Source organism: Micrococcus sp. Mcc28, from assembly GCF_024519775.1.
In the GTDB taxonomy this organism is placed as follows: Bacteria; Actinomycetota; Actinomycetes; order Actinomycetales; family Micrococcaceae; genus Micrococcus; species Micrococcus luteus.
In genome coordinates this window covers 1-55,442 of record NZ_JALJRH010000003.1, presented here as the reverse complement: position 1 = coordinate 55,442, position 55,442 = coordinate 1, and the positions used below count along the sequence as shown (strand labels likewise).

Sequence of the window (55,442 nt, the reverse complement as noted above, 5' to 3'; positions counted from 1 at the left end):
ATGACCCACAACACCTAGGCTCGGGGCATGAGCCCCGCCCTGCCCTGCCCCGCCGAGCTGCGCGCGATCGCTCTCGACGCCGCCCGCGCGGTCGCCGACGACCTCGCCGCCGCCTTCCGCTCCCCCACCGCCACCGGACCCGAGGCCAAGACCACGCACCACGACCTGGTCACGGTCCACGACCGACGCACCGAGGCCCGGCTCGTCGCCGCGCTCACGACGGCGGTCCCCGGCTCCGGTGTGCTCGGCGAGGAGCTCGGGGCGCGGGCCGGCACCGGCGAGGCCGCCCGACTGACCTGGATCGTCGACCCCATCGACGGCACCTCCAACTTCGCGCACGGCTTCGCGATGTTCTCGGTGTCCCTGGCCGCCGAGGTCGACGGCGAGGTGGTGGCCGGCGTCGTGCTGGACCCCGTGGGCGGGCTGGCGTTCTCCGCCGACGGGGACGGCGCCTACCTCACCCGCGGCGACGGGCCGGAGCGTCCGCTGGCCGAGGTCGGCCGGCCGGCGCCGGCCGGCGGCGAGCGCGCCCAGAACCTCGTGACCTCCTATCCGGCGGGCGAGGCGATCGCGCGCGAGGGCGAGGAGGCGCTGCGCCGCTTCGGACGTCTCGTGACCGCCCACGCGACCGTGCGCCGCACCGTCTCCGGCGCCCTCGAGCTCGCCTTCACGGCGGCGGGCTGCGCCGACGCCGCGCTGTACGTGGACACCAAGCCCTGGGACGTCGCGGCGGGGCAGCTGATCCTGCGCCGCGCCGGGGGCAGGTGGCTCACGCCGGACCCGGCCGCGCCGTCGTCGGGCCGGCTCGTCGACGACGGCCCGCGCGCCCACACGTGCCCGTTCGCGCTCGCCGTCGCCCCGGGCCGCGAGGCGCCGACGACGGCGGCGGTGCTGGGCGACATCGTCGCCTCGCGGGCGACCGACCATGTCTAGAATGGGAGTGAACCCGATCTCAGCGCCGCGCCCGACGGCGCCCGTCCCGGCACGCCAGGAGGCCCCGATGACCCCGCAGCACCACGACACCGCCGACGCCCCGTCGATGCAGCGCCCCGATCCCGTCGCGGAGCCCGGGGACCACCTGATGTTCGAGCACCCGGACGGGGAGGCCGTCCTGGTGCTGGACGAGGACCAGGTCTGGCGACTGCTGGGCCGCGTGCGCCACGCGCGCCTCGGGCTGGCCGTGGACGGGCGGCCGGACATCGTGCCGGTGAACGTGCGGGCCCACGACGGCGCCATCTACTTCCGCACCGCGCCCGGCTCGAAGCTCGCCGAGCTCACGGTGAATCCGCGCGTCGTGGTGCAGGCCGACGGGATCCTGGCCGACCAGGCCTGGTCCGTGCTCGTGCACGGCACCGCGCGCCGCCTGGACACGGAGGCGGAGATCGCGGAGGCCGAATCCCTCGGCATCGAGCCGTGGGTGCCGACGCTCAAGGACTTCTACGTCCGCGTGGACGTCCAGCGCGTGTCCGGCCGCCACTTCGTCTTCGGTCCGCACCCCGAGCGCAACGAGTCCCAGACCGACTGAGCCGGTGACCGGGCCGGGAAGGCTCAGGGGCGCGCCGGGGGCTGCCCGCCCTCGCCGCCCGCCGGGGGCTGGCCACCGCCGGGCCCGCCCATCCCGCCCTGCTCCTCCTCGGTGGTGGTGTCGATCGGGACGTCGATGGTGATGGCGAAGCCCCTCTCCACGGAGCCCGTGATCTGCGGCAGCTGCGTCTCGTAGCCGTCCGAGAAGACGTTGTCCGTCTCGAGGCTGACCTTGGCGAAGTTCGCCGTCGACCCGTCGTAGGCCGAGGTGGCGTAGACCTGCGAGGACTGCTCCTCGGGCATGGCGATCTGGGAGGTGAGGACGTTGTTCGTCGCGTCCGTGATGGACGCCTTGTCCGGGAACACCTCGAAGTGCAGGTGGGGCCACCGGCCGGCGTAGCAGCCGGGCCACACCGTGGTGAAGGTGACCGTGCCGTCGTCGCCCACCACCTGGACGCCGCGCAGGTAGGTCTCCTCCGTGATGCCGTCCGAGTACATCGAGTAGCGGCCCTGCGCGTCGGCGTGCCAGAGGTACACGGCGGCGCCGGTCATGGCGGCGTCGCCGTGGGCCATGTCGATCACGTTCATCGTCACCGTCAGCGGGACGCCCTCGGCGACGGTGCCCGTGTCGATGCTCGTGGTCAGGTCGGAACGTTCGATGCCGGACGCGTCGAGCACGTCCGGGCCGTTGGAGCCGCCGCCCGGGTACGGGCCTGCGTTCTCGGTGACCATCTCGGTCAGGGTGGCGGACGGCGAGGCGCTCGCCGCCGACGAGGAGGAGGCCGCGGGTGACGAGGAGCCGGCGCTCGCCGACGTCGAGCCGGAGGAGGACGAGGCGCCCTCCTGGACACCGCACGCGGCGAGGACGAGGGCTCCCGCCCCCGCGCCGAAGATGCCCAGCGCGTTGCGGCGGGAGACGAGCGTGCCGACGTCGAAGGCGGCGCCCTGGTCCTCGACGTCCTCGGCCGGGCGGTGGAAGGCCCGGCCCTCGAAGGTGGGCGTGACGGCGGGGGCCTCGCCTCCCTCGGAGACCTGGGGGAAGGGACGGCGGGAGCGGATCGAGAGCCAGGGGGCCATGGAGTTCCTCTCGTGGGGCGCCCGCCGGGTGGCGGACCGCGTCGAGAGGCCAGCATGGCAACGGATGCCGGACGTTTTCGTGAGATCGGCGGGATGGTTCCAGGACATCTCCTGGGCGGTTTCTGACACGGGCGGGACCGCCGGCGCCTCGGTCGACGCCTCAACTACCTGCCGGTCCAGCTCCGTTGCTGAAACATGCACCTGGAAAGGTGGCGCACACTCTCAGGGTCGAGTCAGCGATTCCGGCGCCGGGCCGCCTCAGACCTCCGGGGCCTCCCCCAGGTGGCTCGGCGCCCACATCGCCAGGCGGGTCTGCACCACGACGACGTTCGGCCCGTCCGCCTGGAACGAGCGCTCGAGCGCGCCGCGCACGTCCCCCACTCCCACCGTCTCGGCGGGCACGCCGAAGGAGGCGGCGAGGGCCTGGAAGTCCGGCCGGTCGAGCTCGGTGGCCGTGGCCTTGCCGAACGCGCCCTCCATGTACTCGCGCAGGATGCCGTACCCGCCGTCGTCGATGATCAGCCACGTCACCGCCGCGCCGTGCTGTCTGGCGGCCGCGAGCTCGGCGAGGGAGTACATCGCCGAGCCGTCGCCGGCGACGGCGAGCACGCGCCCGTCGATCCCGGTGCGTCCCTGGTGGGCCAGGCCCACCGCGCCGCCGAACGCGGCCGGGAACCCGTAGCCGAGCCCCCCGGCGCCCTGGGCAGAGTGGAACTCGCCGTCCTGCGCGTCCCAGCAGTTCCACGCCCAGTAGGCGGCGATGGTCATGTCCCAGTACGTCTGCATGGTCGACGGGACGGCGGCCCGGATGTCCGCCAGGAGCCGGCGCTCCACGCCGAGGTCCTGGGCGTCTAGCCGGGCGCCGATGCGCGCGTTGACGTCGGCGACCACCTCGGCCGGGGTGCGGCCGTGCCAGACGGCGGCGTCCTGCGCCACCGAGCCCGACTCGCGCAGCGCCGCGGCGAGGGCCTCGAGCGCCTGGCCGGCGTCGGCGCGCACACCCAGCGTGGGGTGGTTGGTCTCCAGCACCCGCGGCTCCGCGTCCACCTGGATGAGACGGCCGCGCGGCTCGAGCGTGAAGTAGTTCGAGGTGACCTCGCCGAGGGAGGAGCCCACCACCAGCAGCACCTCCGCGTCCTCGAGCAGATCCGTGACGAGGCGGTCCTCCACCCAGCCGCCGAGGCTGAGCGGGTGCCCCCACGGGAAGGCGGTGTTGCCGCCCGGCGAGCACACCACGGGTGCCTGGAGCAGCTCCGCGACCTCCCGCAGGCTCGCCATCGCGGCCCGGCCGGAGCGGCGCACGCCGCCGCCGGCCACGATCGCCACCCGCCCGGCCCCGCGCAGCCAGCGCACGGACTCGGCCACGAGCTCCGCGCGCGGTGGGTGGTCGTAGGGCACGGCCAGGGCGTCCTCGACCGGGGGCACCATGACCTCGCCGAGCAGCACGTCCTGCGGGATCTCGACCCACACCGGCCCCTGCGGCACGGTGACGGCCTCGGCCCACGCGTCCTGGATGGCGGACGGGATGCCCGAGGCGTGGTGCACCGTGAACTGGGCCTTGGTGACGTTGCGGGCCGAGGCCTTCTGGTCGTCCAGCTGGTGCAGCATGCCCTTGCGCCGGGCGCCGAGCCCGGACAGCGGGATCTGCGAGGCGATCACGAGCATCGGCACACCGGTCGCGTAGGCCTCCTGCAGGCCGGCCAGCGAGGTGAGGGCGCCCGGGCCGGTGGACAGGAACAGGACGCCGACCTCGCCGGTGGCCCGGGCGTACCCGTCCGCGGCGAAGGCGGCGTTGTTCTCCACGCGGTTCGAGACGAACTCCAGCGGGGAGCGGGACAGGGCGTCGAAGAGGCCGAGGGCGTGCTGGCCCGGGATGCCGAAGACCGTCCGTGCACCCAGGGCGTGGAGCGTCTCGACGGCGAGGTCGCCGCCGTTGCGCCGCGGGGCCGCCGCCGTCGTCGTCTGCTCGTCCGTCATCGGCCCGGCTCCTCACCGGCGGCCGCGCGGGTGGCGCGGCGGTCGGCCATCAGGGAGATGAGGTCGTACGCCACGTGGGAGGCGGCGACGCCGGTCAGCTCGGCGTGGTCGTAGGCCGGGGCCACCTCCACCAGGTCCGCGCCCACGATGTCCAGCCCGCGCAGGCCGCGGAGGATCTCGAGCAGCTCGCGGCTCGTGATGCCGCCGGCCTCGGGGGTGCCGGTGCCCGGCGCGTGCGCGGGGTCGAGGACGTCGATGTCCACCGAGATGTAGAGCGGCCGACCCCCGATGCGCTCGCGCAGCTGGTCCACGATCTCGTCCACGCCCTGACGGAACACGTCCGAGGAGGTGACGATGCCGAAGCCCATGCGGTGGTCGTCGTCGAGGTCCTTCTTGCCGTAGAGCGGACCGCGCGTGCCCACATGCGAGATGGCCTCGGTGTCCAGGATCCCCTCCTCCACGGCGCGGCGGAACGGCGTGCCGTGGGTGTACTCGGCGCCGAAGTAGGTGTCCCACGTGTCCAGGTGGGCGTCGAAGTGCAGCAGGGCCACGGGCTCACCCGCCCGGGCGGAGGCGGCGCGCAGCAGCGGCAGCGCGATGGTGTGGTCGCCGCCGATGGTCATGAGCGAGGAGCCGTCCTCGGTGAGGTCCATCGCGTCCTGCTGGATCGCCTCGATGGCCTCGCCGATGGTGAACGGGTTCACCGCCATGTCCCCGGCGTCCACCACCTGGGCCTGCGCGAAGGGCGAGGTGTCCGTGGCGGGGTTGTACGGGCGCAGCAGCCGCGAGGACTGCCGCACGTGGCCGGACCCGAAGCGTGCACCGGGGCGGTAGGAGACACCGGCGTCGAACGGGACGCCGACCACCTTGATCTCCGGGGCGACGCCGGCCGCGGCCGCCTCGTCCAGGCGCGGCAGCAGCGCGTAGGTGGGGGCGCCGCCGTAGCGGGGCACGAGGGCGGAGTTCACGGGGCCGAGGCGGCCGTTGTCCTCGACGCGGGGGATCTCGAGCATCTGGGATGTCCTCTCGGGGCGGTTCGGTTCGATTCGGTTCGGTCTGGTCTGTCCGGTGCGGGCGTGCCGCACGGGGTCACGCGTGGCCCACGAGGGTCCACAGCACGACGGCGGGGCGGTCGTCCGGATTGGCCCACGAGTGAGGCTCGCGGCCGGGGAGGGTGACGGTGTCCCCCTCCTCCAACAGGTGCACGGCCTCGGTGGTCCGCAGTTCGAGGCGGCCGGTGGCCACGTGCACCGCCTCCACGCGGCAGTCCACGGTGTACAGCTCCGCCTCCCCGCGGCCGTGCGGCGCGATGTCGGCGCGCAGGATCTGCAGGTCGCGACTGCCGCGCGGGGTGATCAGGCGCTCGCGGATGCCCTCGCCGCCGAGGCTGATCGCGGGGGCGTCGGCGAGGCGCACGACCGTCACCTCGGGCGCGTCCAGGACGTCGCCCGGGCTCGCGCCGAGCACCTGGCACAGGGTCACGAGCGTGCTCACGGACGGGCTCGTCAGGTCCCGCTCGAGGCGGGAGAGGAAGCCCTTGCTGACGCCGGCCGCCTCGGCCAGCTGGGCCACGGTGAGCCGCCGCGCCTCGCGCAGCGCGCGCAGCCGGCGGCCGATCAGCGCCTGGCCCGGGGTGGTCTCGAGCGGGAGGGCCTTCATCGCGTTCCTCCCGACGTCGGCCAGGCGAGGACGCGGGCCGGGGCGCCGTCGCCGCCGGCCAGGGGCAGCGGATGCACCTCGAGCCGGAGGCGGGCGGACCAGTCGGCGCGCGGCGCCGCCCCTGCGGGGCGGAGCGCGTCCAGCCCCACGAGGTTCTCGACGATGATCCCGTCGCCGCCGAGGAAGGCCGCGTGGGCAGGAAGGTCGGGCTCACCGGCGAGCCCGGTGGGATCGGGACTGAGCATGTCCACCCCCAACAGACGGATGCCACGATCCCACAGCATGGCCGCGGCCTCTCCTGTGAGGAAGGGATGACGCGCGCGGAGGAGGCCGTCGCGCCAGTGTCGATCCCAGCCCGTGGCCAGCAGGAGTCGGGCGGGCGTCTGCGCATCCGTGCCGGGCAGGAGGGGGGCCAGGCGCGCGGCGGAGATCGGCTCCCCGGGGGCGAGCCCGGCCAGACCGAGGACGAGGGTGTCCCCGCACAGCTCGTCCCAGGTCAGCCCCTCGACGGTGCGGCCGCCCGGCACGGTGTGGCACGGGGCGTCCACGTGGGTGCCGGCATGCGAGCCGATCTCGAGGGCCATGACCGCGACCCCGTCCTGGGCGACGGTGAGGGCGGGACGGATACGCACACCTGGATCGCCCGGGTACACGGGCATGCGGTCCTCCAGGGGGCGCGAGAGGAGCAGGGGGGCAACGGAGTCAGACGCCACGGCGTCCCTCGATCGACGCGCCGGCCTCCGGGCGGGCCTCCGGCCGATGACGCGGCCAGGCGAGCAGGGCGTAGAGCAGGGCGCTCAGGAGGAACACCGGGACGGTGACACCGACGGGACTGGGCCACACGTCCGTGAGCAGCCACGACGTCGCGGCACCGACGACCCACACGGCCACTGCTCGCCCGTGGACACCCCCGCGGAACCAGGCGCGCGGGCCACGGGCCACGAGCACGTCCAGGGTGGTGCGGCGGCCCTGGAGCACGTAGTCCACGAGGATCACGGCGAACACCGGCACGAAGAAGGCGCCGATCAGCGCAAGGAAATCTGTGAAGCGGGTGAGCAGGTCGAACCACATCGCACCGATGACGCTCACCGCGCCGAGCACCAGGGCGACAGGCACGAACGGAAGGGGCCGGCTCAGCGAGGCGTGGGTGACCGACGTCGCCATCCCGTAGACCACCATCGTGTTCGTGGCCATGACCGAGAGGAACATCACCACGGCCAGCGGCCAGCCGAAGGCCGCGACGAGGGTCGCCGGGTCGAAGGGGGTGGCCGCGGCGTCGCCCAGGAGCACGTGTGCGAAGGCCGTGAGGCCCAGGCTCATCGCGATGACGGTGGACAGGGTGTAGCCGATGCCAGAGCCCAGCGCGGCCGCTCGCGGGGTGCTCGCGTTCCGGGTGATGTCGGCGGAGAGGACGGTCCACGAGATGGCCGTGGCGAAGACGAGATCGAAGGCGAGGGCGGGAGTCAGCTCGACTGCGGGGTCCACCGGGATCGACGCCAGCTCGGCCGGGCCGTGGGCACGGAAGGCGGTGACGAAGATCCCGCCCATCACGGCGAGCATCACGAGGGCGAGCCAGGGTTCGATCCGCGCGATGCCCTCGTGCCCGAGGATCGCCAGGGCCACGACGACGAGCTGGCACAGGACCGCGAAGAGCATCGGCGAGGAGAATCCGGTGGCCGCGGACACCAGGGCGTCCACCGCGAGGCCGGCCAGCATGGCCTGCACCCAGGACCACCCCATCAGGACCACCACGTTGAACGTCACCGGCAACAGAGATCCGCGGTGGCCGAAGGCCGCACGGGTCAGCGCCATGGTGGGCAGACCGGTGCGGGCGCCGATGACCCCGACCCCCACCAGGACGAGGGCGCCGAGGACGGTGCCGAGCACGATGCTTGTCAAGGCGGTGGCATAGGAGACCCCGGGCTGGAAGAGGGTCCCCGTCAGAAGCGTGGTGACCACGAGGTTGGCGGCCAGCCAGATCAGGAGCATGCGGAGCGTGCTCACGGTGCCGCGGGGCGGTGTCTGGACGACATGCTCGGACACACGCGCTCCTCTCGTTCGACCCGGAGCCTGCGCCCCGTCGCCCTGGACGACATGTTGCCTGCGATGCAACATGTGTTTACCGTAGACCCAGATCGTGTGATCGGCAACACGCCGATCTCTCCTGTCCCGCCCGCGGCGCCCCCGCATCCCGGCGCCCTGGATCCCCTCGCCCCAAGGACCACCCGTGACCCTCAACCTGACCATCGTCGCCGTCTACCTGGTCGGCATGCTCGCCTTCGGCTGGTGGGGCAAGACCCGCGCCGCCAGCTCGGAGGACTACCTCGTGGCGGGCCGCCGCCTCGGGCCGGTGCTGTTCACCGGCACCATGGCCGCCGTCGTGCTCGGCGGCGCCGCCACCGTGGGCGGCGTCGGCCTGGGGTACGAGTTCGGGCTCTCCGGCGCGTGGCTCGTGGCCGCCATCGGCGTCGGCGTGCTCATCCTGTCGGTGGCGTTCGCCCCGATCCTGGCCCGCCTGAAGATCTACACCGTCTCGCAGATGCTGCGCCTGCGGTACGGCCGCGGCGGGGCCTCCCACGCCTCCTCCTTCGTGATGCTCGCCTACACGCTCATGCTCGCCGCCACCTCCACGGGCGCCTACGCGTCGATCTTCGTGGTGCTCTTCGGCTGGGACCGCTGGCTGTCCGTCCTGGTGGGCGGCGGCATCGTGCTGGCCTACTCCGTGCTCGGCGGCATGTGGTCCATCACCCTGGCCGACATGGCCCAGTTCCTCATCATGACCATCGGCCTGTTCGCCCTCATGCTCCCCCTCTCCCTGGCCAACGCCGGCGGCTGGAGCGCCATGCAGCAGCGCCTGGGCGCCGAGTTCTTCAGCTGGGACGGGATCGGCGTGCAGTCGATCGTCACCTACTTCGTGATCTACACCCTCGGCCTGCTGATCGGCCAGGACGTCTGGCAGCGCGTCTTCACGGCCCGCTCCCCGCGCGTGGCTCAGATCGGCGGCGCCACGGCGGGGCTGTACTGCATCGCCTACGGCGTCGCCGGCGCCGTGATCGGCATGGCCGCCCGCACGGTGACCGCGGACATCGCCACCACGGACGACGTGTTCGCGTGGGTCGCCCAGAACCTGCTGCCCGTCGGCGTGGGCGGCGTGGCCCTGGCGGCCGCCGTCGCGGCCATGATGTCCACCGCATCAGGGGCGATCATCGCGGCCTCGACCGTGATGCGCACCGACATCCTCCCCATCCTCCGCGGCGAGGCCGCCGCCGCCGAGGACGGCGCCACCACCGAGGACGCGGCCACGGAGACCGCGGCGGAGCTCGCCTCGAACCGCGGCTGGGTGCTGCTGCTCGGCGCCGTCGTGCTGGGGCTGGCGATCGTCGTCCCGGACGTGGTGGCGGCCCTGACCATCGCGTACGACATCCTCGTGGGCGGCCTGTTCGTCGCGATCGTCGGCGGCCTCGTGTGGAAGCGCGGCACCGGCACGGCGGCGCTGTGGTCCATGGTGGTCGGAACGCTGGGCACCCTCGGCACCATGGGCTGGCTCGAGCTGAACGCCGCCGAGCCCTTGGAGGGCGTCTTCGCGAACGAGCCGATCTACGTCGGTCTGGCCGCCTCCGCCGTCGTGTACGTCCTCCTCAGCCTGATGACCCGGCCCACCGATCCCGCGGTCCTCGAGGCCTGGCGGGTGCGCTCCCGCCACGGCGTCGACGCCGCGGTCTGAGAGTGCCCCTGGCCGATGACCCCGGGGCCTGTGATCCTCCGACGCCCGCACGGTGGCCGAGGCCAGGTGACCGGTGCGGCGGGTGGCGGCGGGCGACCCTTCCCCCAGGCTCCCCCGGGCCCCTAGTGTGTCCGTACAGCCCGGGACTGGGACTCCCCCTCGGGTTCGCCCCGTCTCTCGCCCCGCCGGGGGCCTCGCTGGAGACAGAAAGGCAGCAGTTTCATGACCACCAAGAACCGCGCCGTGGCATTCCACGGCATCAAGGACGTGCGCGTCGACGAGCTGGACTTCCCCAAGCTGGAGATGCCTGACGGCTCCGCCGCCCCGCACGGTGTCATCCTCAAGATCGTCGCCACCAACATCTGCGGCAGCGACCTGCACATCTACCGCGGCTCCTTCCCCGTGCCCGAGGGCATGGTGCTGGGTCACGAGATGACCGGCCAGGTGCTGGAGATCGGCAGCGACGTCCAGTTCCTGCAGGAGGGCGACCTCGTCTCCGTGCCGTTCAACGTGGCCTGCGGCCGCTGTCGCAACTGCCGCGCCGGCCGCACCGAGGTGTGTGAGACCGCCAACCCGGAGCAGGCGTGCGCCGCCTACGGCTTCAATCTGGGCAACTTCCAGGGCGGACAGGCCGAGTACCTGTTCGTGCCGTACGCCGACTTCCAGCTGCTGCGCTTCCCGGACCAGGAGCAGGCGATGGAGAAGATCCTGGATCTGGCCGTGCTCTCGGACATCCTCCCGACGGCGTTCCACGGCCTCATGGAGGCCGGTGCCAAGCCCGGCTCCACCGTCTACATCGCCGGTGCCGGGCCCGTGGGCCGGTGCGCCGCGGCCGCCGCTCGGCTGCTGGGCGCCTCGTGCATCATCGTGGGCGATCAGGACGCCTCGCGGCTGGAGCTGGTGCGCAAGCACGGCTGCGAGACCATCGACCTCTCCGTCACGGAGAACCTGCAGGACGCCGTGAACGACATCCTCGGCGAGCCGATGGTGGACTGCGCGGTGGACTGCGTCGGCTCCGAGGCCCACGGCCTGGGCTCCGAGTCCGATGAGATGCAGCCGATCGCCGCCGTGAACCAGGTCCTGGACATCACCCGTCCGGGCGGTGCCACGGGCATCATCGGCATCTACGGGCCGGACCCGATCGCGGAGACGAAGGCCGAGCAGGAGGGCACCTTCCCGGTGGACTTTGGCAAGGCCTGGATCAAGTCGCCCCACATCATCGGCGGCCAGGCGCCCATCATGCGCTACAACCGTCAGCTGATGATGTCGATCCTGTGGGACCGGATGCCGTACCTGACGGAGTTGGTCAACCCGCGCGTGATCACCCTGGACGAGGCACCCCAGGCCTACGCGGAGTTCGACCAGGGCGCCGTGGAGAAGTTCGTCATCGACCCCCACGGCATGATCGCCCGCTGAGCGGTCCGCCCCCGGAGGCACGACGGCGCCCCTCACCTGCCCGCGCAGGTGAGGGGCGCCGTCGTCGTTCGCGGATCAGGCCGCGTGCAGCAGCGTGGCGGTGATCCCGAGGCCCGCCAAGCCCACCACCAGCGCGACCATGCAGGCCACCGACGCCAGCGCCGGCCGGGCCTGCTCCCGCGCGATCCCGTCCGCGTGCGCCACGTAGCGCCGGCGCTGCGTGGCCAGCACCGCCGCCCCGCCGACGGCCGCCACCACCGCAGGCCCGAACGCCCACGCGCCGACGGCCGGCCACCACCTCAGGAACGTGAGGCTGAGGACGCCCAGCGCCAGGACCGTGCGGCCCCAGCTCATCACGGTGCGCTCGGGCTGCAGCCCCGGGTCGTGATGCAGGCGCATCGCCTCAGCCCCGCGGCAGGACGACGGCGGCCAGCAGCACCACGACCGCCAGCACGACGCCCCCCGCCAGGACCGGGACGATCAGCGGCAGCGGCAGCGGACGGCCGCGGCGCATCGCCCGCTCCACCCGGAGCCAGCGCGCACCCGCGCCCAGGGCGAGCAGCGCCGCCAGGACGAGCAGCACCGTGCTCAGCACCACCCGGACCGGCGGCGCGAAGAGGGCGCCGGCGAACGCCTCCACCGCGACCCCGCCGGCCAGCAGCGCCAGCGCCGTCCGGACCCAGGCCAGGAACGTGCGCTCATTGGCGAGCGTGAACCGGGGGTCCGGCTCCACCCCGCCCGCCAGGAGGCGGTGCTGCCAGGCCGGCCGGCCGCCGTCGTGGGCGGCGGCCTCGGGGCCGTCGGGGGTCTCTGCTGCGTCCATGCGGCCATGGTAGCGACGGCGTAGACTGGCGGGTCGGGCGCGCGCCCGGCCGCCGTGGTCCGCGGCGGCGGCGCCCGTCCCCGCCCGACCATCCGATGGAGCCCCATGAGCCCCGCCCACACCGCCACTCCTGCAGCACGCCCCGAGCCGACCCGCGAGCAGGTCCGACGCTGGCGCCGCTACCTCGCGGATGAGATCGCCGAGGGCCAGATCTACCGCGACATCGCCGCCCGCAAGGACGGTGTGGAGCGCGACATCCTGCTCGGCCTCGCCGAGGCCGAGCGCCGCCATGAGCAGCACTGGCGGATTCTCCTGGGCAAGCACGCCGAGAACCCCCCACGCCCCTCCTTCCGTCGCGTCCTGCTGCGCTGGCTCGCACGGATCTTCGGCTCCGTGTTCGTGCTGGCCCTGGCCCAGCGCGCCGAGTCGGACACTCCCTACGCGGAGGACCAGGACGCCCCCGAGGGCATGGTGGCGGACGAGGCCATCCACGAGGAGGTCGTGCGCGGCCTCGCCGCCCGGGGTCGCGAGCAGCTGGCAGGCAACTTCCGTGCCGCCGTCTTCGGCATGAACGACGGGCTGGTCTCCAACCTGGCGCTCGTGATGGGCATCGGCGCGACGGGCGTGGCGCCGTCCGTCGTGCTGTTCACGGGCGTGGCCGGCCTGCTGGCGGGCGCGCTGTCCATGGCGGCCGGCGAGTACGTCTCGGTGCGGTCCCAGCGGGAGCTGCTCGAGGCCTCCTCCCCCACCCAGATCACCCTCGAGGCGGCCCAGCACCTGGACCTGGACCACAACGAGCTCAAGCTCGTCTACCTGGCCCGCGGCATGACGCCCGAGGACGCCGAGCACCGCGCGCTCGAGCGCCTCGGCTATCTCACGTGCGACTGCAACCCGCAGTTCTCCGCCCGTCCCGACGGCTCCCAGGGCCCGGTGGACCACTCGGACTCCTTCGCGGAGATCGGCTCGGCGTGGAGCGCCTCCCTGTCCAGCTTCGCGTTCTTCGCCTCCGGCGCACTCATCCCGATCCTGCCGTACATCTTCGGCATGTCCGGGCCGTGGGCCCTGGGCCTGGCTGCGGCGATGGTGGGCGCGGCCCTGCTCTTCACCGGCGGTGTGGTCGGGCTGCTGTCCGGCTCCTCACCGCTGGCCCGGGGCCTGCGCCAGCTCGCGATCGGCTTCGGCGCCGCCGCCGTGACGTACGTGCTCGGCCTGCTCTTCGGCGCGAACGTGGGCTGACGCGGGGAGGGCGGTCTGGCGCCCCGGCCACGAGAAGAGGGTCCGGTCCTCTCCGTCCTCTCGGCGGCTCAGTTCCTCCAGAGCCCCGATGAGTGCACCGACAGCGGTGGGCCGGCCCGCTGTCGCAGTGTCGCTCTGCTCTGTGTCATGAGGAGCGGAAGGTGGTGACCATGCGGGCCTCAGGTACGCGGTTCCCACCGGAAGGTGCTCTTTGCCATGGCGAACGCCGCCACGACGAAGGCGAGGCTCGGCAGCAGCAGGCTGACGGCCTCGTGGAGGGCCATGCCGCTCCATCCCTCGATGATCAGCTCGGTCACCGCACCGCCGGGGAGCAGGCGTTTGACTCCGGCAAGCTCCTCCGTGCCGGTCAGACCGACCCACATGGAGGCGCCGAGGGCGACGACGAACAGGGGCAGCGTGGTCACCTGCGCGTGGTCCGGGGAGTTGGTGAGACCCGCCGTCGCGATGGCCGCGCCCACGAACATCAACTCCAGGACGACGACGGCGGCCACGACGGCCACGACCCCCACCGGAGGGGTGCCGACGACCGACAGGATCGCGACGATGACCCCGGCCTGCACCAGGTTCACCAGCGCAATCGGCAGCACGAGACCGCTCAAGATGGAGGCGTCCTTCGCCGACGTGGAGCGCAGCCGCTTGAGGAACAGGTTCTGGCGGCGGGAGGCCAGGGTGGTCGTCGCCGTGATGTAGGTGCCCATGGCGGTCACGGTGACCAGGATCAGAGCGGCCGTCACCGGGGTGCCCCCGAAGTTCTCGCGGTTGAAGATCAGGACCGCGCTGAAGGCGAGGGGGATGAACAACGACGAGGCTGCGACGAGGCGGTTGCGGACGAGCTGTGTCATCTCGCTGCGGGCGATGGCGAACATTGCGGGCTCCTCTTGTGGTGGTCGAGTCGGTCGTGAGGACGTGTGATCAGGCGTTAAGGGCGCGGAAGAGGGATTCGAGCCCCTCGGCTCCGACGTTCAGGCCCTCGAGCTCCACATCGCGGGAGCGGGACCACACCAGGAGGCGGTACAGGTCCTCCTGGAGGTTCGTGGTGGGGATGGTGACCGCGCCGCCGGGTGCGATCGTCGCGTCCTCGAACGGGACGGTGGGCTCACCACTCAGCCGGAAGCTGATGGTCGAGGGGAAGGCCGAGGTGAGCTCGGCGACTGTCCCCTGCCGATGGATGCGGCCGCTGTGCATGAGCGCGATGCGGTCGGCCCGCTCCTGGGCCTCCTCGAGGTAGTGCGTGGTGAGCAGGATCGTCGCGCCCTCGTCACGCAGCCGGTCCACGACGTGCCAGAGTGCGTCGCGTGCCTCGATGTCCAACCCCGTGGTGGGCTCGTCAAGGAAGATCAGCTCCGGTGAGCCGAAGATCGCCGTGGCGAAGTCGAGGCGGCGCTTCTCGCCGCCAGAGAGCTGCCCGGTCCGGGTGTCCCGACGCCGGCGGAGGTCCACGAGGTCCAGGACACGGTCGACGTCGTCGTCCCGCCGCGTCAGACGACCGATCAGCGCGAGGGTCTCGCGTACGGTCAGGTCCGGGGCGAACCCGCTCTCCTGGAGCATGATCCCCACCCGACGACGCAGGGTGCGGTCGCTCGGGTCCTGCCCGAGGACCCGCACGGAGCCGGCGGTCGGGGCCCGGTGACCCTCCATGACCTCGATGGTGGTGGTCTTCCCGGCACCGTTGGTGCCGAGCAGGCCGAAGAACTCCCCACGTCGGATCTCGAGATCGATCCCGTCGACGGCAGTGAAGTCCCCGTAGTCGACCCTGAGGTCGTGGATCTCGACGATCGTCTCCGTGCGAGAGTCGACGGCGGTGGGGGCGGGGAGAAGCGTCGTGTTCTGCATGTCCCCCACACAACCAACCGGAATCCGCCCCCGACAGTGAGGTCACGTCACTGCGCGGCATGACAGAGTTGGTGCGCAAGCATGACGCTGCGTCACTGGTGCGGGGCGGGCCGGTGACGGAAAGGTGGATGTCGTTCCGATCCCGCGGCACCCGCGGCGGATCGGGACCGCCGAAGAGAACCAACCATCGACCTGGACACGGGAGGCTCCCATGAAGACCATCCGGACCATCGCATTCATCCTGTTTCTCTGTGCCACCGCGTTCGGCGTCATGTTGACGCTGCACTACCTGCCCATCCCCGAGATCCTGCCCTCTGAGATCACCTCCTGGGTCCCCGCACGGGACACCGCCGACGCCACCTGGCTGATCGTCGGCATGGTGGTCGCCGTCGTCGCGACCGCTGTGGGGTTCTCGGCCAGCCACAAGGCCGTCGAGCGAGAGACGCAGGTGACCTCCTGAGGGGCACCCGATCCACGCGCTGACTGAACATGGAGTGCCCATGACCTCCGAGCACACGTCGGAGACGCGAAGGCTGCGCAGCAGGACGAGCTTCGTCCTGCTCGCAGTCTTCGGTGTTGCCGCCATCGTCGCCCTCCTGACGTCCGCTGTGGAGCCGTGGCCCCCTCTCGTCCTGGCACCCGGCCTCATCGCCGGCCTCTGGCTGCTGTCCCAGTGGCACCGGGAGGTGGCTGCTCCGACGCGTTGGGCAGTGCTCGCCCTGGGCACTCTCACCTGGGCGCTCAGCGCCCTCTGGGATCTGACTCCCCTGGGCGCCCTGGCCTTCGCCCTCGCCGGTGCGCTCGAGGTCATGTGGAGCCGACACGCCAGGGCCGTCGTGACCCTGCTGGTGCTCACTGTCGGGTCGGCGGCCGGCGCTCTCGTGTTCGTCACCGATCCCCAGGCCTTGTGGGTCTATGTCGGCATGGGCGCCCTGCTGACGGGCGTCGCGTGCGTGACCATCCCCGTTTCCCGAATCTCCTTCGACCTCATGCGCCTGCAGGACCAGCGTGCGGAGCAGGAGCGGGCAGCCTCTCTCGATGCCGAGCGGCTGCGCTTCTCCCAGGACCTCCATGACATCCAAGGCCATGCGCTGCACGTGGTGAAGCTCAAGATCGCCGTCGCCCAGCGGATGCTTTCCACGGACACCGACGCGGCCCAGCGGGAACTCGATGAGGCTCAGCAGACCCTGCGCCAGACCATGGCCGAGACCAAGGCGCTGGCACAGGACGGGCACACCTTGACCCTGCGCGGTGAGCTCGCGAACTCCGTCGCGCTGCTCGAGGCCACAGGCATCACCGTCACCACCGACGACGACGGCGGCCCGCGAGGCGAAGAGTTCGAGCATGTGGCCGGCGTCGTGATCAGGGAGGGGACCACCAACATCCTGCGTCACTCCGACGCCCGCAGGGTCGAGATCAGCCTTGCCCCCGGGCACGTGGTGATCTCCAATGACGGTGCGGCCGGTGTCTCCGCCGAGGACCACACGGGAGGGCTGGACAACCTCCGGTCCCGCCTCGCGGGGGTCGGAGGCCGCCTGGACGTCTCCTGTGTCGACGGACGGTTCACCCTCGGGGCACGATGGGAAGCGGACGAGGAGGAGTCGGTGTGAATGACATCAGGATCGTCCTGGCGGACGACGAGAAGCTCCTGCGCACAGCACTGGCCACTCTGCTGGAGATAGAGGGCGGCATCCGCGTCGAGGAGGTGGCCGCCGACGGCCATGAGGCGGTCGAGGCAGTGCGCCGCATCGATCCCGACATGCTGGTGACGGACATGGAGATGCCCGGTCTGGACGGCGTCGCAGCCGTCGCGACGCTCCGCGAGACCCACCCCGACCTCCCGGTGGTGATGCTCACCCGCCACGCCCGTCCCGGGGTGCTCCGACGGGCGCTGAAGGCTGGCGTCACCGGGTTCGTCACCAAGTCTGCGGAGCCGGGGGAAATCGCCGATGTGATCCGCAGGGTGAACAGCGGGCAACGATGGATCGATCCGGACACCACGGCCCGGGCGATCTCGGACGACTGTCCCCTCACCGACCGGGAGCTCGACGCCCTGCGTGCCACGGGCGAGGGGTACTCCGTGGCCAGGATCGCGCAGCAGCTGCACCTCGCGGAGGGCACGGTCCGCAACTACCTCTCCAGCGCCATGCAGAAGACCCAGACGTCCACGCGCCATGACGCGGCGCGGTTCGCCCGCCGCCACGAGTGGCTCTGACTCCGCGTCTCCCGTCATCTCACAGGACCTCACCACGACGACGGCCCCTCACCCTGGCGGGTGAGGGGCCGTTCGCTGTGGTCGCCGTGCCGTCAGGCCCGGCGGCCGAGGGTCGGGATCAGGCCTGGGCCTGCAGGATCTCCCGCATGAGCTGGGCGGTCTCGGACGGGGTCTTGCCGACCTTCACGCCCGCGGCCTCGAGGGCCTCCTTCTTGGCCTGGGCGGTGCCGGCGGAGCCGGAGACGATGGCGCCGGCGTGGCCCATGGTCTTGCCCTCCGGGGCGGTGAAGCCGGCCACGTAGCCGACGACCGGCTTGGTGACGTTGGCCTTGATGAACTCGGCCGCACGCTCCTCGGCGTCGCCGCCGATCTCACCGATCATCACGATGGCCTGGGTGTCCGGGTCGGCCTCGAACGCCTCGAGGGCGTCGATGTGGGTGGTGCCGATGACCGGGTCGCCGCCGATGCCGATGGCGGTGGAGAAGCCGAAGTCACGCAGCTCGTACATCATCTGGTAGGTCAGCGTGCCGGACTTGGACACGAGGCCGATGGGGCCGGAGCCGGTGATGGTGGCCGGGGTGATGCCCGCCAGGGCCTCGCCCGGGGTGATGACGCCGGGGCAGTTCGGGCCGATGATGCGGGTCTTCGGCTTGCCGTCCTCGCCGGTCTTGGACTGGGACAGGGCGAAGAACTCGGCGGTGTCCTGCACCGGGATGCCCTCGGTGATGACCACGAGCAGCGGGATCTCGGCCTCGATGGCCTCGATGGCGGCGTCCTTGGCGAAGGCCGGCGGCACGAAGGCCACGGACACGTCCGCACCGGTCTTCTCCATGGCCTCCTTGACGGTGCCGAAGACGGGCAGCTCGACGGCGTTGCCGTCCTTGTCCTCGTGGGACACGGTGGTGCCGGCCTTGCGGGCGTTCACGCCGCCCACGATGTTCGTGCCGGCCTTGAGCATGAGGCGGGTGTGCTTGGTGCCCTCACCGCCGGTGATGCCCTGGACGATGACCTTGGAGTCCTTGTTCAGGTAGATCGACATAGCTGTTTCCTCAGTCTTTCCGAACGGTCAGTTCGCGGAGTGGGCGAGCTCGGCGGCCTTGTCGGCGCCCTCGTCCATGGTGGCGGCCAGGGTGACGAGCGGGTGGTTCGCCTCCTGCAGGATGCGGCGGCCCTCCTCCACGGCATTGCCGTCCAGGCGCACGACCAGCGGCTTGGTGGCGGTGTCACCCAGGATCTCGAGGGCCTTGACGATGCCGTTCGCGACCTGGTCGCACGCGGTGATGCCGCCGAAGACGTTCACGAACACGGACTTGACCTGCTCGTCGCCCAGGATGACGTCGAGGCCGTTGGCCATGACCTCGGCGTTGGCGCCGCCGCCGATGTCCAGGAAGTTGGCCGGCTTCACGCCGCCGTGCTGCTCGCCGGCGTACGCGACGACGTCGAGGGTGGACATCACGAGGCCGGCGCCGTTGCCGATCACGCCGACCTGGCCGTCCAGCTTCACGTAGTTGAGGCCGTTGGCCTTGGCCTTGGCCTCCAGCGGGTCCTCGGTGCGCTCGTCGACGAGGGCGGCGTGGTCCTCGTGGCGGAACTGCGCGTTGTCGTCGAGGGAGACCTTGCCGTCCAGGGCGAGGATCGTGCCGTCGCCGGTCTTCACCAGCGGGTTCACCTCGACGAGGGTGGCGTCCTCCTTCTCGAAGACCTCCCAGAGCTTCTGGATGACCTCGGCGACGTCGGCGCGCAGCTCCTCGGGGAAGCCCGCCTCGGCGACGATCTTCTGGGCGGTCTCGGCGTCGATGCCGGTCAGCGCGGAGACGGGCACCTTGGCGAGGGCCTCGGGGCGCTCCTCGGCCAGCTGCTCGATCTCCATGCCGCCCTCGACCGAGCACATGGCCAGGTAGGTGCGGTTGGCGCGGTCCAGCAGCACGGAGAAGTAGTACTCCTCGGCGATGTCGGCGCCCTGGGCGATCATGACCCGGTGCACGGTGTGGCCCTTGATGTCCATCCCCAGGATGGCCTTGGCGTGCTCGTAGGCCTCGTCGGCCGTCTTGGCGACCTTCACGCCGCCGGCCTTGCCGCGGCCGCCGACCTTCACCTGCGCCTTGACGACGGTGACGCCGCCGATCTTCTCCGCGGCCGCCTTGGCCTCGTCCGGGGTCTGCGCAACGATGCCGGCCAGCACGGGGACGCCGTGCGCCTCGAACAGATCGCGCGCCTGGTACTCATACAGGTCCACGGTGGTGTGTCCTTCTTGGTCGAAGACAGGGTCTGCCGGCCTCGCCCGCGGGCGCGGCCGACGTCGACGCCCCCTCCGTGGCCGGGCCGGGCACGGGGGCACAGCAGGGCGGCGGACGGCGGCGTTCCACGGCTCACTCTAGTCCACACCCCGGAGAGACCGGGGAGTCGGCGGGCCGGTCCCGTCAGCCCTCGACCTTCGTCAGCGGGGCGTAGCGCAGCAGCAGCCGCTTCTGCGCCCCGGTGGCGTCGAAGGTGACGGTCGCGACGGTCTTGTCCCCCGCGCCCGCGACGGCGTCCACACGCCCCTCGCCGAAGGTCGCGTGGGAGACGCGGTCGCCCGGGCTGAGCGCCACGATCTCCTTCTGCGGCTGCACCCGGCTCGGCGCCTTCCCGCGCACCACACCGGAGGGCACCGTGAGGTCCGCCGGCTCGTCCCCGCGGGTGAGGCGCTGGGGCCGCGCGCCGTCGTCGTCCCGGGACCGCCAGGCCGGTCGCCCGCCGCCGAACCGCCCCGCGTAGCGCGAGGTGCCGGCGCCGGTCAGGCTCAACGACCCGGCCGAGCGCGTGGTGCCCTCCCGCTCCCAGTCGATGAGCGCCTCCGGGATCTCCCCGAGGAACTGGCTGGGCGGGTTGAACTGGTGCTGGCCCCACAGCGAGCGTGCCTCGGCGCGCGTCAGGAACAGGCGACGGCGGGCGCGCGTCAGGCCCACGTAGGCCAGACGGCGCTCCTCCGCGAGCTCCTTCTCGTCCGTCATCGAGCGGGCGTGCGGGAACACCCCGTGCTCCATGCCCGTCAGGAACACCACGGGGAACTCGAGGCCCTTGGCGGTGTGCAGCGTCATGAGCGTGACCTGGCCCTGCTGCTCGGCGAGCGCCTCGCCCTCCACGTCCGGGGCCGTGGGCAGCTGGTCCGCGTCCGCCACGAGCGCCACCTGCTCGAGGAAGTCGGACAGGGTGCCGTCCGGGTGCGTCGTCTCGAAGGAGCGGACGACGGCGACGAGCTCGCCGAGGTTGTCCGCGCGGGACTCGTCCTGCAGGTCCTCGGACTCGCGGAGGGCGGCCAGCATCCCGGACTGCTCGAGGACGGCCTCCAGGACGGTGGCCGGGCCGGCGGACTCGGCGACCTGGCCGAGGTCGTCCATCATCTGCACGAAGCCGCGGACGGCCTTGAGCGAGCGCGCGGCCATGCCGGGGGCGTTCTCGGCGTCGCGCAGGGCCGCGGAGAACGTGGAGCGGTTGCGCTCGGCCCACGCGGCGATGGCGCCCTCGGCCCGGTCCCCGATGCCCCGCTTGGGCTCGTTGAGGATGCGGCGCACGTTGACGTCGTCGTCGGGGTTGACGATCACCCGCAGGTAGGCGAGCGCGTCCTTGATCTCCTTGCGGTCGTAGAAGCGCGTGCCGCCGATGACCCGGTACGGGATGCCGCGCGTCACCAGCCGCTCCTCGAGCGCACGGGACTGCGCGTTGGTCCGGTAGAACACGGCGACGTCGGCCGGGCGGATCCCGTCCTCGTCCTGCAGCCGGTCGATGGTGGTGGCGATCCACTCCGCCTCGGCGGACTCGTTCTCCGCGGCGTAGCCGACGATCGCGGGGCCCTCCCCCTCGGCCGTCCACAGGCGCTTGGGACGGCGGTCCGGGTTGCGCTCGATCACCGCGTTGGCGGCGTCCAGGATGGTCTGCGTGGAGCGGTAGTTCTGCTCGAGCTTGATGGTGACGGCGTCCGTGAAGTCCTGCTCGAACTCGACGATGTTGCGGATGTCCGCGCCGCGGAACGCGTAGATGGACTGGTCCGAGTCGCCGACGACGGTCAGCTCGCCGCCGGGGGTCTCCACGCCCTCGGGGTCGCCCGCCGGGCCGGCGAGGAGCCGGATCAGGCGGTACTGGGCGTGGTTGGTGTCCTGGTACTCGTCCACGAGGACGTGGCGGAACCGGCGGCGGTAGTTGTCCAGCACGCGCGGGAACGCCTCGAACATGTGGACCGTCATGCCGATCAGGTCGTCGAAGTCCAGGGCGTTGGCCTGGCGCAGGCGGGCCGTGTAGTCCCGGTAGACGGCGGCGACGGCGCGGCCCCACGGGTCCCCCTCGGCCACGGTGGCGGCGTAGTCGTCCGCCTCCACGAGCTCGTTCTTCAGGGAGCTGATGCGGTTCAGCAGGGCCTTGGGCGCGAAGCGCTTCGGGTCCAGCTCGTGCTGCTTGGCGACGGTGGTGACCAGGCGCAGGCTGTCCGCCGAGTCGTAGATGGTGAAGGTGGACTTCAGCCCGATGTTGGCGGCCTCGTTGCGCAGCAGCCGCACGGCGGAGGAGTGGAACGTGGAGATCCACATCCGCTGGGCGGTGGGGCCGATCAGCCCGGCCACGCGCTCGCGCATCTCCGCGGCGGCCTTGTTCGTGAAGGTGATGGCGAGGATCTCGTGCGGCCGCGCCCGGCCGGTGGCGAGCAGCCACGCGATGCGGTGGGTCAGCACCCGGGTCTTGCCCGAGCCGGCGCCCGCCACGATCAGCAGCGGCGCCCCCGTGTGGGTCACCGCGGCTGCCTGCTGCGGGTTGAGCCCCGCCACGAGCGACTCGGGAGTGTGCGCCGGCGCGGCCGGCCGGGCGTCCTCGCCCCAGGCCTCGGGGTCCGCGGCCGCGCGCGTGACGGCCGGGGGCACGAGCCCGGGCAGGGCGGTCTCCGGGTCCGCCGGGCGGCGGGTGCGGTCGAGGTTCAGGGGCGTGCGTCCGAGCGCGGAGAAGAGGTCAGCCATGGCGAACCCAGTCTAGGCGCGGCCCCGGACGCGACAGCGGGGCCGCCGTCGACATCCCCGCCCCACCCCGCCCGTCCGCACTTTCGAACGTGATGCGGGGCCTATCTCGCGTTCGAAAGTCCCCATGACCCCGATTTCACGTTCGAAAGTGAGCTGGGCGGCGCGGGGCCGGACCGGCTCGGACGGTCTGGGAGGATGGACCGCGGAGGTGCCCCGTGTCCCAGAAGTCCCGCAAGTCCCGTCCGCGCCCGTCGCGGCCCGCCGCGCGCCCGGTCGCCGAGTCCCCGCGCTCCCGCCCCACGCTGCGGGACGTCGACGTCCGTGAGGACCTCGCCACGGCCGCTGAGCGCGAGGGCAGCCCCGCGATCCCGGTCAGCGCGCTGATCGTGACCACCCTGCTCGTGGGCGCGTACCTCCATCTGCTGGTGCTGCAGCAGATGACCCAGCTCAGCGGCGGCCTGGCGATGCCGGACTCCCTGCTGTTCTACGGGCAGGACCACATCCGTGCGCTCTCCGCGGTCATGGACGAGGACGCCCGCGGCCAGCTGAACTGGGTGCACAAGACGGCCGGCGTGATCTTCCCGATCGCCGTGGCGCTGACGGTCACCGCGGTCGGCGCGTGGCGCCTGCGTCCCGTCGGCGCCAAGTGGGTCGTCTTCGGGCTGGGCGTGCTGTTCGCGGTCGTGGACATCTGCGAGAACATCGCGATCGAGCAGGCCATCGCCGCCGGCGGGCCGGGCGCCGGCCTGGCGGCCGCCCTGACGCTGACCCGCTGGGTCCTGCTCGCGCTGCTCGCGCTGGCGGTGGCCGTGATGCTGTGGGCCGGGCGGCGCCGTCGTCGTGGTCCCGCCGCGCGGGAGGCCTGAGGGGCTCGGCTAGACTCGCTCACCGGACCGACGCGCGGTCCGCGCCCCAGTAGCTCAGTTGGATAGAGCGACCCTCTCCTAAAGGGTAGGCCGTCGGTTCGATTCCGGCCTGGGGCACCCGGGTGGCCGGTCCGGCCGCCGCCTCATTCCGCGTCCGCGAACTGCGTGGTGTAGAGCTCCGCATACCGCCCGCCCGCCGCGAGCAGCGCGGCGTGCGTGCCGCGCTCCACGATCCGCCCGGCCTCGACCACGAGGATCTCGTCCGCGCTGCGCACGGTGGAGAGCCGGTGCGCGATCACGATCGCGGTCCGCCCGGCCAGCGCCTCCCCCAGCGCCTCCTGGATGGCGCGCTCGTTGGTGGAGTCCAGCGCCGCCGTCGCCTCGTCCAGCACCACGACGCGCGGGGCCGCCAGCAGCAGCCGCGCGATCGTCATGCGCTGCCGCTCGCCGCCGGAGAGGCGGTAGCCGCGCTCGCCGACCACGGTATCCAGCCCGTCCGGCAGCGCCTCGACCACGGGGCGCAGGCGGGCCCGCTCGACGGCGTCCCACAGCTGCTCGTCCGTCGCGTCGGGGCGGGCCAGCGTCAGGTTGGCGCGCACGGTCTCGTGGAAGAGGTGGCCGTCCTGGGTCACCATGCCCACGGCCCGCTGCAGGTCCGCGAACGCGAGGTCCCGCACGTCCACGTCGCCGATCTCGACGGCGCCGGAGGTGACGTCGTGCAGGCGCGTGACGAGCGAGGCGATGGTGGACTTGCCCGCACCCGAAGAGCCCACGAGGGCCACGGTGGCCCCGGCGGGCACGGCCACGTCGATCCCGTGCAGCACCTCCTCGCCGCCGCGCGTGTCCAGCACGGCGACCTCCTCGAGGGAGGCCAGGGACACCTGCTCCGCGGTGGGGTAGGCGAAGCGCACGTCCCGCAGCCGCACGGACAGGGGCCCCTCCGGCAGGGCCGCGGGCCGCGCGGGCTCCGTGATGAGCGGCTCCAGGTCCAGGACCTCGAACACGCGCTCGAAGCTCACGAGCGCGCTCATGATCTCCACGCGGGCGTTCGCCAGCGCGGTCAGGGGGGCGTACAGGCGGGTCAGCAGCAGGGCGAGGGTGACGACGTCGCCGGCGTCGAGGGTGCCCGCGATCGCCTGGAGCCCGCCCACGCCGTACACGGCCGCGAGCGCGAGCGCGGAGACCAGGGTGAGCAGCGTGGTGAAGACGGCCTGGCGCACGGAGATGTCCACGCCGGTGGCGCGCACGCGGTCCGCGCGGCGGGCGAACTCGGCGGACTCGGCGGCGGGGCGGCCGAAGAGCTTGATGAGTGTGGCGCCGGGAGCGGAGAACCGCTCGGTCATCTGGTCGCCCATGGCCGCGTTGTGCCCGGCCCGCTCGCGGGACAGGCCCGCCAGCTTCGAGCCGACCGCCCGGGCCGGCAGCAGGAACAGCGGCAGCATCACGAGGGACAGGACGGTGACCTGCCAGCTGGTGGCCACCATCACGCCCAGGGTCAGCGCGACGGACACCACGTTCGCGACGACGCCGGAGAGCGTCCGCGAGATCGCCGACTGCGCCCCGATCACGTCGTTGTTCAGGCGCGAGACGAGCGCGCCGGTGCGGGTGCGCTGGAAGAACGCCACCGGCATGCGCTGCACGTGGTCGAACACGGCGGTGCGCAGGTCGTAGATGACCTGTTCCCCCAGCCCGGCGGAGAGCCACTTGGTGAACACGGACAGCGCCGCGTCGAGCACCGCCACGAGGGCGATCAGCAGGGCCAGCCGCACCACGAGCCCGCGGTCCGCGCCGCCGGTGATCGCGTTGACGACGTCGCCGGCCAGCACGGGCGAGGCCACGCCGAGCACCGCGCCCACGATGGACGCCGCGACGAACACGATCAGGCGGGTGCGGTACCGGCCCGCGAACGCGATGGTCCGGCGCACCGTGCCGCGGGCGAGGCTCTGCTGGGCGTCGGACTGCCCGCGGGTCATCCGCATCATGGACATCCGTGCCGCCGACTCCATGCTCATGGGCCCCTCCGCTCTCTCGACCGTTGGAGAGTCTAGGAACCGCCGGGCACGGGCGGGCGCGATTCCGCTTCCGGCGTCAGGCCGCCAGGCGCAGGTAGTCCCGCCACGCTTCGGCGGGCCGCTCCAGCTCGCGGATCCGCCACTGGGCCCCGCGCGGGCGCACCGGCTCCACCCGCAGCCGCCAGCCCAGGGCCTCGAGCGAGCGGTCCGCCTTCGCCCCGTTGCAGCGCAGGCAGCAGGCCACGAGGTTCTCCCACGAGTTCTCGCCGCCCCGCGAGCGCGGCCGCACGTGGTCCACGGTGGTGGCGTGGGCGCCGCAGTAGGCGCAGCGGTGTCCGTCCCGGCGCAGCACGCCCTTGCGGGAGACCGGGGCCGCATCCGTGTGGGGCACCCGGATGTACTGGTGCAGCAGGATCACGAGGGGTCGGCCCCACGCGCGGGTGGGGCTGCGCATCGGGTCACCGGCGTCCTCGAGCACGCTCGCCTTGCCGGTGGCCACGAGCAGCAGCGCCCGGCGGTCGGAGACGACCGAGAGGGGTTCGTAGCCGGCGTTGAGGACAAGTGTGCGCATCGGGGGCCTCGGAAGCGTGGGGACACAGGGGCGTCGTGTCTCCACGCTAGACGCGGGTGCATCGGCGCGCCGCGTGTCGCCTGCGGCGGCGGAAGAGGTTCACCGGCCCGTCACCGGGCCATCACGCCCCCGTCACGCACGACGACGGCGCGCCGCGCCTCAGCCGTCGAGACGCTCGACCCACACGTGCGCGGCCGTGGCCTCGGCCAGCTCGAGGGCCCCGCCGTCCGCGGCCGCGCCGTCCTCCGCCTCGCCCTCGACCCGGATGTACCCGGCGTCGCGGGCGGCCTCGGCACGCACCACGCGGCCGGGGGTCACGCCGGCGCCGGCCAGCTGGGCCAGCAGCTCGGGGTCGGTCTGCACGCCCTCGGCCAGCCCGCGGACGCGGAACCGGCCGGCGGTGGCGGCCTCCTCGGAGAGCCGGGCGCCCGCCAGGCCCATGTCGCGGCTCCAGTCCTCGGCGGAGGCCTGCTCGGGCCGGGGCGGGATCGGGGTGCCGTAGGGGGTCTCGGTGGGGTTCTCCAGCAGCGTGAGCAGGCGGCGCTCCACCTGGTCGCTCATCACGTGCTCCCAGCGGCAGGCCTCCTCGTGGACGAGCTCCCACTCGAGGCCGATCACGTCCGCGAGCAGGCGCTCGGCCAGGCGGTGCTTGCGCAGCACGGACACGGCCCGCTCGCGGCCCGCCACGGTCAGCTCCAGCCGACGGTCCGCGCCCACGTGCACCAGCCCGTCCCGCTCCATGCGGGCCACGGTCTGGGAGACGGTGGGGCCGGAGTGCTCCAGACGCTCGACGATGCGGGCGCGCAGCGGGGGGATGCCCTCCTCCTCGAGCTCGAGGATCGTGCGCAGGTACATCTCGGTGGTGTCGATCAGATCCGTCATGGCACGTCCTCTTCCCTCGGGCTCTTCGTCCCGGACATCCTAGCGAGGCGTGAGTCACGTGGACGGCCGGTGGTCCCGGGCGCGGGAGAATGGGCGCGACCCGCGACCCCGAAGCGTCAGGAGCACGCATGACCTCCCCCGCCGAGATCACCATCCCCCAGGACCTGCTGCCGGCCGACGGCCGCTTCGGCGCCGGCCCCTCCAAGGTCCGCCCCGAGCAGCTGAGCGCGCTCCAGGACGCAGCCGGGCTGCTCGGCACGTCGCACCGTCAGAAGCCGGTCAAGGACCTGGTGGCGAGCGTCCGGTCGGGCGTCGCCGAGCTGTTCTCGGCGCCGGAGGGCTACGAGGTGATCCTCGGCGTCGGCGGCTCCACCGCGTTCTGGGACGCGGCCGCCTTCAGCCTGGTCCGCGAGCGCGCCCAGCATCTGAGCTTCGGCGAGTTCGGCTCGAAGTTCGCCAAGGCCACCGACCAGGCGCCGTTCCTGGCGCCGTCGGACATCCGCACCTCCGAGCCGGGCACCCGCCCCGAGCCGGAGGCCGTGGCCGGGGTCGACGTGTACGCGTGGCCGCACAACGAGACCTCCACCGGCGTGATGGCGCCCGTCGTCCGCCCCGCGGGCATCGACGAGGACGCCCTGGTCGTCGTCGACGCCACCTCGGCCGCGGGCGGCCTGCCGGTGGACGTGTCCGAGGCGGACGTGTACTACTTCGCGCCGCAGAAGAACTTCGCGTCCGACGGCGGTCTGTGGCTCGCGCTGTTCTCCCCGCGGGCCCTGGCGCGGGTCGCGGAGATCAAGGAGTCCGGCCGCTGGATCCCGGCGTTCCTGGACCTGGCCACGGCCGTGGAGAACTCCCTCAAGGACCAGACCTACAACACGCCCGCGCTGGCCACGCTCGTCATGCTGGACGCGCAGCTGCGCTGGATGAACGGTCAGGGCGGGCTGGACGCGATGACCGCCCGCACCGCCGACTCCTCCTCGCGCGTGTACGCGTGGGCCGAGGCGTCGTCCTTCGCCACGCCCTTTGTGGCCCGGTCCGAGGACCGCTCCGCCGTGGTCTGCACCGTCGACTTCTCCGACGACGTCGACGCGGCGGCGGTCGCCCAGGTCCTGCGCGCCAACGGCGTGGTGGACGTGGAGCCCTATCGCAAGCTCGGCCGGAACCAGCTGCGGATCGCGACCTTCGCTGCGACCGAGCCCGAGGACGTCGCGGCGCTGCTGCGCTGCATCGACCACGTGGTCGAGCGCCTGGGCTGAGCCGTCCCCGGACGGGGACACGGGCCCGCGGGGGACTCCACCGCGGGCCCGTTGCGTGTCCGCCCCGGCGGGTCAGCCGGGGCGCGCCGTCTCAGCCGCGGTCGTCCGGCGCGGTCTCAGGCGCCGGGGCGCCGGGCACACGGCCCTCGGCCACGGCCTTGAGCCGCTCGCGCTCCTCCTCGTTCACGCGCTCGGCGTACGGCACCCACAGGGGCGCCACGAGCGCACCCTCCCCCGCCATGAGGCCGGTCTCGCACACGGTGACCTGCTTGGCGCGTGGGGCCCGGGCGATCGTCACGTACCAGAGCCAGCCCGCGTAGCCGGGCATGCGGCACGCGAAGCGGTGCGTCAGGAGCCGGTCGTCGTCCACGAGCACGTCCACGTGCTCCCCCACCTCGTCCGGGGCGGCCAGCCCGGCCAGCCCCGCGCGGGCGGCGTCCACGGCGGCGGCGAGCAGCTCGTCGCGGCGCGGGGCCCGGCGACGCGCGGGCGGCACGGCCGCCCTCTCCTCCGCGGGCGCGGGCTCGGCGTCGGGGCTCCGGTGGTCGACGCGCGGGGCGTCGTCGTGGGTGGTCATGGCTCAGGCCTCCAGATCGTCGGCGACACGGCGCAGCACCTGCGCCATCTTCTGCGCCTGGGCGCGCTGGGGGTAGCGGCCGCGGCGCAGGCCGTTGGAGGTCTGGTCCAGCCACGTGATGAGGTCCTCCATGAGGACGGCCATCTCGGTGGCGCCGGGTCGGTGGTTGCGGACCACCGAGGGTGCGGCGTCGAGCACGCGCAGCGAGAGCGCCTGCTTGCCGCGGCGGCCCTCGGCCACGCCGAACTCCACGCGGGTGCCTCCGCGCAGCTCGGTCACCCCGGCCGGCAGGGCCGAGGCGGGCACGTGGACCTCCTCGCCCTCGTCCGTCTGGGCGAACCCGAAGCCCTTGGTCGAGTCGTAGAACTTGATGCGCCCGGTGGGCATGTGCGTCACCTGCTCCTCGTCATGTGGGTCCACCGCGTCGGGCCGGCGCCGCAGGGGCGGCCGTGCTCTCGTCTCGGGTCGGCGGGGTCCGGCACCGGCGTGGCGGTGCGCCGCGGCATCGGTGGGACCAGCCTGGCCGTGCGCCCGGAGGGGACGGCGGAGGACGTGGTCGTCAATGACCTCCCAGGATAGCCCGACTAGAGTGGCGGGCATGCCTCGGACCTCCACCCTCCCCGCCTCCGCGCCCGCCGCCGACCCCGCCGATCACCGGGGCGGTCGTGGCGTCGTCCTGGTGCTGGGCGTGGCCGTGACGGCGGTGTCCGCTCTGGCCCTGGTGGCCCTGCTGGTCGCGTACTTCCTGGCGTGGCCGGCGTCCCCGGCGCTGTTCGCGCTCGCGCTGTTCGGCCTGCCCGTCGGCTTCGGCCTGATGCTGCTGCACGTGGTGCTGGGCGCCGTCCGGCGCTCGCGCCCCTGAGCCGTCGGGCCAACGACGCCCCGTGACATCCAGCACCCTTTCAGGGTATTCCCAGGTCGGGGCGGTTGACTGGGCCCCATGCAGCCTCAGAACCCCGAAGCACGCCTCCTGGTGGTGGACGACGAGCCCAACATCCGCGAGCTGCTCTCCACGTCCCTGCGCTACGCCGGCTTCGAGGTCACGGCCGCGGCCAACGGCCGGGAGGCCCTGGACGCCGCCGAGGAGTTCCAGCCGGACCTGGCCGTGCTGGACGTGATGCTCCCGGACATGGACGGCTTCACCGTGACCCGCCGCCTGCGCTCCGCCGGCCGTCACTTCCCCGTCGTGTTCCTCACCGCGCGGGACGGCACCGAGGACAAGATCACCGGCCTGACGGTCGGCGGTGACGACTACGTGACCAAGCCGTTCTCCCTCGACGAGGTGGTCGCCCGCATCCGCGCCGTGCTGCGCCGCACTGCCTCCCTCGACGACGACGACGCGGCGGTGCTGCGCGTGGACGATCTCGAGCTCGACGACGACGCGCACGAGGTCCGCCGCGGCGGCGAGGTCGTGGAGCTCTCCCCCACCGAGTTCAAGCTGCTGCGCTACCTCATGATGAACCCGAACCGGGTGCTCTCGAAGGCCCAGATCCTGGACCACGTGTGGGAGTACGACTTCAACGGGGACGCCTCGATCGTCGAGTCCTACATCTCCTACCTGCGCCGCAAGATCGACGTCGGCGGCCGCGAGAAGATGATCCACACCAAGCGCGGCGTCGGCTACATGCTCCGCACCGCGGACAAGCGCTGACGTGCGTGCGCGGCTCGACGCCGCGGCGGCCCGCGTCCGCCATCCGCGCGCCTGGCTGAGGGGCGCGTGGCAGGGGCAGTCCCTGCGCACCAAGCTGGTCGTGATGATCGCGGCGCTCATGCTGGCCCTGGTCGCCGTGACCGCCGTGGCGACCGCGGTGCTGTTCCGCCAGGAGGCGGTGCGCCAGCTGGACGAGGACATGGCCGCCAACCGGGACACCGTCTCGATGTACCTGGCCAACGTCGCCCAGACCGGCGAGTACTACATGCCGCAGCTGCCCATCCTGCGCTTCTACGGCGTCGTGTGGGACAACGAGGGCGCGCGGGTCGTCCAGACCCCGGTGATGCCGGGTGCGGACGAGCCGGCCCTGCCGGACATCACCCCGGCCGAGGCCCTGGAGCGCGGCTCCGCCTCCTTCGAGGTGCCCGGCACACAGCCGGACTCGAGCGGCTGGCGCGTGCAGCTGTACGGGCTCAGCAGCGGCGACGGCACCATGGCCGTGGCCCTTCCCCTGCAGAGCGTGACCTCCTCCGTCGAGCGCGTCACCTCGATCGTCGTGACCATCGGCCTGCTCGCGACGGCGGGCACCGTGATCGTGGCCAACCTGGCGGTCCAGCGCGCGTTCCGCACCCTGAACCGCGTGGAGCGCACCGCCGCCAAGATCGCCGCCGGCGACCTGAGCCAGCGCGTGGAGAGCGCGGCGCCCGACACCGAGGTGGGCCGGCTCTCCCGCTCCCTCAATGCCATGCTCGCGCACATCGAGTCCGCGTTCCGGGACAAGGAGATCTCCGAGGACAAGATGCGCCGCTTCGTGCAGGACGCCTCCCACGAGCTGCGCACCCCCCTGGTCACCATCCGCGGATTCTCCGAGCTGTACCGGCACGGCGGGCTGCGCGAGGAGGAGGACGTCGCCGCCGCCATGCAGCGCATCGAGTCCGAGGCCACCCGCATGACCCGCCTCGTGGAGGACCTGCTCACCCTGGCCCGCCTCGACGAGCAGCGCCCCCTCGAGCACGCCCCGGTGGACCTGCTCATCCTCGCGATGGACTCCATGATGGACGCCTCCGTGAACGCCCCGGACCGCAAGGTCACCCTCGTGGGCCCCGACGGCGACCGGGCGGCCCCGGCGCCCATCCTCGGCGACGAGAACCGGATGCGCCAGGTGGTGGTGAACCTCATGGCCAACGCCCTGCGCTACACCCCCGCCGGCACCCCCATCGAGATCGCGGTCGGCACCGTCGACCACCTCGGCGGCCAGGCCGGGGCGGACGGCGCGGGCCGCAGCTCCGTGATCGAGATCCGTGACCACGGGCCGGGCGTGTCCGAGGAGGACCGCGCCCGCATCTTCGAGCGGTTCTACCGCGCGGACACCTCCCGGCACCGCGAGACGGGCGGCACGGGGCTCGGCCTGGCCATCGTCGCGGCGATCGTGGCCCAGCACGGCGGCTCCGTCCGGCTGCTGGAGACCGAGGGCGGCGGCGCCACCTTCTCCGTCCACCTGCCGTGGGCGCCGTTCGAGGACGAGGCGGACGAGGACGTCGAGGACGAGCGCCCGTCCGCGCAGGACACCGACGACGACGCGGCCGGTCCGCCCAGCGGCCCCCTCGCCCTGACCGCGCCGTCAGGAGCCGGCGCCAGCGCCGCGGACGCCGCCCGGCGCAGCCGCCTGCTGCGGGCGGCGGAGCGGTTCCGTCGCGCCTCGGCCGAGCGCCGCCGCCGGGTGTCTGCTCCTGCACAGGCGCCTCAGGCCGACGCCCCGTCCCCAGGCGGGGACGACCCGGCGGCCGGGCGCGACGCGCGTCCCTAGCGTGGTGCCCGGCGGCACCCGCCGCCCATCAGCACTCATCAGAGGGGACAGTCACATGAGCATCGTGCAGATCGACGTCGAGGACCTGCGGGCCAAGAGCGGGGCGGTGGAGGGCTCCATCGGCCGCCTCCAGGCGGAGGTGAGCACCATGGAGGCCAACCTGCGCCAGCTGCAGGACACCTGGCGCGGCCAGGCGGCCGCGAACTTCCAGGGCGTGCTCACCGAGTGGCGCGCCACCCAGCAGCGCGTGGAGGAGTCCCTGGCGGGCATCCGCCGCGCGATGGACGCCGCCGCCACCCAGTACCAGGACGCGGAGACCGCCAACGCCGCGATGTTCCGGTTCTGAGCGCCCGGCGCGGACCGGGGTGCGGCCGGCCGGCCGCGCCCCCGGTCCGCGCTTCCTAGAGTGGGGGCATGACCGTCCTGATCGACCCACCCGCGTGGCCCGCCCACGGCACCGTGTTCTCCCACCTCGTCTCCGACGCCTCCCTCGAGGAGCTCCACGCGTTCGCGCGGGCGGCGGGGCTCTCGGAGCGGGCCTTCGACCGGGACCACTACGACGTGCCCGCGCACCGACGTGCCGAGCTCGTGGCCCGCGGGGCGGTGCCCGTCAGCGGACGGGAGCTGGTGCGCCGCCTCGCCGCCTCGGGGCTGCGCGTGCCCGCCCGGAGCCGCGCCGAGAAGCGGGACGTGGTCCTCGCCCGGCGCTGGGCGCGGCTGTTCGAGGGCACGGCGGCGAGCCCAGATGCGGTGACGACGGCGGGTCGCGACCTGCTGGCCCGCTGGACGGAGCCGCATCGGCACTACCACGACCCGGCCCACCTGCTCGCGGTGCTCGAGTCCGTGGACCTGCTCGAGCGGGCGGGGGCGGAGACCGGACCGGATCCGCGTGCGGTCCGCCTGGCCGCGTGGTTCCACGACGCCGTCTACGCCGGGGACCCCACCGCGCCCGCCGGCCAGGACGAGGCGGACTCGGCCGCCCTGGCCCGGGACGTGCTCACCGATCCGCGGCTGGCCGTGCCGGCCGACGTCGTCGACGAGGTGGCACGCCTGGTGCTGCTCACCGCCGCCCACGACCCGGCCCCGCACGACGCGGCCGGGGCGGTGTTCTCGGACGCGGACCTCGAGGTCCTCGGCCGCTCCCCCGAGGCCTACGCCCGCTACGTGGCCGCGGTGCGGCGGGACTACGCGCACGTGTCCGACGCGGACTGGGCCCGCGGTCGCGGCGCGGTGCTGGACGCCCTGCTGGGCGCCGAGCGGCTGTATCGGACCGCGCCCGGCCGAGCGCGCTGGGAGGCCGCCGCCCGCCGCAATCTGGCGGCGGAACGAGCCGCGCTGTCGGCCTGAGCGGGGCGCCTCGGTGCTGGCCCGGAACGCGGCGAGGCCCGCCTCCCCGGACGGGGAGACGGGCCTCGCAGGCTGGGCGTCCGAACGGGTCGGGCCGGCTCAGCGGCTGATCACATCATGCCGCCCATGCCGCCCATCGGGTCCATGCCCTCGGCGCCGGCGGCGGCCTTCTCGGGCTTGTCCGCGACGACGGCCTCGGTGGTCAGGAACAGGCCCGCGATGGACGCGGCGTTCTGCAGGGCCGAGCGGGTCACCTTCACCGGGTCGTTGATGCCGGCGGCCAGCAGGTCCTCGTACTCGCCGGTGGCGGCGTTCAGGCCGTGGCCGTCGTCGAGGGTCTTGACCTTGTCCGCCACGACGCCGGGCTCCAGGCCCGCGTTGAAGGCGATCTGCTTCAGCGGGGCCTCGATGGCGACCTTGACGATGTTCGCGCCGGTGGCCTCGTCGCCCTCGAGCTGCAGGCCGCCGAACGCCTTGGCGCCGGCCTGGATCAGGGCCACGCCGCCGCCGGCGACGATGCCCTCCTCCACCGCGGCCTTGGCGTTGCGCACGGCGTCCTCGATGCGGTGCTTGCGCTCCTTGAGCTCCACCTCGGTGGCCGCGCCGGCCTTGATGACGGCCACGCCGCCGGCCAGCTTGGCGAGGCGCTCCTGCAGCTTCTCGCGGTCGTAGTCCGAGTCGGTGTTCTCGATCTCGGAGCGGATCTGTGCCACGCGGCCGGCGATCTGCTCGGCGTCGCCGGCACCCTCCACGATGGTGGTCTCGTCCTTGGTGATGACCACCTTGCGGGCGGAGCCCAGCAGGTCGAGGGTGGCGTTCTCCAGGGACAGGCCCACCTCGGAGGAGATGACCTGGCCGCCGGTGAGGATGGCGATGTCGGCGAGCATGGCCTTGCGGCGGTCACCGAAGCCCGGGGCCTTCACGGCCACGGACTTGAAGGTGCCGCGGATCTTGTTGACCACGAGGGTGGCCAGGGCCTCGCCCTCGACGTCCTCGGCGATGATCAGCAGCGGCTTGCCCGACTGCATGACCTTCTCGAGGATCGCCACCATGTCCTTCACGGAGGAGATCTTCGAGTTGACGATGAGGATGTAGGGATCCTCGAGGACGGCCTCCTGGCGGTCCGCGTCGGTCACGAAGTAACCGGAGATGTAGCCCTTGTCGAAGCGCATGCCCTCGGTGAGCTCGAGCTCGAGGCCGAAGGTGTTGGACTCCTCGACGGTGATGACGCCCTCCTTGCCGACCTTGTCCAGGGCCTCGGCGATGAGGGAGCCGATCTGCTTGTCCGCGGCGGAGATCGAGGCGGTGGCCGCGATCTGGTCCTTGGTCTCGATCTCGCGGGAGGCGGAGAGCAGCTCAGAGGTGACGGCCTCCACGGCCTTCTCGATGCCGCGCTTCAGGGACAGCGGGTCGGCGCCCGCGGCCACGTTGCGCAGGCCCTCGCGGACCAGCGCCTGGGCCAGCACGGTGGCGGTGGTGGTGCCGTCGCCGGCGACGTCGTCGGTCTTCTTGGCGACCTCCTTGACGAGCTCCGCGCCGATCTTCTCGTACGGGTCCTCGAGCTCGATCTCCTTGGCGATGGAGACGCCGTCGTTGGTGATGGTGGGGGCGCCCCACTTCTTCTCCAGCACCACGTTGCGGCCGCGGGGGCCGAGGGTCACCTTCACGGCGTCGGCCAGGGTGTTCAGGCCCTTCTCCAGGCCGCGGCGGGCCTCTTCGTCGAATGCGATGGTCTTGGCCATGTGCAGGTCCTTTCTGTACGTCGGCTTCCTACTTCTGGTGGCTGACCCGCGCCGATGCCCGCGACGGACGGCCCCTGGGGGCCTCATCGGTGGACAGGTCCTCCTCCACGGCGCCGGACCGACCGGGGTACGGCTGGCAGTCGCGCCTTCGGAGTGCTAACCCCATTATGAGCACTCGCACCGGGAGAGTGCAAAGGGTCCGCGGTGCGGGAGCCCGCTCTTCCGCGGACGGCGGACGGCCCCCGGCAGAACGCCTCGGGAGGCGCCCCGCCGGGGGGCCGGGAAGGGTGCGCGTCCGGCACGGCCGCACGGCGGGCGGGTCAGCCGGTGACGACCACCGCGACGCCGTTCACCTGCAGGTTCGGGGTCTGCATGACCGGGAAGCCGAGCTCCTTGCCGACCGCCTCGGCGGCGGCCTTGTTGGCCGAGCCGTTGTACAGGACGGTGGAGGACTGGATGCCGTAGCCGCTCCAGTTCTTCGCGTCCACCGAGGTGTAGCCGGCGCTCGTGAGCCGCTGCGCGTAGGAGGCGGCGAGGCCCTGGGTACGGGTCGCGTTGTACACGGTGACGTGGGTGCCGCGCACGGCCGCGGACTGCGCGGCCGCACGAGAGCTCGACGCGGCCGCGGACTGCGAGCGCGAGGCGTCCGCCGCGGCAGCCGAACGGGACGCGGCGGCGCGCGAGGACTCCGCCGCCTGGGCGGCCGAACGGGACGCGGCGGCGCGCGAGGACTCCGCCGCCTGGGCGGCCGCCGCCGACCGAGACGCCTCTGCGGACTGCGCGGCGGCCTCGGAACGCGAGGCCTCCGCCGCCTGTGCCGCGGCGGCGGCACGGGACGACTCGGCGGCCTCGGCGGCCTCGGCGGCGGCTCGAGAGGACTCGGCGGCCTCGGCGGCGGCCGCCTCCTGCGCCGCCCGCGAGGACTCGGCCGCGGCCGCGGAACGGGACGCCTCCGCCGCGTCCTCGGACGGGGTGGGGGACTCGGTCGCGGGTGCAGTCGACGCCGACGCGGAGGACGCCGAGGAGGACTCGGACGACGCCGACGCCGACGCCGACGTCGACGTCTCGGCCGCCGGGGCCGTCGTCGAGCTCTCGGCGGCGACGGGCTCCGAGCGGTCACCGGTGAGCCACGGCAGGACGACGCCCACGAACAGGCCGGCGAGCAGGACGAGGCCGGCCACCCAGAGCAGCGGGCTCAGGCGGCGACCCCCGCCCGTGGCGGTCGCGCCGGCGGCGGCGAAGGACTCGCGGTGCGCGCCGCGCTGGTCCGTGTACTCGGGGACCTCGTCGAAGCGGTCGGGCTGGTAGGCCATGGGTCAGTTCTCCTGGCGGGAAGCGGGCGTGGACGGCGCCGGATCCGCGGGTCCCCTCCGGGCCCGGCTGCGGGTGCCGCGCTTGCGCAGCAGCCGCGTGACCAGCAGGGGTCGGTAGGCCAGGGCGGCCTCACGGTCCAGCAGTCCGTTCAACACCTGATAATAGGCGGTCGGAGACAGCCCCAGACGCTCACGGACGGCGTGGTCCTTGGCCCCGCCGTACCGCCAGGTGTCGGCCTCCAGGTCCAGGACCGCACGCTCCAGGTCCGTCAGCTCGTCCCGCCGCGCCCCCGCGCGGGCACCCTCGTCCGGGGCCGGATCGGGCGAGACGGGCGTGGGGTGGGACATGGCGGCCACTGTACCCACCCGGTCTACCCTCGGGGCATGGAGTTCATCGCGCCCCTGGATCCGGGCTGGGAGGCGGCCCTCGCCCCGCAGGCCGCCGCGTTCGAGCAGGTCGGAGAGCGGCTGCGGGTCCGCCGGGCGGCCGGAGAGCAGGTGCTGCCGGCACCGGAGCACATCCTGCGGGCGTTCCGTCAGCCGTTCGCGGACGTCCGCGTCCTCGTGCTGGGCCAGGACCCCTACCCGACGCCGGGCCATCCGATCGGCCTGAGCTTCGCGGTGGACCGCCACGTGCGGCCGCTGCCCCGCTCCCTGGCCAACATCCACCGGGAGCTGCACGACGACCTCGGCATCACCCCGCCCGCCCACGGCGACCTCTCCGCGTGGACGGACCAGGGCGTGCTGCTGCTGAACCGCGCCCTCAGCGTGCGGGCCGGCGCACCCGGCAGCCACCGCGGCCTCGGCTGGGAGCAGATCACGGAGGCCGCGGTGCGGGCCCTCTGCGCGCGCGGCACCCCGCTCGTGGGGCTGCTGTGGGGAGCCGACGCGCGGCGCATGGCGCCGCTGCTGACGGCGGCGGGGGCCGGCGTCGTGGAGTCCCCGCATCCCTCGCCCCTGAGCGCCCACCGCGGGTTCTTCGGCTCCCGGCCGTTCAGCCGGGTGAACCGGCTCCTCGAGGCGGCCGGCGCGGCCCCGGTGGACTGGCGCCTGCCCGACTGAGCCGGGCCGCCGGTCAGCCGCGCTGGTGCATCACGAGTTCGGTGGGCAGCAGCGTGCCCATCCGGTCGGTGATCGGCTTGGCCAGGGTGTTGCCGAAGGCGACGCCGGCCGCGATCGCCACGACGATGACCGCGGCGTTGAACAGTCCCTCGACGCCCAGCAGCGTGGCCCCGGTCTCCACGGTGAACCCGTAGACGGACCGGAACATGGTGAGTCCGGGAAGCAGGAACAGCATGGACGGCAGGACGATCACGAGCGCCGGGGCCGCGAGCCGCTGGGCCACCAGGCGGCCGAGGAACCCGACCGCCGCCGCGGCGACCGCGGGCACCAGCCGGTCACTGACCCCGATCTGCTGCGCTGCCAGGTACGCGCCGAAGCCGGCCCCGGACACGAGACCGCAGGCCAGGATTTGCGGCCACCGCGACTGCTCCACCACCGCGTCCGCCATGCCCGCGGCCATCACGAGGCCCAGCAGCAGCAGCGGCGGATAGCTCAGCGTCCCCGCCTCGGCCAGGTCCAGCTGTTCGAATCCCACGAGATCCCCGATGCCCACGGCGATCATGATCCCGGCCATCACCCCGGCGAACACGAGCAGCGCGGAGAGGAAGCGGCCCGCGGCGGTCACCGGGAAGCCGTGGATGGCGTCCTGCACCGCGGTGACGAACCTCGCCGTGGGCAGGAGCATCATGATGCCGCCGGCGATCACCAGCGCCGGGTTGACCGGCAGGTCGAGGGCGTGGGCCATCAGCGCGATCACCGTGGCCGTGATCGCCCCGAACATCGTGGAGAAGATCTCCGGGAAGCGCGCCTTGTCCGCCTGGACCTTGAGCCAGAAGACCAGCCAGGTGGAGACCATGCCCAGGGCCGCGCCCGTCCAGGTCCCGCCGATGAACGGCACGAAGCAGGCCACGAACACGCCGGAGAAGAGGACCTCGAAGACGGCGGGGAACGGCTTGGGCTGATGCCGGATCTCCACGAGCCGGCGCTGGGCCTCGGCCCGGTCCACCTCGCCCGCGGCGATCTCCTCGACGAGCCGGTGGACGGCCACGAGCCCCTCGAAGTTCACCGAGGACGAGCGGACCACCCGCTGGAGGGTGAACGGGGCCTCGCCGCGTGAGGAGTCGGGCGCGTAGTTCAGGGAGATGGACTGGTTGGTCAGGTCCACCTCGGTCTCGAGGATCCCGTAGGCCTGCGTGGCCACGATGATCGAGGTCTCCACGTCCAGCGAGGCCGCGCCGAAGCTGAACATCGTCTCGCCCAGCTTGAGCGCGAAGTCCAGGGTCGTGCGGGCCTCAAGGGCCTGCGCCTCCGCGCGGCGCTGCTGCAGCGTGGAGCGCATGCGGCGCCCGTACGGCGAGGAGTGCAGGCGGTCGGCCAGCACGAGCGCCTGCGTCGGCAGGTTCTCGACGAAGACCTCGCGGGAGCGCCGGCCGCGCCGACGCCCGCGCTTCTCGGGCGGACCCGCGGGGACCACCGGGTCCGGGACGGTGATGTCCGGCTCGGGGATCACATCCGGGGCGGGCAGGGCGCCGTCGGCCTCCGCGGGCGCCAGGACGGAGGTGGGCACCTGCTCGGACAGCGGCGGCTCGGTCAGGGGCGCGTCCGCGGCCGGCTCCGGCAGCGTCTCCGCCTCCGGCTCGGCCGATTCCTCCGGCTGCGGCTCCGGCGCCGAGACCGGATCGGCGGCGGCGGGGCGGACCACGGGCGGCAGCGGCTCCGTCGGCTCGACGGCGACCGCGGCCGGGTGGGCCGACTCCGCCGGGTCGAGGTCGAGCAGGCCGGGGTCCTCCGGGTCGAGCGTGAGGTCGCCGACAGCGGCGGCGTCCTCGGCGCCGGCCGGGCGCAGCACGGGGATGAGCGTGGGGACGGCCGGGGGCTCCGCGATGCGGGGGTCGAACCGCGCCGGCTCCTGGGTGCCCTCCTGCTCCATGCGGCTCACCCTCTCCTTCCGTGTGCGGGCGCTGGACGCGCCACGGCGGTGGGCCGAGCCCCGCCGACGCGTCCATCCAACCACGCCGGCACCTCCCCCGCCGGGGCCGTCGGCACCGCGGCCCGGGGACGCGAAAGGGCCCTCCCGGAGGAGGGCCCTGCTGCGGTGGATCTTACTGGACTCGAACCAGCGACCTCTCGCGTGTGAAGCGAACGCTCTAACCAACTGAGCTAAAGATCCGGGCGTCGCCCCATGGGGGTGACAACTCGAAGAACGATACCTCAGGCGGCGCCGCCTGTCCACCCGGGCGACGGCCACCCCGCGCACGGCGGAGCGGCCATCGAGAGCCGACGAGCACGTCAGGCGTCGGTCAGCGTGGCGCCGGGCTCGAAACCGCCCTGGGCGACCAACGAGGTCCCGGCGCCCGGGGCGGGCTCCGGTCAGGAGCTGCCACCGAGGGAGGAGACCGCCCTGGCGGCGTCCGCCAGGCCGGCGCCGCAGCCCGCGGAGCAGGACACGGGCATGGACCGGGCCGTGGACCTGAGGGTGGACTCGACCTGGGCCGGGGTGAGGCTCGGCCGCTCGGCCAGCAGCAGGGCGGCCAGGCCCGCGACGTGCGGGGTGGCCATCGAGGTGCCGTTGTAGGCGGCGTGGCCGGCCGTCGTCGGGGTGGTGGCGCCGTTGTTCACGGTCGAGATGATGTTCGCGCCCGGGGCGGTCACGTCCACGGCGGAGCCGTAGTTCGAGAACGAGGCGCGGGCGCCCTGCGAGGTGGAGGCGGCCACCACGATGGTGTTCCGGCAGTTGGCCGGGCGCACGTTGGCGGCGGGCTGGTTCTCGTTGCCCGCCGCCACGACGACGGGCACGCCGCGGGAGACGGCCGCGTTGATCGCGTTCTGGTAGGTGGTGCCGCACGTGCCGGAGCCGCCGAGGGACATGTTGATGACGTCCGCCGGGTTCGGGTTGGCCGGCACGCCCGCCACGGTGCCGCCGGCGGCCCACACGACCGCGTCGGCGATGTCGGACAGCGAACCGCCGCACTTGCCGAGCACGCGGATGGGCTGGATCTTCGCGTTCGGGGCCACGCCGACGACACCCTGGGAGTCGGCCACGGCCGCGACGGTGCCCGCCACGTGGGTGCCGTGCCACGAGGAGTCGGAGGCACCGGCGGTGCCGCACTCGCCGGCGGCGTACCAGTCGCCCTCGTCGCGCGGGTTGGAGTCGCGGCCCCCGCCGTCGCGCGCCGCCCTGCCGTCGGAGATGAAGTCGTAGCCGGGCACGACGTTGCGGTCGAGGTCCGGGTGGGAGGTGATGCCGGTGTCGATGACGGCCACGGTCGCACCGGAGCCCGTCGTGCGGTCCCACGCCCCGGGGACCCGCATGCCGTGGGTGCCGGTGAAGCCCCACTGCTGCGAGTAGAGGGCGTCCACGGGACTCAGGCCGGTGGCGGTGAGGATGGCGTCCGGCTCCACAGCCTCGACCGCCCCGGAGGCCTTCAGGTCGGCCATGAACTTCGCGGACTCGGCCTGATCCAGCTTGCGGTCCGCCTTGACCACGCGGGAGCCGAGCGCGGTCTCACGCAGCTCCTTCACGGAGACGCCGGCCTCCTTCGCGGCCTTGCCCCAGGCGTTGGCTCGGCCCTTCGCGTGGGCGGTGGCGGCGGTCTCCTTGTAGGTGACGATGAAGGAGTCGTAGCCGTCGGCGTTCGGGTCCTCGACCTGCGCCGCCGCCAGGGGCGAGGCGGCGGTCGGGGTGGCTGCCGGTGCGGCGGGGGCGTCGCCGGAGGGGGCCGCGAGCGCGGGGGACGAGGTCAGGGTCCCGCCGGCGAGGACGGCGCCGGCCACGAGGGCGCCGATGCGGCGGCGGGTGCTGCGGAGTGGGGAGGACTGCACGGGATCTCCTCGGAGTTCTGGGCCACCGGACGCGGGTGCCCGAGGGGCTCGGGCCGGGGTGACTGGGATCACGGTAAGGTCACGATTCCGTCACGACGAGGCCCAGGGTCGAAGTCTGGCGGATGGTCGAGGCATCTCTGGCGGATCCGCCAGCCAAGCCCGGCGGATGGCCACGGGCGCGCACAGCGGCGCCCCAGCGTCGGCCCGCGCCGGACACGACGACGGCGCCGCGCCCTCCCGGCGGAGGTGCGCGGCGCCGTCGGGCCCGCGGTGGGGTGGAGCCCCCTGCCGGATTCGAACCGGCGACCTGCTGTTTACAAGGCAGCTGCTCTGGCCAGCTGAGCTAAGGAGGCCTGCGGCCGGCGCCCGGGGCGCCGCGGCCGGCCCTTCCAGCGTACAAGGCCCGGGCGGACGGCGCGGGGCGCCCCCTGCGTGGGGACGCCCCGCGGACCTCGGCGACGGGTCAGCCGGGTCAGCCGGCGATCTTGGCGCCCGCCCAATCGGCGAAGGTCTTGTCCTCGCCGTCGAGGGCCCAGTTCTTCCCGTCCACGAACACGGTGGGGGTGCCGGCCACGCCGGCGACGCGCGCCTGGCGGGTGGTGTGCTCGACCGCGGAGCGGAACGTGCCGTCCTCGACGCAGGAGGCGATGTCCGCGCCGTGCTCCTGCGCGAGCTGCGTGATCGCCGCGTTGTCCAGGCCCTTGCCCTGGTGCTCGTCGTAGGTGGCGAACAGGGCGGCCACGAAGCCGTTGTAGGCCTCGGGCTTCTGGTCCGCCACGCAGTACGCGGCGTTGGCGGCGCGGGCCGAGTAGTTCTGGTTGTTCGGGGCGCTCAGGTAGTCCACCATCCGGTACTCGACCGTGGCCTCGCCCTGTTCGAGCCACTGCTCGATCTGGTCCGCGTTGGAGGTCTCGAAGTCCGCGCAGTGCACGCAGTTGAAGTCCGCGTAGAGCACGATCCGCGTCGGCTCGCCGTCCGCCCGGGCCTCGGTGTCCGGCAGGGTCTCGGGCTGGGAGCTCGCGGACTGCTTCGGCACCTCGATCCTCGAGGGGTCGACCTCGCGTTCTCCCGCGCCCTCCGCCAGGCCCGTGGCCGAGGTCAACTCGATGCCGCCCTGCTCGTTCGTCACGGCGGGGATGGGGCCGGCGGCCGCGGCGTCGTCGCCGTTGCGGTTGAGCACGAACGCGACGACGAGGCCGATCACGAGCACCGCCGCGAGGACCGAGCCCCAGATGACGCCGGTGCGGCGGCGGCGGTCCTTCCTGCGCTGCTCCTCCTGGATCTGGCGGGCACGCGCACGGGCGTCCTTCGCCGAGGTGTGCGAGCCTGACGTGTTCCGGGCCAAGGGTCCTCCTCGTGGGGCAGTCGGTCCGGGTCGAGCACCGGAGCCGGCGGGCAGCGGGCGCGCCGCGCCAGGCGAGCATAGCGGCCCTGTCTGGAAGGATCGTGACCATGGACACCGTCGAGACCCCCTCCCCCGTCGATCGACTGACCATCACGGGGGCCCCCTCGGGGGACGCCTCCGAGGACCCGGCGACGTCGCTGCTCGCCCTGCCCTGGGCGCTCCCCCTCGAGACGTGGCCGCGTGAGGTGCTGGCGGCTCTGCCGCGGGGCATCTCCCGTCACGTGGTGCGCTTCGCCCGCATGGGCGGGGGCATCGTGGCGGTGAAGGAGACCACGGAGGAGCTCGCGTTCCACGAGTACCGGCTGCTGCGCCGGCTCGAGCGGGGCCCCGCGCCGTCGGTGGTGCCGGTGGCCGTGGTCACCGGGCGCACCCACGACGACGGCACGCCGCTGCCCGCCGCCCTCGTCACCCGGCACCTGCGCTTCTCCCTGCCGTACCGCGCCGTGTTCTCGGAGCGCCTCGAGCGCCGCACCCTCGTGCGGCTCATGGACGCGCTGGCGACGCTGCTCGTGGAACTGCACCTCGAGGGGTTCATCTGGGGTGACGTCTCCCTGTCCAACGTCCTGTTCCGGCGGGACGCGGGCGGGTTCGCCGCTCACCTGGTGGACGCCGAGACCGGCGAGCTGCGGGAGCGGCTGTCCAACGGCCAGCGCGAGCACGACCTGGACGTGGCCGCCGTGAACGTGGGCGGCGAGCTGCTGGACCTGCAGGCCAGCGGGCTGCTGGACCCGGAGGTGGACCCCGTCACCACGCCGGACCTGCTCGTGGCGTCCTACCGACGGCTGTGGGACGAGCTGACCGAGCCTCTGCTGTTCCCCCGCGCCGAGCCGTGGCGCCTGGACCGCCGCGTCCGCCGCCTGCAGGAGCTCGGGTTCGAGCTGGCCGAGTACTCACTGCGCGCCGCCGACGCCCCCGGGATGATGATCGCCCGGCCCGTCGAGATCCACGCGGGCTACCACCGCCGTCGGCTGACCCGCCTCACGGGACTCGAAGTCCAGGAGAACCAGGCCCGGCGGCTGCTCGTCGACATCGAGGCCGCCCGCCGGGAGTGGGACCCGTACATGGACATCGAGAGCGCGGCGCACCGCTGGGTGGTGGAGGTGTTCGACCCCGTGGTCCACTCGGTGCCCCTCGAGCTGCGGGCCAAGCTCGAGCCCGCCGAGGTGATGCACCAGCTCCTCGAGCACCGCTGGTACCTCTCCGAGGCCCGCGGCCAGGCCGTGCCCCTGCAGGAGGCGGTGGACTCCTACGTGGACACGGTGCTGCGGACCCGCCGCGACGAGGACGCGGTGGCGCTGCACCCCACGACCACCATGCTGCGCGCCGTCCCACCCGCGGACGCGGACTGACGCCGGCCGCGGCTCAGCGGCGCAGGAGCAGGAAGCCGGGGGCCGGGACCGCCGCCGGCACCGCGCCGGGGCCGAGGGGGCCGTCGTCGCCGTGGCCGGCGAGGAGCTCGGCCCGCGTCAGGCCCGCGGGCACGGGCAGCGGCTCCGCGCCGAGGGCGACGAGCAGGATGACGTCGGCGTCCTCGCCGGCGCGGGTGAGGCGCACGTGGCGCCGGGCCGCGTCCACCTCGGCCCGGACGCGGTCGCGGCGAGGGTCGGTGAGCTGGGGCAGCGTGCGGCGCAGGCCGATCAGGGTGCGGTAGGCGGCGAGCACGCGCGCCCCGCGGCCGTGGCCGTCCGCGCCGCCCGCGGCCTCCGCCCAGTCCAGCACCGCCGCGTCCCGCGTGGCGGAGTCCTGCGGGTCGGGGACGTCGGCCGGGTCCCAGCCGTGGGCAGCGAACTCGCGGCGACGTCCCTGCCGGACGGCGTCCCCGAGCTCGGGCTCGCGGAACGAGGTGAAGAACGGCCACGGCGTCGAGGCCGCGAACTCCTCCCCCATGAAGAGCATCGGCACGTGCGGGCCGGTCAGCAGCAGGGCGGCCTCGGCCGCGAGCGCGCCCTCGGACAGGGCGGCCGCGGTGCGGTCGCCGCCGGCGCGGTTGCCCACCTGGTCATGGTTCTGGATGCTGGCCACCCACGCATGGTTGGGGAGGGCGTCCGGCACGGGGCGCCCGTGGTCGCGGCCGCGGAAGGTGGATCGGGTGCCGTCGTGGAAGTAGGTGCGCTCCATGACCTTGGCCACCGCCTCCAGCGGGGCGAAGTCCGCGTAGTAGCCGTGGGTCTCCCCCGTCGCGGCCACGTGCAGGGCGTGGTGGACGTCGTCGTTCCAGGCCGCGGCGAGGCCGAGCCCGCCGGCCTCGCGGGGCAGCACCAGACGCGGGTCGTTGAGGTCGGACTCGGCCACGAGGGGCACGGGTCGGCCGGCACGGGCCGCGATCCCGTCCGCGAGCGCGGCCATCTCCTCGAGCAGGTGCACGGCGCGGGCGTCCCGCAGGGCGTGCACCGCGTCGAGGCGCAGCCCGTCCACGCGCATCTCCTCGAGCCAGAAGCGGACGTTGTCCAGGACGAGCCGGCGCACCTCGTCCGAGTCGGCGCCGTCCAGGTTCAGGCCGTCGCCCCAGCCGGTGCCGCCCTGACCCAGATACGGCCCGAACACCTGCAGGTAGTTGCCGGAGGGGCCCAGGTGGTTGTGCACGACGTCCTGGACCACGCCGAGGCCGGCGGCGTGGGCGGCGGCCACGAAGCGGCGGTAGGCGGCGGGGCCGCCGTAGGACTCGTCGACGGCGAACCACGCCACCCCGTCGTAGCCCCAGTTCCGAGGGCCGGAGAAGGAGTTCACGGGCAGCAGCTCGACGTGGGTGACCCCGAGGTCCCTCAGGTGCGGCAGGCGGGCGATGGCGGCGTCGAGGGTCCCCTCCGCCGTGAAGGTCCCCACGTGCAGCTCGTAGAGGACGGCGCCGCGCAGGCCGCCGCCCTGGGGCGCGGCCGGATCGGACTCCACCCCGGGCGGCCCGGCCCAGCCCTCGTCCGGCCACGCGAAGACGCGGCCGGCGACGTCGCGGCGGGAGGGCCCGTGGACCGTGTCGGGCTGGCGGCGGGAGCGGGGGTCCGGCACGGGGTCCGCCCCGTCCACGCGGTAGCCGTAGCCGGGGTCGGCCGGCGGCTGGGCGGCGTCGAGGCCAAGGGCGGCCAGCGGGTCCTCCGTGGGCGTCCACCAGCCTCCGGCGGCGGGGGCCATGGCCACGACGGCGGCGACGGGCCAGCGGTCCTCGGCGTCGTGCAGGGCGCCGGGCTCGGTGTCGACGAGGACGAGGTCGACGCTCTCGGCGTGCGGCGCCCAGACGGCGTAGGGGATGGCGCGCGCGGCGTCGACGGCGGCCCGCTCGGCCGCGGCGGGGTCCACGGGGTCGGAGCCGATCGGGTGCAGGCCCGGGGCGGGGGCGTCGGCCGGACGGGGCTCGGTCACGGGGCGGTCCTCTCTCGGCGGTCGGACGGGGCGTGCGCCGGGACGAGCAGCGCGACGGGCAGGGTGCTGAGCAGTTCGTCGAGGCGCACGGCGCCGCGCGCGTCCGGGTGGACGGGGTGGCCGGTGACGGCGTCCTCCCACCGCCCAGCCGGCACGGTCACGACGGTCTGGCCCCAGCCACCCGCGGCCGCGAGGCGGACGGGCCAGCGCGTGGCCACGGCGAGCGCCCCGCCCCGGTCGAACGCGATCGCGTGTTCGGCGGCGGGGCCGGAGACGTCGAGCGGGCGGTGGCCGGTGAACAGCTCGGGCCGGTCGCGGCGGGCGCGCAGCACGCCGGCCACGACGGCCAGCTTGGCGGCGGCGGGGTCGTCGAGGCCGGGCGTGTGGCCGGCGTCGAGGCGGTCCAGCAGGTCGGCCCGGGCCGCGAAGTCCACGGGGCGGCGGTTGTCCGGGTCCACGAGGGTGGGGAAGGGCACCTCCGTGCCCTGGTAGACGTCGGGGACGCCGGGGGCGGCGAGCTGGACGAGCTTGTGGCCGAGCTGGACCACCAGGCCGGGCTCGGCGATGCGGTCCGCGACGGCCTGGAGCACGCCCCGGGCAGGCCCCTCGGGGGAGGTGACGGCGGCGGCGAGTGCGGCGAGCCGGGCCTCGAACTCGGGGTCCTGGTCCGTCCAGGTGGTGGCCAGGGCCGCCTCGCGGGAGGCCTTCTGCAGGAAGCCGAGGATCCGCTCCTCCTCCGGCGTGGTGCCGTCCGTGGGCCAGACCCCCACGATGGACTCCCAGAGCAGCCGCTCCGCGTCGGGGTGGCCGAGCGGGTGGAGGCGCCTCAGCTCCGCGAGCTCGGCGGCCCAGCGGTCGGGCTCCTCGGCGAGCACGGCGATGCGGGCGCGCACGTCCTCGCCGCGCTTGGTGTCGTGGGTGCTCAGGGTGGTCATGGCCGTCGGCCAGGCGGCCTGGCGCGCCTGCTGGGCGGCGTGGAAGTCGGCCAGGGACAGGGCGACGTGGGAGGGGTCTCCGCCGACCTCGTTCAGATTGGCCCACCGGGTGTACCGGTAGAAGGACCGGTCCTCGACGCCCTTGGCCATCACCATGCCGGAGGTCTGCTGGAACCGGCGGGCCACGGGCGAGTCCGGGTCGGTCAGCTCGGGCCGCAGGTCGCCGAGCACGTCGGCGAGGGCCGGCTCCGCCGCGGCCGCGTCCGCCAGCGCGCCCTCGAGCACGGCCAGGCCCACGGGCAGGTAGGTGCGGTACACGGGCAGGCGGGCGAGCACGGCGGCGAACGCGGCGGCCACGTCCTCGTCCGGGTGGGCACCGAGGGCGTGCACGGCGCGGACCTCCCGGACCAGCCGGGCGGTCTCGGCCGCGAGGGAGCCGGTGGCCACGTCGTGCTTGGCCCGCACCACGGCCTCGTCCCACTCCCGACGACGGCGCGCGTCCTCGGCCTCATCGCCCGCGGCGTCGGGGTGCATGAAGACGCGTTCGACCTCGCCGAGCGCGTCGTAGCCGGTGGTCCCGTCCACGGGCCAGTCCGCGGGCAGCGCCTCACCGGGCTCGAGGATCTTCTCCACCACGAGGTAGCCCTCCGGGAGCACGTGGGAGCGCAGGCGTCGCGCGTAGCCGGCCGGGTCCGCCAGGCCGTCCGGGTGGTCCACGCGCAGCCCGTCCACGAGCCCTTCGCGGACCCAGCGGGCGGGTTCGGCATGGACGGCGTCGAAGACCTCGGGCTCCTCCACCCGGACGCCCGCGAGCGTGGTGACGGTGAAGAACCGGCGGTAGTTCAGCTCGGCGTCGCCGCGGCGCCAGCCGACCAGCCGGTAGTGCTGGCGCTCGTGCACGGCGCGGGCCAGGCGGACCTGCTCCGCGGTCGGCTCCTTCGCCGGGTCCGCCGCCGCGAAGACCTCCGCGGCGCGCAGCCCGGTCTCCGCCTCGGCCGCCTCGAGCGATCCGGGGGCGAGGGGGTAGACGTTGTCCCAGTAGCGCAGACGGCCGCCCTCGGCGTCGACGACGAGACGGTCCAGTTCCGCGTCCGCGTCCCCGTCAGGGCCGTCTCCCAGCACGGGGATGAGCAGGGACCCGCCGCCGGCCGCCCAGTCCACGTCGAACCACGCCGCATGCGCCGCCTCGGGACCGTGGGTGAGCACGTCCCACCACGCCGGATTGGCCTGGGGCGTGGCCACGCCCACGTGGTTCGGCACGATGTCCACGAGCACGCCCATGCCCGCCTCGTGCGCGGCGCGCGCGACCATGTCCAGCCCCTCGGCCCCGCCGCGGGCGGCGTCCAGCCGGGTGGGGTCCACGACGTCGTACCCGTGGTCGGAGCCGGGCTCGGCCTCGAGCAGCGGCGAGAGGTAGAGCCAGTCCACGCCCAGGCGCCGCAGATAGGGCACGAGCCCGGCCACGGACTCCAGCGGCAGATCCGGGCTGACCTGGAGCCGGTAGGTGGACGCGGGGGCGGAACGGACGGTCGAGGTGCTCACGCGGCGACGCTAACAGAGGCCCCCGACGCGGCATCAGGCCCGACGGGCCGGGGCGGGAAGGTCAACGCGTCTCGACCGGACGGGCGAAGATGTCCTCCCCGACGACGGGCTCGCCCGAGGACTCCAGCAGGACCATCTCGTCGCGCAGCACGGTGCCGTCGGCCTGGGTCAGATCGGCCACGAAGCCGGGGCCGGACTGGCGGATGCGGTCCACCGCGGTGTAGCCGTACTTCGCCTCGAGGTTGCCGCGGAACGCGTCCAGACCCTGGACGTGCAGGACGGCGCCCGTCGCGCCGAGGGCGACGGCGGCCGCGAGCGCGACAGCCCCGACCCCGCGCTGGGTGCGGGTGTCCTCGAGGAGTCCGATCTCCGGGTTGCGGCCGTGGGTCGCGGCGAAGCGCCGGTGCCGCCGGGCACGCCACAGGCCGACGACCACGAGCGTGCCGCCGACCACGAGGGTCAGTGAGGCCAGCCAGTAGAGGATCCAGGGGGTCACGAGGTCGACGTTCGCAAAGTCCATGTCCCAGTGTGACACAGGCCTCACTCCGGCGGGAGGGCACGCGGCCGGTCGCGCCTCGTCAAGGCAGCGGCCGGCCCCGCGCCGCGGTCCACAGGCGGTGCCACTGCGCGGAGTCCATCGCCTCGGCCACGGAGGCCGCCTCGGCGCACGCGGCGACGCGCTCCGGGTCCTGGGTGCCGATCACGGGCCGCACGCCCCACGGCAGGCGCAGCAGCCAGGCGAGCACCACGGCCTCCCGGCTGACGCCCAGCTCCGCCGCGACCTCGCCGACGACGCCGGCCGCGCCGTCGTCGCCGGAGCTGAACCGGCCCTGCCCCAGCGGACCCCAGGCCTGCAGCTCGATCCCCTCGGCGGCGCACACCGGGCCGAGGCGCCCGGCGTCGGCGTCCGCGGGGGCGTCCGGGTGGTTGGCGAGCACGACCGCCTCCACGAGGGTGCGGTGGTGCAGGCCGAGCTCGACCTGGACGCACGCCAGCCCGGTCCCGTCCGCCGCCTGGCTCTCGAGCTCGCGCTGGAACTCGAGGACGCGGCCCACGCCGAGGTTGGAGACGCCCAGCTTGCCGACCAGGCCCGCCTCCCGCGCGTCGAGGAAGGCGCGCACGGTGTCGGCCACGGGCGTGAGGACGTCGGGCCGGTGGATGATCAGGGTGTCCACGCGCTGCTCGCCGAGGCGGGCGAGCGAGCCCTCCAGCGAGGCGCGCACGTGCTCGGGCGAGGAGTCGTAGCGGGTCAGGCGCCGCCCGGCCGGGTCCGTCTCGTGCAGGACGATCCCGCACTTGGTCTGCACCTTCAGGGCGGAGCGCTCCTCGTAGGGCAGCTCGTGCAGCAGCCGGCCGACGGTCTCCTCGGAGCGGCCGGCCCCGTAGATGTCCGCGGTGTCCAGCAGGTCGACGCCGGCCTCGATCCCGGCGCGCAGGGCGCGGCGGGCGCGCTCCACGGCCGCCTCGACCTGCGCGTCACCCGCAGGCCCCTCCGGCCCCGCCCCCGGATCGGCGTCCGGGGGCGGCGGAGGAACGGATCCCCAGGCCATGGTCCCGAGCACGATCGGGGTGGCCGGAGTCGGGTCGAGGTCGAGCGGCGGATGCGTGGGGGCTGTGCTCATGGCCTCACCGTCTCACGTCCGCCCGCCCCGGGTCCGGACCCGCCGCCCTGTGATGGGATGGGTCCATGAAGCTCGCCACGTTCCGCCAGCCCGACTCCGACGCCGCCTACCCCGGCGCCACGTTCGCCGCGGTCATCACCTCCGTGCACCCCGAGGACCCCGAGGTCGCCGTGCGCGCCGTCGCCCTGCCGGACTGTCGCGACGTCGGCGAGTACCTCACCGCCACGCCGGAGGAGCAGCGGGAGATGGTGGAGGGGGCCCTCCGCGCGGCGCAGGCCGACCGGTCCCTCCTGCTGGACACCTCCGGCCTCGTCTACGACACGCTCGTGCCCTTCCCCACCAAGGTGTTCTGCGTGGGCCTGAACTACACGAACCACATCGACGAGACGGGCCTGGAGCGCCCTGAGCATCCGACGCTGTTCGCGAAGTTCCCGCAGTCCCTCACGGGTGCGCTGGACCCGATCGAGGTGCCCGAGGAGGACCACCGGGTCGACTACGAGGGCGAGCTGTGCATCGTGGTCGGGGAGCCGGGCCGACGCATCGCCGTCGAGGACGCCCCGGAGCACATCGCGGGATACGCGGTGGCCAACGACATCTCCATGCGCGGCTTCCAGGGCCGCACCTCCGAGTGGCTGCAGGGCAAGGTGTGGGAGGCCTCGACGCCCGTGGGTCCGTGGCTGGTCACCCCGGACGAGTTCCCGGCGGATGCGCGCGTCCTCACGCACGTCAACGGCGAGCTGCGTCAGGAGGACCGGGTCGCCGACGTCGTCTTCTCCCCCGCCGAGCTGGTCTCCTACGCCTCGCAGCTGATCACCCTGAACCCGGGTGACCTGATCCTGACCGGCACGCCCGCGGGGGTTGCCCTGGCCCGCCGGGACGCCGAGGGCCGCCGCCCGTGGCTGCGTCCCGACGACGTCGTCGAGGTGGAGATCACCGGGCTGGGACGCCAGCGCAATGAGCTCGTCTGAGGCGGCGGCACCGGCGCATGCCCTGCCCCGCGTCGTCGGCATCCTCGGTGCGGGCCGGGCGGGCACCGCGCTGGCACGGGCGATCGCGCGCATCCCCCGCCTCTCCCCGGGCACGGCCGCCCCGCGGGTGATGGTCGCGGGCACGCGGCGCCCCGCGGCGGTCCAGCGCCACCTGACGATCTACGCGCCCGAGGCCGTCGCCGTGTCGGCCGAGGACCTGGCGGCGGAGGCGGAGCTCGTCGTCGTGGCCGTGCCGCGCGAGGCGCTCGACGACGTCGACCCGCTCGCCCTCGCCGGGCCGGCCACGCGCGCCGTGGTGGACCTGACGAACACCTGGGGGGACGAGCCGGTCCCGGCGTGGCTCGACGACGACGCCGCGCCGGGCACCACCCGGATCGCCGAGCGCTGGGCCGCCGCGGGGCTGCGCGTGCCCGTCGTGCGCGCGTTCTCGGAGATCTCGCATCACGACCTCGGAGATGCCGGGCGTGCCACGGCCCCGCGCCGCGCCCTCGCGGTGGGCACCGAGCCGGCCGATGCGACGGCCGACCCGGCCGCGGTCGCCGCCGCGCGCGACACGGTGATCGCCCTCGTCACCGCGATGGGCTTCGACGCGGTCCCCTACACGGGCCTCGACCGGGCCGGCGTCCTCGAGCCGGGGGCGGCGGGGTTCGGCACCGCGCACGACGCCGGCCGGCTCGCCGCGCTGCTCGCCGACGCGCCCACCGGCTGAGGCGACACCGGCCCTGCGGTGCCTACGCTGGGCGGGACCGCCGACCCGTCCAGGAGGCCCCCGTGACCCGTCCGACGCACCGCACCGCCCGCCGCACTCTCACCGCGGTCGCCCTGTCCGCCGCCGCCCTCACCGGGCCGGCGGCGGCCGCCACCGTCGTCGCCCTGCCGGTCACGGCGGGGGTGACGAGCGCCGTCGTGGCCGCCGCGCCGCAGGCCCACGCCGTGGCCTGGGACCGGGTGGAGCTCGTGGATGACGCGGGCGTGATCGACCCCGCCCAGCTGCGCCGTGACCTGGCGGGGATCGAGTTCCGGGAGCCGACCCGCGTCGCCGTGGTCACCGAGCGCGGCCCGGACCTGTCCGCGCTGGACGACGACCGCGCGTCTCAGGCGTTCAACGGGCGGGTGCTCGAGCGGGCTCGCGCCGAGCACCCGGACTGGCTCAGCGCGGACGGCCAGAAGTGGGCTGACGGCCTCGTGATCGTGGCCCTCGACCCGGACAACCGGTTGATCGGGGTGTACGTGGGCGAGGACCGGATGCTCAGCACGGACCAGCTGCGGGATGTGCGCGAGGCCGGCCACGAGGCAGCCCGTGCGGCCCGGTGGACGGACACGGTCGTGGAGGTGACGGACGCCGCCGCCGAGCTGATCGGGCGCCCCTGGTGGCAGGCTCCCGAGCTGTGGTTCGGCGCGGGGATCGTCGGTGTGGCGGGCGGCGGCGCCGCGGCCGCGGTGCTCGCGAGCCGACGGCGTCGCCGCCGCCGGACGGCCGACCTGCTGACCGAGGCCCGCACCCACCTGACCTCCGTGACCCTGGAGATGGACGCCACCGAGGTGAACGCGTCCACGGTGCCTGAGGACTCGCCCCACGCGGCCGCGCTGATGGAGCGCTTCCGCGGCTTCCGGCGCCAGGCGCTCGACGCGTCGGCGGAACTGGACCGCCTCGAGGCCCTGCCGGAGCGCAGCCTGCATCGCACGGAGCACGCCCGGGCCGCGGAGGACGTCCGGGACCGCGCCCGTGAGCTCGACCGCCTCGACGACGCCGTGGCCGCGGCGAACACCTTCCTCAACCGCCACCCGGGGTGGCCGTCGGCGTGGGACCAGCAGACCGCCCCGCTGCGGGCCGACCTGGACGCCGTCGGCACGCTGGCCTCCTCCGTCGGCTCCGCCGGACCCGTCCGGTCCGCCGTCGCCGCGCTGGAGTCCTTCCGCGCCGAGGCCCAGGGCCGGCTCGAGGCGCTGGGCGCGGACCTGCAGGACGAGCGCCTGACCCCGGCCGCAGCGCTGGACGAGCTGGATGCGCTGCGGCGTCGCCTGACCGGGCTGGTCTCCGCACTCGCCGACGCCGAGGTGGCGGCGTTCGGCAAGGACGAGGCCGAGCGTGAGCTGCTGCGCGACGAGCTGCGCACGCACCGTGGCCCGGCCCGGTCCGCGCGCGGCTCGATCCTGGACTCCGCGCTGCCCACGGATGCCTACTGGACGGTGGTGGCCTTCACCACGGGCCACCAGGCCGGCGAGCGGTCCGTCCAGGACCATCGCCAGGCGCAGTCCAGCTCCTCCGGGACCGGCTACGGATCCTCAGCCGGCTCGTTCTCCGGGGCGGGCTCGTCCGGCCGATTCTGAGCCGATCGGGGCCGGATCTGAGCCGGAAGCTCGCCCGGGACCGGCACCCGGCCCCTGGCCCATCGCCCCGTTCTGCGAGACATTGAAGGACCATGACCGCCGCTGACACCCCCGCACCCCGCCAGGACCCCCTCGCGTTCTTCCTCGACAAGGCCGTGCCCGAGGCATGGCACGCGGTCGGGCCGCTGGCCTCGGCCGCGCGCGGCGCCGCCGAGCAGGCCGGGCTGGACCGGCAGCTCGTGGAACTCGTGAACCTCCGGGTCTCCCAGCTCAACGGCTGCGTGTTCTGTCTGGACCGGCACACCCGCCAGGGCGCCGACGCCGGTCTGAGCGTGCAGCGCCTCGGGCTGCTGCCGGCGTGGCGTGAGGCCGGGGCTGTGTACTCAGAGCAGGAACGCGCCGCGCTCGAGCTCGCCGAGGCGGTCACGGACCTCCCCGAGCAGGAGCAGCTGAACTACGTGCAGGCCTCCACGGCCGCTGTGCTCACGGACGCCCAGTACGCGGCCGTGCAGTGGGTCGCGATCGTGATGAACCTGACGAACCGCATCTCGATCCTGTCCCATCACCCCGTGCGGCGCCGGGACGGCTGACCCCCTTCCCCGTCGCCGGCCCGGCGGCGGGGTCCACCCAGGAACGAGAGGACCGACCATGACCGAGCAGACCCCCAGCCTGGAGCACCCGCAGGTCCGCAAGAACGCGGAGAGGTACGAGATCGTCGTCGACGAGGCGGGCACGGTGGCCGGCTACACGGTGGCGATCGACGACGACACCGGCGACGGCCCGACCCAGCGGATCTTCCCGCACACCAAGGTCGACCACGGGTACGAGGGCCGGGGCCTGGCCTCCACCCTCGTGCGCGAAGCGCTGAAGGACACCGTGGCCGCGGGACGCCGGATCGTCCCCGTGTGCCCGTACGTGAAGGACTGGGTGAACGAACACGACGACGTGGCCGGCGACGTGGACCCGGCGGGCCCCGAGCATCTGCAGTTCCTGGAGTCCCGCCAGGACTGACGCACCGCACCCGGTGAGCACCCGGAGACGAGAAGAGCCCCCGCCGATCCGGCGGGGGCTCTTTCTGGTCGGGGTGACAGGATTTGAACCTGCGGCCTCGTCGTCCCGAACGACGCGCGCTACCAAGCTGCGCCACACCCCGTTGGAGGTCTCAGACCTGAATCCAACAGAGACCGACTATACCAGCCACACCGGGTGCTGCCAAACCGAGATGCGGGGCAGAATCTCACGCGTGAGACCTCTGCGCACCCCGCGAATCCGAGAGAGGCCGGCATGAGCTGGTGGCCGTTCCCGCGTCCCTCCGCGAGCCCCTCCCCCGACGACGACGGCGCCACGGCCGCCGAGCTCGAGGAGGCCGTGGCGGCCCTGCGACAGCTGTTGCGCGCCGAGCGGCACCGACTGCGCCCGGACAGCTGGGCCCTCGCGTGGGAGATGGTCGAGCACGCCGCCGAGTACGCGCCGGCCTGGACTCGCCTGCAGCGCATACGACCCCTGGAGACCCAGGAGCTCGTGCTCGCCCTCACCGGGCGCTTGGAGCCGCTGCTACGCGACTTCCTCGCACTCCCCGACTCGGACAAGCCGGCCCATGCCGATGCCGTGCACGCGCGCCTTCTGGAGCAGGGCACGGAGCACGGCCGGCTGCGCCGCCGACTCACCCGCGCGCTCACGGCACGACTGCGGGCCGGCGAGGAGCTCTGAGCGCCGCGGGCGCATGCACCCGGAAACGCAGAAAGCCCCGTGCTCATCGCACGGGGCCGCCCGGTGAATCCTCCCGGGAATGCGGGAAGGGCCTCGCACGAACAGTGCGAGGCCCTCCCTCAAAGAATGTCCGGCGGCGACCTACTCTCCCACAACCTC

General features: G+C 73.7%; 51 protein-coding genes and 4 tRNA genes. 24 read left to right on the top strand and 31 right to left on the bottom strand.

Annotation, left to right across the window (positions count from 1 at the left end; translation table 11 throughout):
• Positions 1 to 27: 27 nt before the first annotated feature.
• On the top strand, positions 28 to 933 hold the full coding sequence (locus NR073_RS02145; RefSeq protein ID WP_135019868.1) for an inositol monophosphatase: 906 nt from the start codon (positions 28 to 30) through the stop codon (positions 931 to 933).
• A 67-nt stretch (positions 934 to 1,000) separates the two neighbouring features.
• The gene (locus NR073_RS02140) at positions 1,001 to 1,525 is read left to right on the top strand and encodes a pyridoxamine 5'-phosphate oxidase family protein (protein WP_135019869.1); all 525 of its coding nucleotides are present in this window, start codon (positions 1,001 to 1,003) and stop codon (positions 1,523 to 1,525) included.
• A 23-nt stretch (positions 1,526 to 1,548) separates the two neighbouring features.
• Here the strand turns inward: NR073_RS02140 and NR073_RS02135 are convergent, their stop codons facing one another.
• From NR073_RS02135 to NR073_RS02110, 6 genes are all read right to left on the bottom strand, one after another.
• Entirely contained in the window at positions 1,549 to 2,601 is a 1,053-nt protein-coding gene (locus tag NR073_RS02135) for a 3,4-dioxygenase subunit beta (protein WP_256748565.1), read from the bottom strand.
• A gap of 258 nt (positions 2,602 to 2,859) precedes the next feature.
• Positions 2,860 to 4,578, bottom strand: a complete 1,719-nt coding sequence (locus NR073_RS02130; protein WP_256748564.1) for a thiamine pyrophosphate-binding protein — start codon at positions 4,576 to 4,578, stop codon at positions 2,860 to 2,862.
• Entirely contained in the window at positions 4,575 to 5,591 is a 1,017-nt protein-coding gene (speB, locus tag NR073_RS02125; RefSeq protein WP_061866960.1) for an agmatinase, read from the bottom strand. Before speB ends, NR073_RS02130 begins: the two co-directional genes overlap by 4 nt.
• A gap of 76 nt (positions 5,592 to 5,667) precedes the next feature.
• Positions 5,668 to 6,237 carry an XRE family transcriptional regulator gene (locus tag NR073_RS02120; protein ID WP_061866961.1) on the bottom strand — a complete coding sequence of 190 codons (570 nt, stop codon included), beginning with the start codon at positions 6,235 to 6,237 and terminating at the stop codon, positions 5,668 to 5,670.
• On the bottom strand, positions 6,234 to 6,950 hold the full coding sequence (locus NR073_RS02115) for a cyclase family protein (protein WP_256748563.1): 717 nt from the start codon (positions 6,948 to 6,950) through the stop codon (positions 6,234 to 6,236). Before NR073_RS02115 ends, NR073_RS02120 begins: the two co-directional genes overlap by 4 nt.
• Entirely contained in the window at positions 6,940 to 8,280 is a 1,341-nt protein-coding gene (locus tag NR073_RS02110; protein ID WP_060973602.1) for a cytosine permease, read from the bottom strand. Before NR073_RS02110 ends, NR073_RS02115 begins: the two co-directional genes overlap by 11 nt.
• 184 nt (positions 8,281 to 8,464) lie before the next feature.
• On the opposite strand from NR073_RS02110, the gene NR073_RS02105 reads away from it, so the two are divergent.
• Both NR073_RS02105 and NR073_RS02100 read left to right on the top strand, forming a co-directional pair.
• Positions 8,465 to 9,961 carry a sodium:solute symporter gene (locus tag NR073_RS02105; protein WP_060973603.1) on the top strand — a complete coding sequence of 499 codons (1,497 nt, stop codon included), beginning with the start codon at positions 8,465 to 8,467 and terminating at the stop codon, positions 9,959 to 9,961.
• A 222-nt stretch (positions 9,962 to 10,183) separates the two neighbouring features.
• The gene (locus NR073_RS02100) at positions 10,184 to 11,377 is read left to right on the top strand and encodes an alcohol dehydrogenase catalytic domain-containing protein (protein WP_060973604.1); all 1,194 of its coding nucleotides are present in this window, start codon (positions 10,184 to 10,186) and stop codon (positions 11,375 to 11,377) included.
• 75 nt (positions 11,378 to 11,452) lie between these two features.
• On the opposite strand, the gene NR073_RS02095 is transcribed toward NR073_RS02100, so the two are convergent.
• Both NR073_RS02095 and NR073_RS02090 read right to left on the bottom strand, forming a co-directional pair.
• Positions 11,453 to 11,776, bottom strand: coding sequence for a DUF202 domain-containing protein (locus NR073_RS02095; RefSeq protein WP_060973605.1), 324 nt, complete (start codon positions 11,774 to 11,776; stop codon positions 11,453 to 11,455).
• 4 nt (positions 11,777 to 11,780) lie between these two features.
• A complete protein-coding gene (locus NR073_RS02090) occupies positions 11,781 to 12,200 on the bottom strand; it encodes a YidH family protein (protein ID WP_060973606.1) in 420 nt (139 codons plus the stop codon).
• 105 nt (positions 12,201 to 12,305) lie between these two features.
• On the opposite strand from NR073_RS02090, the gene NR073_RS02085 reads away from it, so the two are divergent.
• Positions 12,306 to 13,436 (top strand): VIT1/CCC1 transporter family protein, encoded by a 1,131-nt coding sequence (locus NR073_RS02085; protein WP_081097733.1) that lies wholly within the window; start codon positions 12,306 to 12,308, stop codon positions 13,434 to 13,436.
• A gap of 179 nt (positions 13,437 to 13,615) precedes the next feature.
• On the opposite strand, the gene NR073_RS02080 is transcribed toward NR073_RS02085, so the two are convergent.
• Together NR073_RS02080 and NR073_RS02075 are read right to left on the bottom strand one after the other, a co-directional pair.
• Positions 13,616 to 14,323 (bottom strand): ABC transporter permease, encoded by a 708-nt coding sequence (locus tag NR073_RS02080; RefSeq protein ID WP_060973830.1) that lies wholly within the window; start codon positions 14,321 to 14,323, stop codon positions 13,616 to 13,618.
• Positions 14,324 to 14,369: 46 nt separating this feature from the next.
• On the bottom strand, positions 14,370 to 15,290 hold the full coding sequence (locus tag NR073_RS02075) for an ABC transporter ATP-binding protein (RefSeq protein WP_060973829.1): 921 nt from the start codon (positions 15,288 to 15,290) through the stop codon (positions 14,370 to 14,372).
• A gap of 211 nt (positions 15,291 to 15,501) precedes the next feature.
• Between NR073_RS02075 and NR073_RS02070 the strand changes: the two genes are divergently transcribed.
• Genes NR073_RS02070 through NR073_RS02060 form a run of 3 tightly spaced genes read left to right on the top strand, consistent with a single transcriptional unit; the run spans position 15,502 to position 17,505 of the window.
• Positions 15,502 to 15,750, top strand: coding sequence for a hypothetical protein (locus NR073_RS02070; RefSeq protein ID WP_060973828.1), 249 nt, complete (start codon positions 15,502 to 15,504; stop codon positions 15,748 to 15,750).
• Between the two features lie 40 nt (positions 15,751 to 15,790).
• Positions 15,791 to 16,900: a sensor histidine kinase gene (locus NR073_RS02065; RefSeq protein WP_060973827.1), complete on the top strand. Its 1,110-nt coding sequence runs from the start codon at positions 15,791 to 15,793 to the stop codon at positions 16,898 to 16,900.
• Positions 16,897 to 17,505, top strand: a complete 609-nt coding sequence (locus tag NR073_RS02060; protein ID WP_230956215.1) for a response regulator transcription factor — start codon at positions 16,897 to 16,899, stop codon at positions 17,503 to 17,505. Before NR073_RS02065 ends, NR073_RS02060 begins: the two co-directional genes overlap by 4 nt.
• Before the next feature lie 118 nt (positions 17,506 to 17,623).
• Here the strand turns inward: NR073_RS02060 and sucD are convergent, their stop codons facing one another.
• From sucD to pcrA, 3 genes are all read right to left on the bottom strand, one after another.
• Positions 17,624 to 18,544: a succinate--CoA ligase subunit alpha gene (sucD, locus tag NR073_RS02055; RefSeq protein WP_078025428.1), complete on the bottom strand. Its 921-nt coding sequence runs from the start codon at positions 18,542 to 18,544 to the stop codon at positions 17,624 to 17,626.
• Between the two features lie 27 nt (positions 18,545 to 18,571).
• A complete protein-coding gene (gene sucC / locus NR073_RS02050; protein WP_100058525.1) occupies positions 18,572 to 19,741 on the bottom strand; it encodes an ADP-forming succinate--CoA ligase subunit beta in 1,170 nt (389 codons plus the stop codon).
• 184 nt (positions 19,742 to 19,925) lie between these two features.
• Positions 19,926 to 22,487 carry a DNA helicase PcrA gene (pcrA, locus tag NR073_RS02045; protein ID WP_041103062.1) on the bottom strand — a complete coding sequence of 854 codons (2,562 nt, stop codon included), beginning with the start codon at positions 22,485 to 22,487 and terminating at the stop codon, positions 19,926 to 19,928.
• Positions 22,488 to 22,702: 215 nt separating this feature from the next.
• Between pcrA and NR073_RS02040 the strand changes: the two genes are divergently transcribed.
• On the top strand, positions 22,703 to 23,353 hold the full coding sequence (locus NR073_RS02040) for a hypothetical protein (RefSeq protein WP_041103064.1): 651 nt from the start codon (positions 22,703 to 22,705) through the stop codon (positions 23,351 to 23,353).
• Between the two features lie 43 nt (positions 23,354 to 23,396).
• Positions 23,397 to 23,470, top strand: a tRNA-Arg gene (locus tag NR073_RS02035).
• 26 nt (positions 23,471 to 23,496) lie between these two features.
• On the opposite strand, the gene NR073_RS02030 is transcribed toward NR073_RS02035, so the two are convergent.
• The 3 genes from NR073_RS02030 to NR073_RS02020 all read right to left on the bottom strand — a co-directional run bounded on the left by NR073_RS02030 (position 23,497) and on the right by NR073_RS02020 (position 26,818).
• The gene (locus NR073_RS02030; RefSeq protein WP_060974277.1) at positions 23,497 to 25,365 is read right to left on the bottom strand and encodes an ABC transporter ATP-binding protein; all 1,869 of its coding nucleotides are present in this window, start codon (positions 25,363 to 25,365) and stop codon (positions 23,497 to 23,499) included.
• Positions 25,366 to 25,441: 76 nt separating this feature from the next.
• Positions 25,442 to 25,936, bottom strand: a complete 495-nt coding sequence (locus NR073_RS02025) for an HNH endonuclease (RefSeq protein ID WP_020628346.1) — start codon at positions 25,934 to 25,936, stop codon at positions 25,442 to 25,444.
• A gap of 159 nt (positions 25,937 to 26,095) precedes the next feature.
• Positions 26,096 to 26,818 carry a metal-dependent transcriptional regulator gene (locus NR073_RS02020; protein ID WP_020628347.1) on the bottom strand — a complete coding sequence of 241 codons (723 nt, stop codon included), beginning with the start codon at positions 26,816 to 26,818 and terminating at the stop codon, positions 26,096 to 26,098.
• 128 nt (positions 26,819 to 26,946) lie between these two features.
• Between NR073_RS02020 and serC the strand changes: the two genes are divergently transcribed.
• Complete coding sequence (gene serC, locus NR073_RS02015) at positions 26,947 to 28,074, top strand: phosphoserine transaminase (protein WP_041103069.1); 1,128 nt, start codon at positions 26,947 to 26,949, stop codon at positions 28,072 to 28,074.
• Positions 28,075 to 28,165: 91 nt separating this feature from the next.
• Here serC and NR073_RS02010 read toward each other — a convergent pair whose 3' ends face one another.
• Together NR073_RS02010 and NR073_RS02005 are read right to left on the bottom strand one after the other, a co-directional pair.
• Positions 28,166 to 28,651 carry a DUF3027 domain-containing protein gene (locus tag NR073_RS02010; RefSeq protein WP_060973810.1) on the bottom strand — a complete coding sequence of 162 codons (486 nt, stop codon included), beginning with the start codon at positions 28,649 to 28,651 and terminating at the stop codon, positions 28,166 to 28,168.
• Between the two features lie 3 nt (positions 28,652 to 28,654).
• Entirely contained in the window at positions 28,655 to 29,038 is a 384-nt protein-coding gene (locus NR073_RS02005; RefSeq protein WP_020628350.1) for a cold-shock protein, read from the bottom strand.
• A gap of 211 nt (positions 29,039 to 29,249) precedes the next feature.
• Between NR073_RS02005 and NR073_RS02000 the strand changes: the two genes are divergently transcribed.
• The 5 genes from NR073_RS02000 (at position 29,250) to NR073_RS01980 (ending at position 33,456) form a co-directional block, all read left to right on the top strand.
• The gene (locus NR073_RS02000; protein WP_041103073.1) at positions 29,250 to 29,513 is read left to right on the top strand and encodes a hypothetical protein; all 264 of its coding nucleotides are present in this window, start codon (positions 29,250 to 29,252) and stop codon (positions 29,511 to 29,513) included.
• Between the two features lie 78 nt (positions 29,514 to 29,591).
• Positions 29,592 to 30,302, top strand: coding sequence for a response regulator transcription factor (locus NR073_RS01995; protein WP_041103075.1), 711 nt, complete (start codon positions 29,592 to 29,594; stop codon positions 30,300 to 30,302).
• 1 nt (position 30,303) lies between these two features.
• Positions 30,304 to 32,109, top strand: coding sequence for a HAMP domain-containing sensor histidine kinase (locus NR073_RS01990; protein WP_041103078.1), 1,806 nt, complete (start codon positions 30,304 to 30,306; stop codon positions 32,107 to 32,109).
• 55 nt (positions 32,110 to 32,164) lie between these two features.
• Entirely contained in the window at positions 32,165 to 32,455 is a 291-nt protein-coding gene (locus NR073_RS01985) for a WXG100 family type VII secretion target (protein WP_010079419.1), read from the top strand.
• A gap of 68 nt (positions 32,456 to 32,523) precedes the next feature.
• Entirely contained in the window at positions 32,524 to 33,456 is a 933-nt protein-coding gene (locus NR073_RS01980; RefSeq protein WP_041103081.1) for a DUF4031 domain-containing protein, read from the top strand.
• A gap of 110 nt (positions 33,457 to 33,566) precedes the next feature.
• Here the strand turns inward: NR073_RS01980 and groL are convergent, their stop codons facing one another.
• From groL to NR073_RS01965, 3 genes are all read right to left on the bottom strand, one after another.
• Positions 33,567 to 35,198 carry a chaperonin GroEL gene (gene groL / locus NR073_RS01975; RefSeq protein WP_041103083.1) on the bottom strand — a complete coding sequence of 544 codons (1,632 nt, stop codon included), beginning with the start codon at positions 35,196 to 35,198 and terminating at the stop codon, positions 33,567 to 33,569.
• Between the two features lie 320 nt (positions 35,199 to 35,518).
• On the bottom strand, positions 35,519 to 36,511 hold the full coding sequence (locus tag NR073_RS01970) for a LytR C-terminal domain-containing protein (protein WP_041103085.1): 993 nt from the start codon (positions 36,509 to 36,511) through the stop codon (positions 35,519 to 35,521).
• A 3-nt stretch (positions 36,512 to 36,514) separates the two neighbouring features.
• The gene (locus NR073_RS01965; RefSeq protein ID WP_230278137.1) at positions 36,515 to 36,859 is read right to left on the bottom strand and encodes a DUF3263 domain-containing protein; all 345 of its coding nucleotides are present in this window, start codon (positions 36,857 to 36,859) and stop codon (positions 36,515 to 36,517) included.
• Positions 36,860 to 36,895: 36 nt separating this feature from the next.
• Between NR073_RS01965 and NR073_RS01960 the strand changes: the two genes are divergently transcribed.
• On the top strand, positions 36,896 to 37,573 hold the full coding sequence (locus NR073_RS01960; protein WP_041103087.1) for a uracil-DNA glycosylase: 678 nt from the start codon (positions 36,896 to 36,898) through the stop codon (positions 37,571 to 37,573).
• Positions 37,574 to 37,586: 13 nt separating this feature from the next.
• On the opposite strand, the gene NR073_RS01955 is transcribed toward NR073_RS01960, so the two are convergent.
• The 5 genes from NR073_RS01955 to NR073_RS01935 form a co-directional block, all read right to left on the bottom strand.
• The gene (locus NR073_RS01955; RefSeq protein WP_041103089.1) at positions 37,587 to 39,503 is read right to left on the bottom strand and encodes a threonine/serine exporter ThrE family protein; all 1,917 of its coding nucleotides are present in this window, start codon (positions 39,501 to 39,503) and stop codon (positions 37,587 to 37,589) included.
• A 166-nt stretch (positions 39,504 to 39,669) separates the two neighbouring features.
• Positions 39,670 to 39,743 (bottom strand) — tRNA-Val (locus tag NR073_RS01950).
• A 200-nt stretch (positions 39,744 to 39,943) separates the two neighbouring features.
• Positions 39,944 to 41,395 carry a S8 family peptidase gene (locus NR073_RS11310; RefSeq protein WP_225348292.1) on the bottom strand — a complete coding sequence of 484 codons (1,452 nt, stop codon included), beginning with the start codon at positions 41,393 to 41,395 and terminating at the stop codon, positions 39,944 to 39,946.
• 276 nt (positions 41,396 to 41,671) lie between these two features.
• Positions 41,672 to 41,748, bottom strand: a tRNA-Thr gene (locus NR073_RS01940).
• 119 nt (positions 41,749 to 41,867) lie between these two features.
• Complete coding sequence (locus NR073_RS01935; RefSeq protein WP_036315925.1) at positions 41,868 to 42,740, bottom strand: thioredoxin domain-containing protein; 873 nt, start codon at positions 42,738 to 42,740, stop codon at positions 41,868 to 41,870.
• A 107-nt stretch (positions 42,741 to 42,847) separates the two neighbouring features.
• Here NR073_RS01935 and NR073_RS01930 point away from each other — a divergent pair, with 107 nt between their 5' ends.
• Entirely contained in the window at positions 42,848 to 44,149 is a 1,302-nt protein-coding gene (locus NR073_RS01930; protein ID WP_041103091.1) for a DUF4032 domain-containing protein, read from the top strand.
• A gap of 13 nt (positions 44,150 to 44,162) precedes the next feature.
• Here the strand turns inward: NR073_RS01930 and treZ are convergent, their stop codons facing one another.
• From treZ to NR073_RS01910, 4 genes are all read right to left on the bottom strand, one after another.
• Complete coding sequence (gene treZ / locus NR073_RS01925; RefSeq protein WP_095354048.1) at positions 44,163 to 46,154, bottom strand: malto-oligosyltrehalose trehalohydrolase; 1,992 nt, start codon at positions 46,152 to 46,154, stop codon at positions 44,163 to 44,165.
• Entirely contained in the window at positions 46,151 to 48,631 is a 2,481-nt protein-coding gene (gene treY, locus NR073_RS01920; protein ID WP_095354050.1) for a malto-oligosyltrehalose synthase, read from the bottom strand. Before treY ends, treZ begins: the two co-directional genes overlap by 4 nt.
• A 61-nt stretch (positions 48,632 to 48,692) precedes the next feature.
• Complete coding sequence (locus tag NR073_RS01915) at positions 48,693 to 49,151, bottom strand: hypothetical protein (protein WP_020625726.1); 459 nt, start codon at positions 49,149 to 49,151, stop codon at positions 48,693 to 48,695.
• Positions 49,152 to 49,209: 58 nt separating this feature from the next.
• A complete protein-coding gene (locus tag NR073_RS01910) occupies positions 49,210 to 50,253 on the bottom strand; it encodes an aldo/keto reductase (protein WP_256748562.1) in 1,044 nt (347 codons plus the stop codon).
• A gap of 65 nt (positions 50,254 to 50,318) precedes the next feature.
• Here NR073_RS01910 and NR073_RS01905 point away from each other — a divergent pair, with 65 nt between their 5' ends.
• The 5 genes from NR073_RS01905 to NR073_RS01885 all read left to right on the top strand — a co-directional run bounded on the left by NR073_RS01905 (position 50,319) and on the right by NR073_RS01885 (position 54,584).
• Complete coding sequence (locus NR073_RS01905; RefSeq protein WP_002855103.1) at positions 50,319 to 51,221, top strand: fumarylacetoacetate hydrolase family protein; 903 nt, start codon at positions 50,319 to 50,321, stop codon at positions 51,219 to 51,221.
• A complete protein-coding gene (locus NR073_RS01900; protein WP_002855101.1) occupies positions 51,208 to 51,951 on the top strand; it encodes an NADPH-dependent F420 reductase in 744 nt (247 codons plus the stop codon). The genes NR073_RS01905 and NR073_RS01900 overlap by 14 nt, the downstream gene beginning before the upstream one ends.
• A 62-nt stretch (positions 51,952 to 52,013) precedes the next feature.
• On the top strand, positions 52,014 to 53,573 hold the full coding sequence (locus tag NR073_RS01895) for a DUF5129 domain-containing protein (protein ID WP_145032016.1): 1,560 nt from the start codon (positions 52,014 to 52,016) through the stop codon (positions 53,571 to 53,573).
• Between the two features lie 92 nt (positions 53,574 to 53,665).
• On the top strand, positions 53,666 to 54,163 hold the full coding sequence (locus tag NR073_RS01890) for a carboxymuconolactone decarboxylase family protein (RefSeq protein WP_002858301.1): 498 nt from the start codon (positions 53,666 to 53,668) through the stop codon (positions 54,161 to 54,163).
• A 58-nt stretch (positions 54,164 to 54,221) separates the two neighbouring features.
• Positions 54,222 to 54,584: a GNAT family N-acetyltransferase gene (locus tag NR073_RS01885; protein ID WP_002858300.1), complete on the top strand. Its 363-nt coding sequence runs from the start codon at positions 54,222 to 54,224 to the stop codon at positions 54,582 to 54,584.
• A gap of 65 nt (positions 54,585 to 54,649) precedes the next feature.
• On the opposite strand, the gene NR073_RS01880 is transcribed toward NR073_RS01885, so the two are convergent.
• Positions 54,650 to 54,726, bottom strand: a tRNA-Pro gene (locus NR073_RS01880).
• Between the two features lie 131 nt (positions 54,727 to 54,857).
• Here NR073_RS01880 and NR073_RS01875 point away from each other — a divergent pair.
• Positions 54,858 to 55,283, top strand: coding sequence for a hypothetical protein (locus tag NR073_RS01875; protein WP_002858298.1), 426 nt, complete (start codon positions 54,858 to 54,860; stop codon positions 55,281 to 55,283).
• The last annotated feature ends 159 nt before the right edge of the window (positions 55,284 to 55,442 follow it).

What these genes read in the sequence shown, in the direction of transcription:
- NR073_RS01890 (WP_002858301.1), top strand. Translation starts at nt 53,666, where the DNA reads ATGACCGCCGCTGACACCCCCGCACCCCGCCAGGACCCCCTCGCGTTC.
- NR073_RS01875 (WP_002858298.1), top strand. Translation starts at nt 54,858, where the DNA reads ATGAGCTGGTGGCCGTTCCCGCGTCCCTCCGCGAGCCCCTCCCCCGAC.
- NR073_RS02085 (WP_081097733.1), top strand. Translation starts at nt 12,306, where the DNA reads ATGAGCCCCGCCCACACCGCCACTCCTGCAGCACGCCCCGAGCCGACC.
- NR073_RS01915 (WP_020625726.1), bottom strand. Translation starts at nt 49,151, where the DNA reads ATGGACTTTGCGAACGTCGACCTCGTGACCCCCTGGATCCTCTACTGG.
- NR073_RS02030 (WP_060974277.1), bottom strand. Translation starts at nt 25,365, where the DNA reads ATGAGCATGGAGTCGGCGGCACGGATGTCCATGATGCGGATGACCCGC.
- serC (WP_041103069.1), top strand. Translation starts at nt 26,947, where the DNA reads ATGACCTCCCCCGCCGAGATCACCATCCCCCAGGACCTGCTGCCGGCC.
- NR073_RS02005 (WP_020628350.1), bottom strand. Translation starts at nt 29,038, where the DNA reads ATGCCCACCGGGCGCATCAAGTTCTACGACTCGACCAAGGGCTTCGGG.
- NR073_RS02025 (WP_020628346.1), bottom strand. Translation starts at nt 25,936, where the DNA reads ATGCGCACACTTGTCCTCAACGCCGGCTACGAACCCCTCTCGGTCGTC.
- NR073_RS02135 (WP_256748565.1), bottom strand. Translation starts at nt 2,601, where the DNA reads ATGGCCCCCTGGCTCTCGATCCGCTCCCGCCGTCCCTTCCCCCAGGTC.
- NR073_RS02065 (WP_060973827.1), top strand. Translation starts at nt 15,791, where the DNA reads ATGACCTCCGAGCACACGTCGGAGACGCGAAGGCTGCGCAGCAGGACG.
- NR073_RS01985 (WP_010079419.1), top strand. Translation starts at nt 32,165, where the DNA reads ATGAGCATCGTGCAGATCGACGTCGAGGACCTGCGGGCCAAGAGCGGG.
- NR073_RS02120 (WP_061866961.1), bottom strand. Translation starts at nt 6,237, where the DNA reads ATGAAGGCCCTCCCGCTCGAGACCACCCCGGGCCAGGCGCTGATCGGC.
- NR073_RS02000 (WP_041103073.1), top strand. Translation starts at nt 29,250, where the DNA reads ATGCCTCGGACCTCCACCCTCCCCGCCTCCGCGCCCGCCGCCGACCCC.
- groL (WP_041103083.1), bottom strand. Translation starts at nt 35,198, where the DNA reads ATGGCCAAGACCATCGCATTCGACGAAGAGGCCCGCCGCGGCCTGGAG.
- NR073_RS02070 (WP_060973828.1), top strand. Translation starts at nt 15,502, where the DNA reads ATGAAGACCATCCGGACCATCGCATTCATCCTGTTTCTCTGTGCCACC.
- NR073_RS01995 (WP_041103075.1), top strand. Translation starts at nt 29,592, where the DNA reads ATGCAGCCTCAGAACCCCGAAGCACGCCTCCTGGTGGTGGACGACGAG.
- NR073_RS02140 (WP_135019869.1), top strand. Translation starts at nt 1,001, where the DNA reads ATGACCCCGCAGCACCACGACACCGCCGACGCCCCGTCGATGCAGCGC.
- speB (WP_061866960.1), bottom strand. Translation starts at nt 5,591, where the DNA reads ATGCTCGAGATCCCCCGCGTCGAGGACAACGGCCGCCTCGGCCCCGTG.
- NR073_RS01980 (WP_041103081.1), top strand. Translation starts at nt 32,524, where the DNA reads ATGACCGTCCTGATCGACCCACCCGCGTGGCCCGCCCACGGCACCGTG.
- NR073_RS02145 (WP_135019868.1), top strand. Translation starts at nt 28, where the DNA reads ATGAGCCCCGCCCTGCCCTGCCCCGCCGAGCTGCGCGCGATCGCTCTC.
- NR073_RS01885 (WP_002858300.1), top strand. Translation starts at nt 54,222, where the DNA reads ATGACCGAGCAGACCCCCAGCCTGGAGCACCCGCAGGTCCGCAAGAAC.
- NR073_RS02020 (WP_020628347.1), bottom strand. Translation starts at nt 26,818, where the DNA reads ATGACGGATCTGATCGACACCACCGAGATGTACCTGCGCACGATCCTC.
- NR073_RS02010 (WP_060973810.1), bottom strand. Translation starts at nt 28,651, where the DNA reads ATGACCACCCACGACGACGCCCCGCGCGTCGACCACCGGAGCCCCGAC.
- NR073_RS02095 (WP_060973605.1), bottom strand. Translation starts at nt 11,776, where the DNA reads ATGCGCCTGCATCACGACCCGGGGCTGCAGCCCGAGCGCACCGTGATG.
- sucD (WP_078025428.1), bottom strand. Translation starts at nt 18,544, where the DNA reads ATGTCGATCTACCTGAACAAGGACTCCAAGGTCATCGTCCAGGGCATC.
- NR073_RS02090 (WP_060973606.1), bottom strand. Translation starts at nt 12,200, where the DNA reads ATGGACGCAGCAGAGACCCCCGACGGCCCCGAGGCCGCCGCCCACGAC.
- NR073_RS02075 (WP_060973829.1), bottom strand. Translation starts at nt 15,290, where the DNA reads ATGCAGAACACGACGCTTCTCCCCGCCCCCACCGCCGTCGACTCTCGC.
- NR073_RS01900 (WP_002855101.1), top strand. Translation starts at nt 51,208, where the DNA reads ATGAGCTCGTCTGAGGCGGCGGCACCGGCGCATGCCCTGCCCCGCGTC.
- NR073_RS02100 (WP_060973604.1), top strand. Translation starts at nt 10,184, where the DNA reads ATGACCACCAAGAACCGCGCCGTGGCATTCCACGGCATCAAGGACGTG.
- NR073_RS02080 (WP_060973830.1), bottom strand. Translation starts at nt 14,323, where the DNA reads ATGTTCGCCATCGCCCGCAGCGAGATGACACAGCTCGTCCGCAACCGC.
- NR073_RS01905 (WP_002855103.1), top strand. Translation starts at nt 50,319, where the DNA reads ATGAAGCTCGCCACGTTCCGCCAGCCCGACTCCGACGCCGCCTACCCC.
- NR073_RS01960 (WP_041103087.1), top strand. Translation starts at nt 36,896, where the DNA reads ATGGAGTTCATCGCGCCCCTGGATCCGGGCTGGGAGGCGGCCCTCGCC.
- NR073_RS01910 (WP_256748562.1), bottom strand. Translation starts at nt 50,253, where the DNA reads ATGAGCACAGCCCCCACGCATCCGCCGCTCGACCTCGACCCGACTCCG.
- NR073_RS01955 (WP_041103089.1), bottom strand. Translation starts at nt 39,503, where the DNA reads ATGGAGCAGGAGGGCACCCAGGAGCCGGCGCGGTTCGACCCCCGCATC.
- NR073_RS01965 (WP_230278137.1), bottom strand. Translation starts at nt 36,859, where the DNA reads ATGTCCCACCCCACGCCCGTCTCGCCCGATCCGGCCCCGGACGAGGGT.
- NR073_RS02130 (WP_256748564.1), bottom strand. Translation starts at nt 4,578, where the DNA reads ATGACGGACGAGCAGACGACGACGGCGGCGGCCCCGCGGCGCAACGGC.
- NR073_RS01930 (WP_041103091.1), top strand. Translation starts at nt 42,848, where the DNA reads ATGGACACCGTCGAGACCCCCTCCCCCGTCGATCGACTGACCATCACG.
- pcrA (WP_041103062.1), bottom strand. Translation starts at nt 22,487, where the DNA reads ATGGCTGACCTCTTCTCCGCGCTCGGACGCACGCCCCTGAACCTCGAC.
- NR073_RS01970 (WP_041103085.1), bottom strand. Translation starts at nt 36,511, where the DNA reads ATGGCCTACCAGCCCGACCGCTTCGACGAGGTCCCCGAGTACACGGAC.